Below are 56,419 nucleotides of genomic sequence, written 5' to 3'. Positions count from 1 at the left end.
GTCAGCACCACCGGGAACTCCTCCGGGAGCACCGCCATCGCCAGCGCGATGCCCGCCAGGAAGCCCTGCAGCCAGTCGCCGCGCGTGACGCCGTAGAGCACGACCAGCGCCGCGCAGAGCGCGAGCCCGGCGCTCGCGACGATCTTCACGATCCGCGCCGTCTCGTCCTGCAGCGGCGTGTTCCCGGCCTCGAGCTCGCCGAGCGAGGTGCCGATCTTCCCCATCGCGCTCCGCGGCCCGGTGGCGAGCACCTCGGCGAGCCCGCTCCCCCGCACCACCAGCGTGCCGGCGTACACGAACGGCTGGTCGTCGCCGCCCGGGCGCGCCTCGGCCGGGCGCTCCGGCGTGGCCCGCTTGCGGACCGGCACCGACTCGCCGGTGAGGAGCGACTCGTCCACCTCGAGGTTCGAGGCGGCGACCAGCGCCGCGTCGGCGGGGACGCGATCGCCCTCGGCGAGCACCAGCACGTCGCCGCGGACCACCTCCCGCCCGGCGATCCGGCGCCGGACGCCCTCCCGGACGACCAGCGCGCGAGGGCTGGAGAGGTCGCGCAGCGCCGCCACGGCGCGCTCGGTCTTGCGCTCCTGGATGAGGGTGATGGCGATCACCACCAGCACCGAGAGCAGCAGCGCCAGCGCCTCCGACAGGCTGCCGAGGAGGAGGTAGATCGCACCCGCCCCGAGGAGGAGGAGGAGCATCGGCTCCTTCACCACTGCGGCCGCGGCGGCCCAGAAGCCGCGCTTGCGGTCCCGCGGCAGCTCGTTCGGCCCCTCGGCCGCGAGGCGCGCCGCGCTCTCCGGCTCGCTGAGCCCCTGCACCACCGTCCCCGGCTCGACCATCGGCGAATCCTAGCGCAGGGCGGCGCCGGCGTGCGCGCCGGCGAGGTGCCGCGCCCGCCGCGGCCCGCCCGCGCGCGCGGCTCGCGACGGGAGGTGAAGCACCCCGCGGCACGCGTCCCGCCAGGACGGCGCCGGCAAAGGACCGCACCCGCGGGAGCCACCCTGTCGGGAACGTCTCCCGCCGCGCGCGGAGCGCGCATCCTGCAGGCATGGCAGCTCCGCTGGAGGCCGGCGGCGCGCCCGCGGCGCCGCCGGGGATGCGCTCCGTCGTCGAGCGCCTGTCCCCGGGCGCCGAGATCGTCGGCTGCGAGCCGCTCGGCTCGAGCGGCGGAGGCGGGGCGACGGAGAAGTGCGCCGGCTACGGCTTGCCGCTCCGGATCCTGCTCCGGACCGCCAGCGGCGAGCCCGACGCCCTCGTGTTCCGGACGGCGAGCGCCGACGTGTTCGGGCACGACCGGCGGGCCGATCGCGCCGCCGAGCTGCTGCTCGCCTTCGACACCTTCGGCGAGCTCCCCGGCCACGTCGAGGCCGTGGACGTCGGCGCCTTCGCGCCCGAGGGCCTGCGGTCGCTCCGCGACGCCGGGGAGTTCTACCTGGTCACCCGGTACGCCCGCGGCGAGCCGTACGCGGCGGACCTGCGGCGGATCGCGCAGGACGGGCGGCTCGTCCCCCTCGACGTGGAGCGGCTCGACGCCCTCCTCGGCTGGCTGGCCGGGCTCGGCGCGCCCGCCGCGGAGGACCCCGCCGGCTGGCGCCGCTCGCTGCGCGACGTGCTCGGCAGCGGCGAGGGCCTGTTCGGGATCGTCGACGCCTACCCGCCGGACACCCCCGGCGCCCCGCCGGCGCTCCTGCGCGAGCTCGAGCACCTCGCGCTGGACTGGCGCTGGAAGCTCCGCGCGCGCCACGGCCGGCTGCGACGCATCCACGGCGACTTCCACCCGTTCAACATCCTCTTCGAGGGGGGGACGCGCTTCACCGTGCTCGACGCGAGCCGCGGCTCCCGCGGCGACCCGGCGGACGACCTCACGGCGCTGGCGGTGAACTTCCCGTTCTTCGCGGTCGGCGCGCCGCCGGCCGGGCGCGGCGCGCTCGGCGTGCTGTGGGACCGGCTCTGGGCGGCCTGGCCGCGCCTCACCGGCGACGCGGAGGTCCTCGAGGTGGCGCCGCCGTTCCTCGCCTGGCGCGCGGCGGTGGTCGCCTGCCCCCGCTTCTACCCCCGGATGCCGGCCGCCGGGCGCGAGCGGCTCCTCGGGCTGGCGCGCGACGCGCTCGCGCGCGGGTTCGACCCGGCCCGGGCCGGGGAGCTCTTCTCGTGAGCGGGATCGTCCTCTGGATCACCGGCTTGCCCTGCGCCGGGAAGTCCACCCTCGCCGCGCGCGCGCAGGCGGCCGCCCGGCGCGAGCGCTTGCCGGCGGTGCTCCTCGACGGCGACGCGGTGCGCGCCGCCCTCCTGCCGGCGCCGGGCTACGACGCCGCCGGCCGCGACCAGTTCGAGGCCACGCTGGCGCGCCTGGCCGCGCTGATCGCGTCGCAGGGCTTCGCCGTCCTCGTCGCGGCCACCGCGCACCGCCGCGCCTGGCGCGACGCGGCCCGGGCGATGGCGCCCGCCTTCGCGGAGGTCCACGTGGCGACGCCCCTCGGGGTCTGCGAGCGGCGGGACGCCAAGGGGTTGTACGCGGCGGCGCGCGCGGGCCGCGTGCACCACCTCCCCGGCCTCGACGCGCGGTACGAGCCGCCGCTCTCCCCGGAGGTCACCGCGACCGGCGGCGAGGACGCGCTGGCGGTGCAGCGGATGGTCGCCCTGGCGCGAGCGGCGCTGACCGCTCGCCAGGTTCCAGGTCCACCGCCCACGTGATCCCCGCTCCCGCCCCAGGACGCCCCGTGCGGCTGTCGCCGCTCTCCGTGGACGAGGCCCTCGCCAGCTTGAGGACGGGCCGCGACGGGCTCGCCCCGGCGGAGGCCGCGCGCCGGCTCGCCGAGTTCGGTCCGAACCGCGTCGAGGAGCTCGCCCGCGAGAGCCTCCTCGCCGGCTTCGCGCGGCAGTTCAGCCACTTCTTCGCGATCGTGCTCTGGGTCGGCGCGGCGCTGGCCTTCCTGGCCGAGCGCTACGGCCCCGGCCAGGGCATGAGCACGCTCGGCGTCGCCATCGTCGGCGTCATCCTCGTCAACGGCGTCTTCTCCTTCTGGCAGGAGTACAAGGCCGAGCGCGCGGTGGCCGCGCTGCGGAGGCTGCTCCCGCAGACGGTGCAGGTCATGCGCGGCGGCGCCCTGGAGCAGATCGTCGCGGTGGACCTCGTCCCTGGGGACGTCGTGGTGCTGGCGGAGGGCGATCTCGTCCCGGCGGACTGCCGGGTGATCGAGGCCCTCGGGGTGCGGGTGAACCTGGCCACCCTGAACGGCGAGTCGCTGCCCAAGGCGCGCACCGCCGAGCCCAGCCAGGAGGACTCGCCCGTCCTCGCGCGCGATCTGCTGCTCGCCGGCACCTCGCTCGCTGCCGGCGAGGCCACGGCCGTCGTGTACGCGACCGGGATGCAGACCGAGTTCGGTCACATCGCTCGCCTCACCCAGGCGGCGGGCGAGGCCCCCTCCCCTCTGAGACGGGAGATCGCGCGCCTCTCCTGGCTGGTGGCGTTCCTCGCCATGGGGCTCGGGGTCGCCTTCTTCCTCATCGGCCAGGCGATGCGCCTGCCGCTCATCGAGAGCTGCCTGCTCGCCATCGGCATCATCGTCGCCAACGTGCCGGAGGGGCTCCTCCCGACCGTCACCCTGTCGCTCGCCATGGCGACGCAGCGGATGGCCCGGCGCAACGCCCTCGTCCGTCACCTCCCGGCCGTGGAGGCCCTCGGCTCGGCCTCGGTCATCTGCTGCGACAAGACCGGCACCTTGACCGAGAACCGCATGGCGGTGAAGCGGCTGCTCCTCGGCCGCGCGCTCCTCGAACCAGCCGCGCTGGCCGACCGGCCGGAGCTGGCAGCGCGCCACCGGCAGCTCCTGCTGAACGCGGCGCTCTGCCACAACGTGAAGGCGAACCGCGCCGGCGGCGCCGCGGCCGGCGATCCCATGGAGGTCGCGCTCGCCGCCATGGGGAGGCGCGCCGCGGGGTGGGAGCGCGCCGTCCGGCTCGACGAGATCCCCTTCGACACCGCCCGCAAGCGCATGTCGGTGCTGTGCGACACGCCCGAAGGCCGCGTCCTCTACTGCAAGGGCGCCCTGGAGACCGTCCTCCCGGCGTGCGAGGCGGTCGAGGGCGACGCGGGCGTCACGCCGCTCGACGACGCCGAGCGGGCGCGCCTGCTGCGCGCCGAGGACGAGCTCGCAGGGAGCGGCCTGCGCGTGCTGGCCTTCGCCCACGCCGTGATCGGCGCGGGCGGTCCGCCGACCGACGACCGCGGGCTCACGCTGTCCGGTCTGGTGGGCCTGGAGGATCCGCCGCGCCCCGAGGTGCCGGGCGCGATCGCCCGGTGCGCACGCGCCGGGATCCGCGTCCTCATGGTGACCGGGGATCACCCGCGCACGGCCCTCGCCATCGCGCGCGAGATCGGGCTCGTGACGGACGCCTCCCCGAGGGTGGTGACCGGGGACGAGCTGCGCCGGCTCTCCCCGGCGCAGCTCCAGCTGGCGCTCGACGGGCGCCAGCTCGTGTTCGCCCGGGTGAGCGCCGAGCAGAAGATGACCCTGGTCGAGGCGCTGAAGAAGAAGGGGGAGATCGTCGCCGTCACCGGCGACGGCGTGAACGACGCGCCGGCGCTGAAGACGGCCGACATCGGGATCGCCATGGGCCTCTCCGGCACCGACGTGGCCAGGGAGGCCGCCGACGTCATCCTGCTCGACGACAACTTCGCCAGCATCGTGGCCGCCGTCGAGGAGGGGCGCTCGGTATACGAGAACATCCGGAAGTTCCTGACCTACATCCTCACCTCCAACATCCCCGAGCTCGTGCCCTACCTGTCCTTCGTGCTCTTCGGGATCCCGCTGCCGCTCACCATCATCCAGATCCTGGCCGTCGACCTCGGGACCGACATGGTCCCGGCGCTCGCGCTCGGCGCCGAGAAGCCGGACCCAGCCGTGATGACGAGGCCGCCGCGCGCGCGCAAGGAGCGCCTCCTCACCTGGGGCCTCGTCGCCCGCGCCTACCTCTTCCTGGGCGTGATGGAGGCCGTCGCCGCCATGGCGGCGTTCCTCTCCGTCCTGGCGCGAGCCGGGTGGCACCGCGGCGAGGCGCTCGCCAGCTCCGACCCGCTCTATCTCCAGGCGACCACCGCGTGCCTCGCGGCCATCGTCGTCATGCAGGTGGTGAACGTCTTCCTCTGCCGTCATCCGCGCGCGTCTTCGCTCGCCTTCGGCCTCACGGGGAACCCGCTCATGCTGGCCGGCGTGGCGGTCGAGGTGACGTTGATCCTCGCCATCGTCTACACCCGGCCCGGCGCGTGGCTCTTCGGGACGGCGCCCCTCGGGCCGGAGGTGTGGCTCCAGGCGGCGCTCTTCGCGCTCTCGATGTGGGCGCTGGACGAGCTGCGGAAGGTCTGGGCGAGGCGCGCCGGGGGCGGCCGCGGGCCCGAGCGGCCGGCGAACGGAAGCGCGCGCGCTCGATCGCCCGGCAGCACCCCGTGACGGCGACCGAGCGCGGCCGGGACGCTCTGCCGCACCTCGGAGGACCACGCTCGGCGCCCGTGGCGGAGGTCTAGGATCGTAGCGGATCGGAGGTACACCGTGACCGACTGGGAGATGATTCTGTGCGGAGTCGACTTCTCACCCGCCTCGCAGCACGCGCTCGAGCTGGCGATGGACCTCACCCGGCGGCACCGGTGCCAGCTGACCATCGCGCACGTGTACGAGCCCCCCACCGCGTCCGCGACGGACGTGCTCGTCGCGCCTCCCGAGCTGTTCGACCAGGCGGTGCGCGAGGCCGAGCGGGAGCTCGAGCGGCTCCGGGCGCAGGCCGCCGCGGCGACGGATCGGCCGGTCCGCTCGGAGATCCTCATGGGTCGCCCGGCGGAGACGCTCGTCCAGTGGGCACGCGAGCACCCCTGTGACCTCATCGTCGTCGCCACGCACGGCCGCAGCGGCCTCAAGCGTCTGGTGCTGGGCTCGGTGGCCGAGAAGGTGGTGCGGGCGGCGCCCTGCAGCGTGCTGGTGGCGCGTTAGGCTACTGGCCGGATGGGCCGAACGGCCAGCGGTGCGCGAAGCGCGCCGCGGCCAGCGCCGCGGCGACGGCCACGGGGACGAGCCACAGCAGGCGGCGGCGCCGCCGCGCGGCGCGGTCCTCGTAGGGGTCCTCGAGCGAGCGGCTCGCGCCGGCCGGGAGCGCCGCGCGGGCGGTGAGGGCGGTCCCGAGCGGCAGGTTCACCTTCACCCGGCCGTTGATGGCCCAGCCGTTCGCGTCCAGCACCGGCCCGAGCGTGCGCTGGCGCAGCTTGAGCCAGGCGATGAGCATGGAGGGCCCGGAGACGAGGAGCACCACCCCGGCCACCGCGGCGAGCTTCGTCCACCACGGCTGGAGGTTCAGGAAGCCGGAGACGAAGCCGCCGAAGAGGGTGCCGAGGGCGCCGATGCCGACGCCCAGGGCGGCCACGATCCCGACCATCTTCCCGACGTCCACCGGCTCGGGCGCGGGCGGCTTTCCGGCGACCACGGCGTCGGCGGCCTTGCCGATCCCGTTCGCCACCCGGTCGTCGGAGGCCTTCGCCTTCGAGGCGGCGAAGCGGTGCACCTGCTCCTCGATGAGCTTGAGCGCCTTCTTGTACGGGGCGAAGAAGGCCTGCCGGATGGAGATGGGGTTGTCGACGATCTTGACGATGGTGGCGTCCCAGTCGCGCCCCTGGCGATCGAAGAACACGCCGTTGCGCCCGACCATGAGGAAGTCGGCGTCGCCCTGGGTGAAGCAGGCGGCGATCTTGAGCTGCGCGCCGCCCGGCCGGCGGCACTCGCAGTAGGCGAGGTACATGCGCGAGAGCGAGGCCAGCCCGGCGTGGGCGGCGGGGTCGTTCACCCGCACGCAGAGGTCGCAGCTGCGGCCGTCGAGGAACAGCGTCCCCGCCTGGAACACCGCCCGGGCGTGGACGTCGTAGAAGTCCGAGAAGGCGACGAAGTTCCTGAGCAGCCGGTGGAGGTCGCGCTGGTAGTGGACCATGCGGACCACGTCGCCGACCGCCGCCGCCTCGGCCTCGAGCGCTCGGTCCTTCGCGAGGAGCGCCTCGACGGCGGCCTTGCCGTCGCCCCCGAGGAGGGCCTGCGCGCGCAGGAGCCCGAGCTTCTCGACCGCCGCCCCGGCCTTGCGGCCCTGCCACGCCTCGTGCGCGGCGAGCTCCGCCTCCAGCCGGCGCCAGGCGTCGAGGGTGAGCTCCCGCACCTCCGCCCCGAGGAGCGGCGCCACCGCGTGGCGGTGCAGCGCGGCCAGCGCGCTCGCCCACGCGGGGTTCACGCCCTCGAGGAGCGGGAGCGCACGGCCGGGCTCCACCCGCGCGAGCGGGAAGGCGGCGACGTCCGCCACGGCGAGGCCGAGGTCCTTCGCCGCGAGCGCGGCCCACTCCGCCTCGCCGCGGTTGAGCGCCGCCGCGCCCTTCGGGTCGAGCGCGGCGAGCTGGCAGCGGGCGAAGTAGTCGTTCACCCGCGGGCGCACGGCGCGCACCGCCTCCCAGGCCGCCGGCGTCGCCGGCCCGAGCGGCATCGCGCCCTCGGTCGCGGCCACGTCGGCCCACCAGGCGACGAACCGTCGCAGCTCCTCGAAGAACAGGTCGAGCCGCTCCTGGTCCACGCCCGGCTTGCCGCTCCGGTCGACCTTGGCCCCGACGCAGTCGACGACCTCGGCGAGGAGCTGCCGGACCTCGGGGGCGTCGGCGGCCTCGGGCGGCACGATCCCGTCCCCGTTGAAGAGCGTCTTCTCGAAGACCTTGCTCGTGTCGGCCACGTCCGCGACGGTGACCTCCGTCGCGTCGGGCTTCCCCAGGTGCTCGAGCAGCTGCCGCGCGCCGCCGAGGAGCGCCCGCCCCTCCGGCGTCCGGCGGTCGAGCGCGTCGAGCGGCAGCGCGTCCGCGCCCGGGATGAGCTGCCCAAGGTCTTGCAGGCGAGGAGCGCACCAGCGGATCGCGGCGAGCACCTCCGGGACGCGCACGCGCCCGTCCCGATCGGTGTCGAGCAGCTCGAGCGTCCGCGCGTCCATCTCGAGCCCCTGGGTGGGGCAGGAGAGCGCGACCCACAGCTTGGGATCGAGCTGATCCAGGTGGGCGAGATCGGCGCCGGTCTCGAGCACCACCTGGTCGAGGCCGCCCACGCGGTGGAAACGCCAGGCGTGCGGCGGCGACGAGGCGGGGCCGCGGAGGGACTGTCCGGCGCGCCCTCCGGCTGGCGCGGCGTCGAGCTTGGCGGTGGATTCGGCCATGGGAGCCCCCGATGGAGAGTCGAGCGCCCGTTCTGTAGCACGTCGACCGGGGGCGAACGATCCGGCCACCCATCCGTGGGCCCGGCCGATCGACCCGGGAGCGGGCGGGGCGCCGGCGCCGGCTTCCTCACCCAGGGCGGCGAGCGCGCCGGGAAGGAGAAGGGAGCGCGGGTGTACTTCTCCGTGAAGTGACGGCGAGCCGGCCCATCGCCGCGGCGGTGACTCCCGCCGGCTTCAGGCGGCGGACTCGGGCTCCGGCTCGAGGGCGAGGAGCTGCGCGCCCTCGCTCACCAGCGCGCCGGCCGCGAAGTGGACCTCGGCCACCCGGCCGTCGCGCGGCGAGGTGACCGTGTGCTCCATCTTCATGGCCTCCAGGATGAGGAGCGGCGCGCCCTTCTTCACGGCGCTCCCGGGCTCCACCAGGACCGCGATGACCTTGCCCGGCATCGGCGCGGTGAGGCTGCCCCCGGCGACGTCGCGCTCCGCCGCCTGGTCGGGGTCGTGCAGCGCGAGCCGGTGCCCCCGGCCGTGCGTCATGACCACCAGCTCGTCGCCGCTGCGGACGACCGTGGCGCGAATGCGCGCGCCGCCCACGTCGGCGACGAGGTCGTCCTCGCCGCTGCGCTCCCCGCGCACCTCCACCTCTCCGCCCGGCAGCTCGAGCAGGAGCCCCTGGGGCCGGTAGTGCGCCACCACCCGCACGTGCCGCCCGCCGTCCACGAAGGTGACGGCGTGGTGGTCGTCGAGGTTGAGCCGCCAGCCGTCGGTGCGGTGCCAGGGTGAGTGCGGGTCGTGCGAGGCGCGCGCCGCCTCCGCGGCGGCGGAGGCGCGGCGGAGGAGCACGTCGAGGCAGGCGAGCGCGAGCACCGTGTCCGTGGCCGGCGCCGCGTCGCCCAGCAGGCCCGCGCGGTGCCGCTCGATGAAGCCGGTGTCCAGCTCGGCCGCGGCGTACGCGGGGTGCGCCGCGATCGCGCCCAGGAAGGAGAGGTTGGTGGTGACGCCCACCACCTGGTACTCGGCGAGCGCGGCGCGGAGCCGCCGCACCGCCCCGGCGCGGTCCGAGTCCCAGACCACGAGCTTCGCGATCATCGGGTCGTAGTGGATGGTGACCTCGTCCCCCTCGCGGACGCCGGTGTCGACCCGCACGTGGGGGCCCTCCGGCGGCCGGCGCAGGTGGGTGAGCCTGCCGATCGAGGGGAGGAACTCGCGCGACGGGTCCTCGGCGTAGACGCGCGCCTCGATGGCGTGGCCATTCAGGGCGAGCTCGTCCTGGCCGAGCGGGAGCGGCTCGCCGGCGGCCACGCGGAGCTGCCACTCGACCAGGTCCTGGCCGGTGACGAGCTCGGTCACCGGGTGCTCCACCTGCAGCCGCGTGTTCATCTCCATGAAGTAGAAGCGGCCGTCCGCGTCGAGCAGGAACTCGACCGTGCCCGCGCCGACGTAGCCCACCGCCCTCGCCGCCGCGAGGGCCGCCCGGCCCATCGCCTCGCGCAGGGCGGGGCCGAGGCCCGGGGCGGGCGCCTCCTCCAGCACCTTCTGGTGCCGGCGCTGGATCGAGCAGTCGCGCTCGAACAGGTGGACGGCGTGGCCGTGCCCGTCGGCGAAGACCTGGATCTCGACGTGGCGCGGGCGCGTCAGGTACCGCTCGAGCAGCACGCGGTCGTCGCCGAACGACGCCAGCGCCTCGCGCTTGGCGCCGGCGAGCGCGTCCTGGAAGGCGGCGGCGTCGCTCACCGCCCGCATGCCCTTGCCGCCGCCGCCGGCGGAGGCCTTCACCAGCACCGGCCAGCCGATCCGCGCCGCCTCCCGGGCCAGCCGGTCCGGCGCCTGATCCTCGCCGTGGTAGCCCGGCACGAGCGGGACCCCCGCCTCGCCCATGAGCCGCTTCGCCGCGCTCTTCGACCCCATGGCGCGGATCGCCGCCGCCGGCGGGCCGATGAAGACGAGCCCCGCCGCCGCGCACGCCTCGGCGAAGGCCGCGTTCTCCGACAGGAAGCCGTAGCCTGGGTGCACCGCGCGCGCGCCGCTCCGCCGGGCGGCCTCGAGGATGGCGTCCGCGTCGAGGTAGCTCTGGCGCGCCGGGGCGGGGCCGATCCGGTAGGCCTCGTCGGCCTGCGCCACGTGCTGCGCCCCCGCGTCGGCGTCGGAGTAGACCGCCACCGTCCGGACGCCGAGGCGCCGCGCCGTCCGGAGGACGCGGCACGCGATCTCCCCGCGGTTCGCGATCAGGATCTTGTCGAACATGTCCGGCTCACCCTCCCCTTCGCCGAGGCCGCGGCGTCACATCCGGAAGACGCCGAACGCCGTCGGCTCGATGGGCGCGTTGAGCGCCGCCGACAGCCCCAGCGCGAGCACCGTCCGCGTCTCGGCGGGGTCGATGATCCCGTCGTCCCACAGGCGCGCGGTCGCGTAGTACGGGTGACCCTGCGTCTCGTACTGCTCGCGGAGCGGCGCCCGGAACGCCTCCTCCTCCTCCTGCGACCACGCCTCGCCACGCGCCTCCATCGCGTCCCGCTTCACCTGGGAGAGCACGCTCGCGGCCTGCTCGCCGCCCATCACCGAGATGCGGGCGTTCGGCCACATCCACAGGAAGCGCGGCGAGTAGGCGCGGCCGCACATCCCGTAGTTCCCGGCGCCGAAGCTCCCGCCGATGATGAAGGTGAACTTGGGGACGCGGGCGCAGGCGACCGCGGTCACCATCTTGGCGCCGTCCTTGGCGATGCCCCCCGCCTCGTACTTCGACCCCACCATGAACCCGGTGATGTTCTGGAGGAACACGAGCGGGATGCCGCGCTGCGCGCACAGCTCGATGAAGTGCGCGCCCTTCAGCGCCGACTCGGAGAAGAGGATCCCGTTGTTCGCGACGATCCCCACCGGATAGCCCCACACCCGCGCGAAGCCGCAGACGAGCGTCGTGCCGTAGAGCCGCTTGAACTCGTCGAGCTCGGAGCCGTCGGCGATGCGCGCGATCACCTCGCGGACGTCGTAGGGCTTGCGGGTGTCGGTGGGGATGACGCCGTGGAGCTCGGCCGGATCGTGGCGCGGCTCGACCGGGCGCTCCAGCGCGAGCTGCGGGCGCTTCACGGCGTTCAGGTCGGCGACGATGCGCCGGGTGATGCGGAGCGCGTGGGCGTCGTCGGTGGCGTAGTGGTCGGTGACGCCGGAGGTGCGGCTGTGGACGTCGGCGCCGCCCAGGTCCTCGGCGGTGACCACCTCGCCGGTGGCGGCCTTCACGAGCGGCGGGCCCCCGAGGAAGATCGTCCCCTGCTTGCGGACGATGACGCTCTCGTCCGACATGGCGGGGACGTAGGCGCCGCCGGCGGTGCAGGAGCCCATGACCACCGCGATCTGCGGGATGCCCGCCGCGGAGAGGTTGGCCTGGTTGAAGAAGATGCGCCCGAAGTGGTCGCGGTCCGGGAAGACCTCGTCCTGCTGCGGCAGGTTCGCGCCGCCGGAGTCGACGAGGTAGACGCAGGGCAGCCGGTTCTCGCGGGCGATCTCCTGCGCCCGCAGGTGCTTCTTCACCGTGAGCGGGTAGTAGGAGCCGCCCTTCACGGTGGCGTCGTTCGCCACGATCACGCACTCGCGGCCGCTCACGCGCCCGATGCCGGTGAGGAGGCCCGCCGCCGGGACCTCGCCGCCGTACATGCCGTGCGCCGCCAGCTGCGAGAGCTCGAGGAATGGCGCCCCCACGTCGAGGAGCAGGCGGATGCGGTCGCGGGGCAGGAGCTTCCCGCGCTCGGTGTGCTTGGCGCAGGCGCGCGGGCCTCCGCCCTGCTCGACGGCGGCCACCTTCGCGCGCAGGTCGGCCACCAGGGCGCGCATCGCCTCGGCGTTGCGGCGGAAGTCCGCCGACTGCGGGTTGACCTTGCTCTCGAGCGCGCTCATGGCGGCGTGGATCCTCGCTCCGGCGATCAGGCGGTCTCGTTGAAGAGCTCGCGGCCGATGAGCATGCGCCGGATCTCGCTCGTCCCGGCGCCGATCTCGTACAGCTTCGCGTCGCGCAGGAGCCGGCCGGTGGGGAAGTCGTTGATGTAGCCGTTGCCGCCCAGGCACTGGATGGCGTCGAGCGCCATGCGGGTGGCGCGCTCGGAGGCGTAGAGGATGGCGCCGGCCGCGTCCTTGCGGGCGGTCTTGCCGGCGCTGCACTGCCGCGCCACCGCGTACACGTAGGCGCGGCAGGCGCTGAGCGTCGTGTACATGTCGGCCAGCTTCCCCTGCATGAGCTGGAACTCGCCGATGGCCTGGCCGAACTGCTTGCGCTCGTGGACGTACGGGATCACCACGTCGAGGCACGCCTGCATGATGCCGAGCGGGCCGCCGGCGAGCACGAGCCGCTCGTAGTCGAGGCCGCTCATGAGCACGTTCACGCCGCGCCCGACCCCGCCCATGACGTTCTCCTCCGGGACCTCGCAGTCCTCGAAGAGGAGCTCGCAGGTGTCCGACCCGCGCATGCCGAGCTTGTCGAGCTTCTGCGCGGTCGAGAAGCCCGGGAAGCCCTTCTCCACCAGGAAGGCGGTGATGCCGCGCGGGCCGGCGGCGGGATCGGTCTTCGCGTAGACCACGGTCACGTCCGCGTGCGGCCCGTTCGTGATCCACATCTTGCTGCCGTTGAGCACGTAGCGGTCGCCCCGCTTCTCGGCCCGGAGCTTCATGCCCACCACGTCGGAGCCCGCGCCCGGCTCGCTCATGGCGAGCGCGCCCACGTGCTCGCCGGAGACGAGCTTCGGCAGGTAACGCTGCTTCTGCGCCTCGCTCGCGTTGCGGTGGATCTGGTTCACGCACAGGTTCGAGTGCGCGCCGTAGGCGAGCCCCACCGCGGCCGAGGCGCGGCTGAGCTCCTCCACCGCCAGCACGTGCTCGAGGTAGCTCATGCCGGCGCCGCCGTACCGCGGGTCGACGGTCACGCCGAGGAGGCCGAGCGCCCCCATCTTGCGCCAGAGGTCCATCGGGAAGTGGTTCTCCCGGTCGATGTCCGCCGCGCGCGGCGCGAGCTCCTCGGCCGCGAACTGCCGCACCGTCTCGCGGAGCAGGTCGGCCGTCTCGCCCAGGCCGTGGTCGAGGCCGGGGTAGCGCAGCGCGGCCACCACGGCGTCGCCGCCGCGCGGCGGCGCGGGATCGCCCTTCGCGCCGTGACGCGGCGCCGCGCTGCGGGGATCGCTGCTCGCCTCGAGGCCCATCGGCTCCATGTGCGGACTCCTCCGCGCCGTCCGGGCCGGCGGCGGCTGCCGCGCCCGCCGGACGATCGCGTCCCTGAGCATGTCGGCCGCGCGGGCACACAGGCCGCCAGTTGGGTTGCAAATCGTGCCAGCTCGATCATGATCCGGGGGCGATGGCCCGGACGCCCCCCCGCCGCTCCCTCCCCGCCCCGGCCGCCACCCCCATGGCCTTCGTCCGCGCCCTCGTCCGGGGGTACGAGCGCTACGGCGAGGACCCCGGCGAGGCGCTGCGGGCGGCGCAGATCACGCCAGCCCAGCTCGCCAGCTCGAGCGCCCGCATCACCGCCCGGCAGATGGAGGTCGTGTCCGAGGCCGCCATGCGGCAGCTCGACGACGAGGCGCTCGGCTGGTTCTCGCGCAAGCTCCCCTGGGGCAGCTACGGGATGCTCTGCCGCGCGTCGATCACCGCCCCGACGCTCGGGGTCGCGCTCAAGCGCTGGTGCCGCCACCACCGGCTCCTGACCGACGACGTGCTGCTCCAGCTCTCGCACGCGGGGGCGGAGGCCACCCTCTCCATCGCCGAGCGCCGCCGCTTCGGCGACCTGCGCGAGTTCTGCCTCCTCACGCTCCTCAGGTACGTGCACGGGTACGCCTGCTGGGCGGTCGACTCCCGCATCCCGCTCCTGCGGGTCACCTTCCCCTTCGCGGCCCCGCCCCACGCCGACGTCTACCCGCTCCTCTTCCCCGGCCCGGTCGCGTTCGACGCCGGGCCGGCGAGCCTCAGCTTCGACGCGCAGTACCTCGCGCTCCCGCTGCAGCGCGACGAGCACGCGCTCCAGCTCATGCTGCAGCGGGCGCTGCCGCTGACCGTGCTCCCGTACCGGCGCGACCGGCTGCTCGTGCGGCGGGTGCGCCAGGCGCTGCGCAGCCGCGCCGACCGCCTCCGCAGCGCCGCCGACCTGGCGCGGGAGCTCCACGTCTCGGTCCGGAGCCTGCACCGCCAGATCCGCGAGGAGGGCTCGTCGCTCCAGGCCCTGAAGGACGCGGCGCGGCGCGAGCTGGCCGTCGAGCTGCTGGACCGCAGCGGCCGCTCGGTCAAGCAGGTGGCCTGGGCGGTCGGCTTCCGGAGCGAGAAGAGCTTCTCCCGCGCCTTCCGGCAGTGGACGGGGCGCTCGCCGGTCGCGCACCGGCGGCGGGGCGCCGCGCCCTGACCGTCGCTGGCCGGCGCTGGGCTCGGGCGAGCCGCGCCGCTCACCTCCTCCGCAGCGCGTCGAGGCTCCACGGGCCGGCGCCGGCGGCCGAGTGGTAGAGCCAGACGAAGCAGAACAGGATGGCGGGGTGCCCCTGGTTGAGGACCGGCCAGAAGCCCTTCGGCGCGTGGCCGATGAAGTAGGCGAAGGCCATCTCCCCGGACAGCAGGAACGCCACCGGCCGCGTGAACAGGCCGACCAGGAGGAGCGCGCCGCCGAACGCCTCCAGGGCGCCCGCGATCCCCGGCAGCGACGCGAGCGGCACGGTGCCGCCGCCCGGGATGACCGCCGCCGGGAGCGCGAAGAGCTTCGCCGTCCCGAACTGGATGAAGAGGAAGGCGGCCACGATCCGGAGCAGGCTGAGCAGGTAGGGCGCGAGCGCGGACCAACGGGTGGCGGGGTTCGACGTCGTCACGAGGATCCTCCGCGAGCGGCCGAGCGGAAGCCGCCTCGCCCGGATCATCTGGCGCGCGCGGGGCCGACGCGCATGGCTCGCGCCCGCCGGACCCCAAGCGGGAGCCGCCGGGTTATCCTCGCGGCGATGGCGATCTGGCACGTCAGCGTGAACGGGACCCCGGCCTGCACCTCGCCCGTGCTGACCGCGGACGAGCGGCTCGAGCCGCCGATCTGCGGCAGCCGCAACCGCCAGCGCGTCGAGGAGTACGCCGTCCTGCTGCGGAGCCGCCACCCGGACGCGGAGGTCGAGGTGGTCGCCTACGGCTGCCCGACGCGCGGGGAGTAGCGGGCCGGCACGGCCCGCGGCGCCGCTCACAGGTCGCCGGACCTGCCCTCCGGCTTGCTCTCCGGCTTCCGCTCGGGCTCCGGGGCGGAGAGCTCCCGATCCGAGAAGAGGTAGGTGTCCTCGGAGCGGTCCTCGGTCTCCACCACGCGCCCCTCGGCCAGCCGCAGGCGGAGGCGCAGGCGCTCGCGCTGGGTCATCCGGTGCGGGATGAGCGTCTCCGGTTCCGTGACGAGGAGCAGCTCGATGTCCGCGTGCACGTCCTCGGGGGTCGCCTTCGCCGCCTCGGAGGTGGTGATCCGCCGGAGCCGGTCGAGCGTCGCCGGCCGGTCCCCCGGCGCCAGGCTGGCCCGGTACGAGAGCTGGACGCAGCGGCGCTCCGTCTCCTGCTCGGTGCACGGCACCCGCCCCTCGAGCCCGTACTCGACCTCGAGCAGCGCCTCGACCGCGACGATGTGCGGGACGTAGCCCTGGAGCTGCTTGCGCTTCGGCTGGTCGGGCGCGAGCTGCTCGCCCGCCCAGGCGCCCACCATGAGCTCCCAGTCGAACGCGGTCGAGCGGATGAGCGCCTGCCGCGCCTTCTCGCGCTCCTCGGGCGTGGCGGTCTTGATCGCCGCGAGCGCCTGGTCGAGGCCCTCGGCGCGCCTGAACCGGCCGTCGGGCGCGACGACCTGCACGAGCGCCTCGTTGATCTTCACGATGGACTCGAGGTCGGGCTCGTTGCCGCGGGCGGCGACGTCGCGGGTGGACACCCGGACCTCGCTCCCCTGCTTCTCCGCGACCATGCGCTGCCGGGCGATGAGGCCGGTCGGCTCCGCGCCCGACCGGCGCGCCTCGTGCGCGATGAGGACGTGCGACTGGAAGCCGTCGGGCCAGGCGAACTTGAGCTCGACCGGGCCCGCACCGCCGGCGCCGTCGCCCGTCTTCGCGGAGCCGCCCGGGTGCGCGCAGGCGAGCCCCGCCGAGCCGAGGAGGGCGAGGCTGCGCAGGAGGGACGTTCTCGACAAAGGGCACTCCGCCGTGACCGCGAGGGTGAACCAGCCACCGTGAGTTATCCGCGGCGGGGGCTCGCCGCCCGAGTTCTCGAGCCCGCCCGGGGCGCGCGCCGCGCGGCCGGCGAGGCCCCTCGCGACCTCGGCGGGGGAGGCGGCTGCAACCACACGTCCGTCCACCCGTTTTTCCGCACGGTGGCGGCCGCGGGCCGGGGTGGACGGCGCGGGCGAGCTCCTTCGCTCTGCGTGCGATCGTACGATGGGTCTCAGCTGGGGGTTGACCGGCCCGCCGCCAGGGCCGATCCTGTCCGCCCCTCGCATGTCCTCGTACACCCTCTGGTTGCTGTCGCCGAACCGGCGCGCTCGCGTCCGCCAGCTCGCGGCCGCGACCGGGGCGAGCGTGGTCGCGGCCTGGATCGTCGACGCCGCGGTCGACGCCGGCTTCCTCGGGGGCGTCTTCGTGCAGGAGCTGTTCCACCCCAGCGCCCCCGAGCTCTGGATGCGCGCGGTGGTGGCCACGCTCCTCGTCCTGCTCTTCGTCCGGACCCAGGATCGCGCGCGCCTCCAGCTCCTCACCGCGGCGCTCGCCGAGGCGCCCGACGGCGTCCAGGTGGTCGATGTCCAGGGCCGGGTCTGCTACTCCAACGCGGCCGTCCAGGCGCTCTACGGGTACGGGCCCGAGGAGCTGCGCGGCCGGCACGTCGACCTCATGAACGCCGACCCTCACTTCGCCGAGCGCATCATCCTCCCCGCGCTCCAGCGCGCCGGACGCTGGGCGGGCGAGCTCGACGTACGGCACAAGGACGGGCACGTGTTCCCCGTCTGGCTCGCGACCGCGCTGGTGCCGGGGGGCCTCGGGCGGCCGCCGGCCGCCATCGGCATCATCCGCGACATCTCCGAGCGGAAGCGCACCGAGGAGGAGCTGCGGGGCTACGCGCACCGGCTCGAGGACGCCAACCAGCTCAAGGAGCTGTTCGCCGACATCCTCCGCCACGATCTGCTCGGCCCGGTCAGCACGGTGAGGCTGGCCCTCGACCTGCTCGACAAGGAGGAGCACGCGCCGCGGTCGCAGCAGCTCGTGGCCCGGGCCCGCCGCGGCTGCGCCCAGCTCACCGAGATGATCGACAGCGCCGCCCTCTACGCGAAGGTGTCGGCGGCGCGGGAGATCGCGCTCGAGCAGCTCGACCTCGGAGCGGTGCTGGCGGAGGTGGTGGCGCAGAGCGAGCCCTTCGCCGAGGCGCGGCGCGGCCGCATCGCCTACCAGGGGCGCGGCGCGGGCTACCTCACGCGCGCGCACCCCCTGATCGCGGACGTCTTCGCGAACCTCATCTCGAACGCGGTCAAGTACGGCCCGGACCAGGGGACGGTGGCGGTCGGGGTGGAGGACGCGGGCGACCGCTGGCACGTGTCGGTGGCGGATCGCGGCGAGGGCGTCCCCGACGCCGACAAGCCCCGGCTGTTCAACCGGTTCGAGCGGCTCGGGAAGGCGGGCGTGAAGGGCACTGGCCTCGGGCTCGCCATCGCGAAGCGCATCGTCGAGATGCACGGGGGCGGGATCGCCGTCGAGGACAACCCCGGAGGCGGCGCCGTGTTCCGGGTGTCGCTGCCCAAGGGCTGAGCTCAGGACGCGAACCGCTCGAGGCTCATCACGAGCGTCTGCAGGCCCTCGGCGAAGGTGGGGTGGACGAACTCGGCGTCGACGATGGCGCGGACGGAGGCCTTCGCCTGGAGGAGCGCCACGAAGACGTGGATGAGCTCCCCCGCCTCGGCGCCGACGATCCCGGCCCCCAGCACCCGCTCCGTCGCGGGGTCGACGAGCACCTTCAGGAGGCCCGCCCGCTCGTCCACCTCGACCGCCCGGGCGATGCGCTCGAACGGCATCGTCGCGACCTCGTGGGGGATGCCCTGCTCCCGCGCCCGCCGCTCGTTCAGCCCCACGCCGGCCACCTGCGGGTCGGTGAACGCGCAGTACGGATAGGCGCGGCCGCCCCGGCCCCGCTGCGACCGGCCGGTGAGGAGGCCGAAGAGGAGGCGGTGGTCGTCCCAGGCGACGTGCGTGAACTGCGGCTCGCCGGTGACGTCGCCGACCGCGTACACCCCCGGCGCGCTCGTCCGGTACTGGTCGTCGATCTCGACGAAGCCGCGCGCGTCGAGCCGGATGCCCCCGGCGTCGCACCCGAGGTCGTCCGTGTTCGGCCTGCGCCCCGTCGCGACCAGCAGGTGCGTCCCGCGGACCTCCTCGCCGCCGGCGAGCCGCAGCGCCACGCCGCCGCCGGCGGAAGCGACCCGCTCGACCTTGGCCCCGAGGGCGAGGTGGAGCCCCTCGCCCCGGAACACCTCCTCGAGCGCGCGCGAGATGTCCGGGTCCTCCCGGTTGAGGAGGTGCTCGCCCGGGTCGACCACGGTCACCTCGGACCCGAAGCGCCGGAACATCTGCGCGAGCTCGCACCCGACGTAGCCGCCTCCGAGCGCCAGGAGGTGGGGCGGCAGGCTGCGCAGCTCCATCACCCTCCGGTTGTCGAGCCAGGGGACGGCGTCGAGCCCGGGGATGGGAGGCACCGCGGGCCGCGCCCCCACGTCGAGGACCACCGTCGCGGCCCGGTGCCGCTCCCCGCCCACGTCGAGCGTGCGCTCGCCGGTGAACCTGGCGTGCCCGCGGAGGAAGGTCAGCCGCTCGGTCCCCTGGAGCTTGCCGAGCACGGCCTCCCGCCACTGGCGGACGACCCCCTCCTTGCGCTCCACCACCGCGGCGAGATCCACCCGGACCTCCGCCGCGTGGACCCCGAGGCGTCCGGCCGTCCGGGCCACCTGCGCCGCCCGCGCGCTCGCGATCATGGTCTTCGTCGGCGTGCAGCCGGTGTTGGTGCAGGTCCCGCCCGGCTCGCCCCGCTCGACAAGCGCGACGCGCTTCCCCGCCGCGGCGAGCTTGGTCGCGAGCGGCACCCCGGCCTGCCCGCTGCCGATGACGATCGCGTCCCACTCCATGGCCGGACCCCCTTCGAGCCCTGGCCCATCGCCAGCCGCGCGCGAGCGGGCTCGATCTCAGGGTGGGGTCGGCGCGCGCGGCCGCGCTCGCCCGGAGGGCCCGTCGCCCGGCGCCTGCACGGCCCTCCCGCGAGCGACGGCCTAGGGGTACTCGACGTGCAGGCGCACGCCGGCGACGTTCACCGGGCCGCGGTCCGCGTTGTAGGCGGGGTTCGCGATGTGCTGCGCGTCGAAGGTGAGCCAGAACCCCTTGAACGCGTTCACGCTGTAGTAGGCCTCGAGGATCTGCTCGGGGCGGTAACGGTCGAGCCGCCCGTCGCCGATGAGGAAGCCGAGGCCGCCCACCCCGAGGTAGGCGCGGTGGTCGTCGGAGAGCGCGTCGAGCGCCCACGCGAACCCGAGCGTGTCGCCGGGCCGGCGCCAGTACCGGCCGTCGACGCTCGCGCCGGCCGCCACCGCGCGCTCGATCTCGGCGTAGCTGTACGTCTCGGTCCGCCCGTCGTTGAAGCTCAGCCGGCCGAAGAGCCCGACGCCCGGGAGGACGTTCTGCTCGAAGCTCACGCCGAGGCCGTACTTGGCCTGATCGCGCCGGACGCTGGCGACGTCCGGGGCGCCGCCGTTCGCCGCCGCGTACCGGAGGGCGTCGCGGAAGCTCCCCATCCGCGTGAAGTTGCGGATACCCAGCACCCGCACCTTGCCGGGCTGGCCGAGGACGGTGTGGCCGTGCTCGATCTCGACGGTGTCGCTGTAGTGGTCGAGGACGTGCGCGTCCAGCGCCAGCCCGTTCGACTCGATGGGCTCGGCGAAGCGCCCGGCGCGGAACGCCCAGTTCTCCTGGTAGTACTCGACCGTGATCCCCCAGGTGTAGCCGCGCACGTCGGCCGGGTAATCCGTCGCGCCGTAGCTCATGAGCGCCCAGTTGAGGAACTGCGTGCGGGGGTCGTGCGAGAAGGCGTTCCCGTCGAAGACGTCCCCCCAGGAGAAGTTCCCGGCCGTCACGACCAGCCGCCGGCTGCGGGTCGCGCCCCCGAACTGGTTCGGGCCCGCTTCGAGCGTGGCGGCCTCCCCCCCGAGGTCGACGGTCTGCCGCAGGAACACGCGCGCCCGGTACAGGGTCGGGATCGGACCGCCGCTCTTCTGGTTCTCGCCGTTCGAGAGCCCGCCCAGCCCGGAGAGGTGGGAGATGTCCTGGGACTGGATCGTCTCCGGGTCGAAGAACAGCTCCAGGCCCGACCACGGCCGCACCCCGAGGAACGCCGTCGCGCTGAGCGTGTAGCCGGTCTCCGGCGCGGTCGTGAGGCTGTTCGGGCCGGTGTAGGGGGCCTGGAACCCCGCCTTGCGCTGCAGGACGTACGTGCTCTGGAAGCCGACGCTCCACCACGCCGGCGGCTCGGCGGGCGCGGCGGCCTCGCCGGGCGGCGGCGCCGGTCGCGGGGTGAACGGGGTGAACGAGCGCGCCAGCGCGATCTCGGACGCCGGGGGCGCGTCCGCCGGCGGCGGCGCGCCTCCCGCCTCGGGGGCGGGCGCGGCGGCGCGCTCCTCGGCGCGCTCCTCGGCGCGCGCGGCGGGCGCGCCGGCGGCGAGCGCGAGGGAGCACAGCGACAGCGCGAGCAGCAGGGGTCGGGTGCGGGGGTCCATGGGTTCCTCGCCGATCACGCCGTGGCGCGGGGAGAGCTCCAGCGAGCCGGCGCGGCGGACGCGCGCACACCGGGCCCGCGCAGCGCCGCCGCCCTCGTCCCGAGGGCGGCGCCGTCCTTCGACTCGAGCTGGAAGACCCCGACCATGGCCGCGAGCTCCTCAGCCTGGCCGGACAGCTCGGACGCGGCCGACGAGGACTCCTCGGAGCTGGCGGCGTTCTGCTGGGTGACGGTGTTCATCTGCTCCATCGCCCGGCTGACCTGGGCGATGCCGGCCGCCTGCTCCTTCGCGGACGCCGAGATCTCGGCCACGAGGTCGGTCATCTTGGAGACCGACCCGACGATCTCGGAGAGCCGCTCGTTCACGTGGCCCGCCGTGACCTCGCCCTCCCCGGCCTCCTTCACCGACTGCCGGATGAGGGCCTCGGTCTTGTTGGCGGCCTCCTTCGAGCGGAGCGCCAGCGACCGCACCTCCTCCGCCACCACCGCGAAGCCCCGGCCCGCCTCGCCCGCGCGCGCCGCCTCCACCGCCGCGTTGAGCGCGAGGAGGTTCGTCTGGAAGGCGATCTCGTTGATGTCCTTGATGATCTGCGAGGTGCCTTCGGCCGACGCCTTGATCTTGCCCATGGCGGCGGTCATCTGCTCCATCGCCGCGGCGCCCTCGGTGGCGGCGCCCCTCGCCGCCGTGGTGAGCGCCGACGCCTGCTGGGCGTTGTCGGCCGCCTGCTTCGTCATCGCGGACATCGACTCCAGGCTGGAGCTCGTCTCCTCCAGCGAGCTGGCCTGCTCGGAGGCGCCGCTCGCCACGGCCTGGCTCGAGGAGGCGATCTGCGCCGACGCCGACGAGACCTGCCCGACCGCCTGCGCGACCTGCGCCAGGGCGTCGTGCAGCGCCTCCGCCGTCGCGTTGAGCGCCTCGGAGATCTTGGCGTGGTCGCCCCGGTACTGGCCGCTCACGCGCGCCCGCAGGTCGCGCTGGGCGAGGTGCTCGAGGACCTCCGTCGCCTCGTCCACCGGCTTCATCACCGCGTCGAGGGTGCCGTTGAAGCCCTCCACGATCTTGCGGAAGTCGCCCTGGTGCCGGTCCGCGTCGGCGCGCGCCGAGAGGTTCCCCTCGAGCGCCGCGGCCGCGAGCGCCTTGCCGTCCTGGACCACCGCCGCCACCGCCGCGATGCAGCGGTTGAGCGAGTCCTTGATGATCTCGAAGTCCCCCTGGAAGCGCTCGGCGATGGGCTCCGGGAGATCGCCCTTCGAGATGCGCTCGATGCGCTCCACCGTGAGCCCCAGGGGGCGCGCGAAGGCGTCCACCGTGGCGTTCATCCCCTGCACGACCGGCCTGAACTCCGGGTGCACGGCGGCCGGATCGGCCCGGACCTTCAGGTCACCTCGCTCCACCGCGCCGGTGACCTGGGCCGCCTCGTGCACGAGCCGGCGCAGGGTCGCGCGGATGCCGCGCGCGATGAGGAGCCCGAGGGCGAAGACGCCCAGGCTGCCCACCAGCACCGTGACCACGATGACGGTGATGGCGGCGCTCGAGGTGACGTCGGCCTCCTTGCGCGCCTCCGCGAGGTCCGACTCCATCACGTCCTGCAGCGCGTCGATGGTCTTCTGCGCCGGGGTGAGCGCCGCGAGCTGGGCGGTGTAGGCGCTCCAGGCGCGCGCCTGGACCTCCTGCAGGTCGGGGCGGCCCGCGCGGCGAGCCTCCTCCCACTGCGAGATGGCGGAGCGCGCCTGGCCCACCGACTGCTCCCAGCCGACCACGAGCGGCTTCGCCTCGCGCCAGGCGCGCGTGACCGTCGGGCCCTGGGTGGTCCGCTCGAAGGCGGCGATGGCGTCGTCGATGTGCTTCAGCCCCTCGGCGTAGCCCTCGCGAGCCGCCAGGCGGATGGGATCGTCGAGCCCGAGCTCCGTCATGTAGAGGACGTTCAGGTACCTGGCGACGAGCCCCTCGCCCTCGGCCACGTTCCCCAGCGCCACCACCGCCGGAGCGTCGTTCTTCACCACGTCCTCCAGCTGAGCCGAGACCCGGTGCGTCCCCACGTAGGCGGAGACGCCGACGAGCGCGGTGATGGCGACGGCCACGGCGTAGCCGAGCAGGATCTTCGTTCCGACCCGAAGGCGAGCGAGCATGGAGGACTTCCTCGTTGGGGTGAGGCGAGCCGATGCATTCGGGGAACCGAGCCCCGCGGCCGGCTCGCAATGCGGGATCCGTGCCCGGAGGCATGACACGTTCGGCGCCCCGGCGGCTCGGGCGGAACCTCGCGGGCTTACGCCGTACCGCACGCCGGAGCGCGCGGGGGGCGCTACGCACCCAGGGTTGATTGACCTGGGGCACCCTCTCCCGCCTCGCTCACCGTCCTGTCGCGCCGAGGAGCGCCACGATCTCGGCGACGGTCCCCAGCTCCAGGGCCCTGCGGGCCAGCTCCTCCGCCGCGTCGAGTCGCACCCTGCGGATGGCGTCCTTCACCTCCAGCAGCTCACCGGGCGCGACGCTGAACTGACGCAGCCCCAGGCCGAGCAGCAGGGCGGTGAGGGTGGGATCGCCGGCCATCTCGCCGCAGATGGTGAGCTCGCGGCCGGCGCTGCTCGCCGCCTCCGCCACCGAGCGGATCAGCTGCAGGACCGCCGGGTGCAGCGGGTGGTAGCTCGGAGCGACGCCCCCGTCCTCGCGGTCCGCCGCGAGCACGTACTGCACGAGATCGTTCGTCCCGAGGCTGAGGAAGTCGACCTCGCGCAACAGGCTCCGCGCCATCAAGGCCGCCGACGGCAGCTCGATCATGGCGCCGAGCGGCGCCTCGGCGTCGAAGCGCCTCCCCGCCTCGGAGAGCTCGCGCTGAACCTGACGCACGACGTCGCGCGCTCGCCGCACGTCCTCCAGCCCACGCACGACGGGGAGCAGGATCGAGATCGGATGGTCCGCGCTCACCCGCAGGAAGGCGCGCAGCTGAGCCCTCAGGACGTCCACGTGCTCGAGCAGGAGCCCGATGCCCCGCTGAGCCAGCGAGGGGTTGCGGGACGCTGGCAGCGGAAAGTACGGCAGGGTCTTGTCGCCACCCAGATCCAGCAGCCGGAGCACCAGCCGGCGCGGGTGGAGGCGCTCCGCCGAGCGCGCGAGGAACTCGTACTGCTCGTCCTCGGCCGGGAAGCGGTCGCGGATGGTGAACTGGAACTCGGTCCGGTAGAGCCCGACGCCCTCGGCCCGATAGAGGAGCGCGGCCTCCGTGTCGGCCAGCTTGTTGACGTTGGCGAGCAGCGGGATGGCCGTCCCGTCCGCCGTGGTCGAAGGGAGGTCGACGAGGTGCCGCAGCCTCTCCTTTTGGCCGCCGAGCTCGGCCTGCAGCCGGTCGTACTCGCGTTCGACCGATCGCTCCGGGTTGACGAACACGATGCCCGCGAGGCCGTCCACGATGACCTGGTCGCCGGTCCTGATCTTCCGCGACGCCTCCGGCACCGCGGCGACCGCCGGGGTGCCGAGCGAGCGCGCCAGGATCGAGCTGTGCGAGAACCTGCTGCCGCGCTCGGTCACGAACCCCCGCGCGCGGCTCACCTCGAGGCGGGCGGTGACGGACGGCAGCAGCTCCTCCGTCACGACGACGGCGTCCGGAGGGATCTCCAGGCAGCCGGTGCCTCGCTGCTCGATCAGGGCCGACAGGATGCGGCGGCCGACGTCGCGCACGTCGGCCGCCCGCTCCCTGATGTAGCCGTCCCGGACGGCTTCGAGGTCGCGCGTCTGGGCGTCGATGAAGTCCGAGAGCGCCGCCTCCACGTTGACGAGCTTCTCGCCCATCGCCCGGAGGACGCCGTCGCGCAGGCCGGGGTCCCGCACGACGAGCGCCTGGGCGCCGAAGATGTCGGCCTGGGTGGGGCCGATCCTCTCCAGCACGTCCCGCTGGAGCGTCACCAGCTCCGCCTCGGCCCGGTCCAGCGCCCCGTCGAAGCGCAGGCGCTCGCCCTCCAGCTCCGAGGCCTGGATGCGGCGGCGCGGCGCGGGAGCCCGGTTGCCGCAGGTGATGACGAACGCTACCCCTCGGGCGATCCCCGGAGATACGGCCGTGCCGCGGAGCATGGGCGCCCGCGGCTAGAGCCCCGGGCGCTCGGCGTCGTGGGCGTGCGCGATCGCGTGCCGGACGGCGGGGGCCAGGCGGGCCGCGTCCACGATCACCTTCTCGGAGTGGACGTCGACGATGGCGTCGAGCGGGATGCAGTGGTCGCCGCCGTTCTCGATGTTGACCAGCAGCTCCAGGCGACCGGCCGGGCAGACGTCGCGGACCGCACCGAACTCCGCGCCGCCGTCGCGGTCGAAGACCTGGAAGCCGACCTGGATGCTCTCTTGCCACTTCCGCTCATGGGTCATCGCTGCTCCTGGACCACCGACGCGGCGCGAGGGAACGGTGTAGGGCGCGGCTCGCGGCGGGGAACCGTCCAGATGGGGTACGGCAGGCGCCGCCCGGGCGTGAAGTTTTTCTAAACGGCCCATGCGCTCCCCGCCCGTTTCGGGAGCTCGGGCCAGCGCGTAGGTTCCTCGGGCGCCGGGCAGTGCCCGCGCGCGAGTCGCAGTGAACCTCGGAAGGAGCACCCGTCCATGACCCACGTGAAGGCTTACTCCGCAGCGGGCGCGACGTCGCCGCTCGCCGCCACCACGATCGCGCGGCGCGATCCCACCCCGCACGACGTGCAGCTCGAGATCCTCTTCTGCGGGGTCTGCCACTCCGATCTCCACACGGTCCGGAACGAGTGGAGCGGCGTGATGCCCTCCGTCTACCCCTGCGTCCCTGGCCACGAGATCGTCGGCCGCGTGAAGAAGGTGGGCGCCGCGGTCACCCGGTTCGCGCCCGGCGACCTGGCCGCGGTGGGCTGCCTGGTGGACTCCGACGGCACCTGCCCCGAGTGCCAGGCCGGCCTCGAGCAGTTCTGCCCGAACGGCACCCTCACCTACAACGGGCGCGACAAGCACCTCGGGGGCGTCACCTACGGCGGCTACTCCGGCGGCGTGGTCGTCGACGAGCGGTTCGTCCTACGCGTCCCGTCGAACCTCGACCTGGCGGGGGCCGCGCCGCTGCTCTGCGCGGGGATCACGACCTACTCGCCGATGCGTCACTGGGGCGTCACCCGGGGCAAGAAGGTGGGCGTGGTCGGACTGGGCGGCCTGGGGCACATGGGCGTGAAGTTCGCCCACGCGCTCGGGGCCCACGTCGTCGCCTTCACCACCTCGCCCCGCAAGAAGGAGGACGCGCTCCGCCTCGGCGCCGACGAGGTGGTCGTGTCGCGCAACGCGGACGAGATGCGCAAGCACGCCGGCAGCTTCGACTTCATCCTCGACGCCGTCTCCGCCGACCACGACATCAACGCGTACATCCAGCTCCTCCGCCGCGACGGCAACATCACCCTCGTCGGCGCGCCGGAGAAGCCCCTCCCCGTCTCCGCCTTCGGCCTCCTCATGGGACGTCGCAGCCTGTCCGGCTCGCCCATCGGCGGCCTCCGCGAGACGCAGGAGATGCTCGACTTCTGCGGCGAGCACGGCCTCACGGCGGACGTCGAGGTCATCCCCATCCAGAAGATCAACGAGGCGTACGAGCGGCTGCTCAGGTCGGACGTGAAGTACCGCTTCTCCATCGACATGGCCTCGCTGGAGGCCGGGTAGACCTGAGCGGGCGCCCTCGTGTAGGAAACCTTCACGGTGGCCTTCACCCCGCTCAACGGCCTCAACGCCTACCTCGCGGTCGCGCGCCGCCGCAGCTTCGCGGCCGCGGCCCGGGACCTCGGCGTCTCCACCTCCGCGCTGAGCCAGTCCGTCCGGCAGCTCGAGGCGCGCCTCGGCGTGACGCTGCTCACGCGGACCTCGCGGACGGTGGCGCTCACCGAGGCGGGGCAGCGCCTGCTGGAGAACGCCGGCCCCGCGGTGGAGCAGGCGCTCGAGTCCCTCAAGACCGTGTCGGCCCGGCCTGGCGAGGTCACGGGCCGCGTCCGGCTCTCGGTGCCCAGCGCGGCGGTGGCGCTCGTCGCCCGGCTGCTGCCGCGCTTCCTGGAGCGGCATCCGCGGGTGGAGGTCGAGGTCCTGGCCGAGAACCGGTTCGTGAACATCGTCGCCGAGGGCGTCGACGCCGGCATCCGCCTGTCCGAGTCGATCGAGCGCGACATGGTGCAGGTCCGGCTCGCGGACCCGGGCCGCTTCGTCGTGGCGGGGGCTCCCTCGTATCTGGCGCGACGCGGCACCCCGGAGAGGCCCCAGGACCTGCTCCAGCACGCCTGCCTCTGCATCCGCATGTCCACCAGCGGCGCGCGCTACGCTTGGGAGCTCGAGCGCGGGAAGAAGGCGTGGCGCGTCCCGGTCGAAGGACCGGTGACGACGAACGACCCCGAGCTGATGCGACTCCTCGCGGTCGCCGGGACCGGCCTCCTCTACGTCTTCGAGCCGCTGATCGCGGACGACCTGCGCCGCGGGAGCCTGCGCCTCGTCCTCGAGCCGTACGCGGCAGCCGTGCCGGGGTTCTTCCTCTACTTCCCCAGCCGCGCCCAGGTGTCGCCTGCGTTCAGGGCGTTCGTGGACGTCGCTCGCGCGGAGACGGCCGAGGCGAGGCAGCGCGCGCGCTGAGGCGCCGGCCGGTCGGCGTCACTCCCCGACCGCGCTCCTGCGCTCCGGGACCTCGGCGACCGCGAGGCGGCCCGGACCGAGGATGAGCGCGCCGGGGGCGATCGCCTTCTCCCAGTGCGCGACCACCGCGGTGGCGACGCAGTTCCCCACCACGTTCACGCAGGAGCGCCCCATGTCCATGAGCTCGTCGATGGCGAGCAGGATGGCGACGCCCTCGAGCGGCAGGTGGAAGGCGGTGAGCGCCCCCGCGAGCACGACCAGCGAGGAGCGCGGCACGCCCGCGACGCCCTTGGTCGTGAGCATGAGCACGCCCATGATGGCGAGCTGCTCGCCGAGCGGGAGGTGCAGGCCGGCGGCCTGCGCCACGAACATCACCGCCAGCGAGAGGTACAGGGTCGAGCCGTCGAGGTTGAAGGAGTAGCCCGCCGGCATCACGAAGGCGACGATCGAGCGCGGCACGCCGATCCGCTCCATCGCCTCCATCGCCCGCGGCATGGCCGCCTCCGACGAGGTGGTCGTGAAGGCGATCACCGCCGGCTCGCGGATGGCCGCGAGGAAGGTCCGCAGGTGGAGGCGCGTGAGGAGCCACATCGCCAGGAACAGGAGGGCGAAGAAGACGGCGAGGCACCCGTAGAGCGTCCCGACCACCTTGAGCAGCGGAATGAGGACCCGGATCCCCTTGGCGCCCAGCGTCGCGGCCATGGCCGCGCCCACCCCGAGGGGCGCGAACCTCATCACGAAGCCGACGACCTTGAACATCACCTCAGCGCCCGACTCGGCGAGGCCCTTCACCGCCGCCGCCTTCTCCCCGGCCGCGCCGATGGCGAGCCCGACGAAGAGCGCGAAGACGACGATCTGGAGGATGTCGTTCCGCGCCAGCGCGTCGAAGATCGAGACCGGGAACGCCTCGAGGACGAAGTCGACGGCGCCCTTCGCCTTCGCCAGCTTGCCCGCCGCGCCGGCGTCGGTCGCGAGCCCGACGCCGACGCCGGGCTGGACGAGGTTCGCGCCGGTCAGTCCCACCACGAGCGCGAGGGTCGTGGCTGCCTCGAACCAGAGGATCGCCTTGAGGCCGACGCGGCCGACCATCTTCCCGCCCGCGCCGGCGATCCCGGCGATGAGCGTCGTCAGGACGAGCGGCCCGACGATCATCTTGATGAGGCGGAGGAACAGCTGGCCCACGGGCTTGAGCGCGACGCCGGCGCTCGGGAAGAGCCAGCCGACGAGGACGCCCGCGACGAGGCCGAGCATGATCTGCTGCGTGGGGGAGATGCGGAAGCCGCGCCGGGCGGCAGCCTGGGGAGGGGCCATGGCGGCGGTGGCTTAGCACGCGGCGCACGTGCGGATCGATGAAGGCAGGTGTGGGCACCACCCCTGGGGGCGGGCGCCCGGCCGGTCGCGCGCCGAGCTTCCCGGATCGTTCCAACAATGGAACAGAGATGTGCCGCGTCGGCCGTTGCGCCTACGCTGCAACAGCGGCATGTTCTCCCCGTCACGAGCGAACCGCTCCTCTCCAAAGGACACGAACATGACGAACACCTGGGACATCGACGTCAGCCACTCCGCCATCCAGTTTCACGTGCGCCACATGGTCATCTCGAAGGTGCACGGCCGCTTCGCGAAGTGGGCCGGCGCGATCCAGCTCGACCCGCAGGACCTCACCCGCTCCTCGGTGGAGGTGACCATCGACGCCGCCTCGATCGACACGCAGGTGGCGGACCGCGACACGCACCTCCGCTCGGCCGACTTCCTCGACGTCGCGAAGTACCCCCAGCTCACCTTCCGCTCCCGGAGGATCGAGCGGGCCGGCGACGGCTACCGGGTGTCCGGCGAGCTCGAGCTGCACGGCGTGAAGCGCGAGGTGGTCCTCGACGCCGAGTTCACCGGCACGGGGAAGGACCCGTGGGGCAACGAGCGCGCCGGCTTCGCCGCCAAGACCTCGCTCGACCGCCGCGAGTTCGGGCTGGTCTGGAACGCGGCGCTCGAGGCGGGCGGCGTGCTCGTCGGCGAGAAGGTCGAGATCACCATCGAGCTGGAGGCCGTGAAGAAGGTCGCCGGCGCGACCCAGGCCGCGTAGCCCGGCTCCGCCGCCGCCGCCGCGCCCGGCTCGAGGCGCTGCGGCGCGCGCGGCGACCGTGCTGCGCCCGCGCGGGACTCACGCTGCCGACGTAGCTTCCGGGCGCCTTCGCCGGCTGGCGAGCGCGACCACGGCGACCATCGCCGCCGCGATGAGGAACGACGAGGTGAAGCGGCCGAACGCCAGCCCCCCGTCCTGGCGCGGCTTCGTCAGCGTGTCGCCCAGCGTCGCGCCGAGCGGGCGCGTGAGGACATACGCGGCCCAGAAGAGCAGCGTCCCCGGGATCCGGGTGAAGAAGTGCGCCGCCGCGACGACCGCCAGCAGGGCGGCGAACACGGCGGCGCCGCGCTCGAAGCCGAGTCCCGCGCTGGTCGCGACGAAGTCGCCGAGCGCGGTGCCGAGCGTGTTCGAGACGAGGATCGTCACCCAGTAGAACAACTCGTCCTTCCGCGAGGTGACCTGGTCCACCGCGATGGCGCCGGTCGTGGCGCGCCAGACCGCGAGCACGAGGACGACGGCGCAGAGCAGCACCGCCGAGGACTTCACGTACCCCAGCCCGAGCGTGCGGTCGAAGTAGTCGGAGGTCGTCGTGCCGACCGTGGTCGTCGCGACCACGACGGCCCAGTAGAAGGCGGGGTGGTAGCGGCGCGACGCGACCTGGGCCCCCGCCGACACGCAGAAGAACGCCAAGAAGATGACCGTGCTGACGGCGTACCCGAGGTCGAGCGTCATCGAGAGGGCGTCGCCGCCCGTCTCGCCGACGGTGGTCGCCAGGATCTTCGCCACCCAGAACGCCAAGGTGACGCTCGGGACCTTGCTCGAGGTGCGATCGCTCCAGGCCTGCTCCATGCGGTAAGGCTAGATATGGGCCGCGCCGCGCGCGAGGCGCGCGCCTGCATCTCGGAGGGCGTTCGAAGGCCATGGGGCCGGCAGCCGCGGGCCACCGACGCGCGACGTCGTCTCCCCAGGTGTCACTCGGTTCCGGGAAGCCGATCCGCGCGACACGGTCCTCCCGACGAGTGATTGCCCGGGCGCGCGAGGGCATGCCATGTTCGCGCTCGCCCCTTCGCCGGGCAGCTCAGGCGCGCCGGCCCCCTCCACCGGAGACGTCCGATGAACCGTCGCACGCGGATCCCGTCGCCGCTCGTCGCTGCGGTCTCGCTCGCCGTCGCCGGCGCCCTCGTCTTCGCCTGCGGCGGCAGCGGAGGCGGCGGGAGCAGCGGCGACTGGTACTACCACTGGAGCTGCAACGGCGACTCCGGGTGCCTGAGCACCAATCCCACCGGGCAAGCCTCGGGCACCTCGGGGCCGATCTCCGGCGGCCAGGTCGGCTGCAACGAGCTGATGACCTTCGGGAACAAGTTCTGGAACATCCCTCCGGCGACCCAGTCCTGTGACAACTCGTCGACCGGGGGCGGCACCGACGGCGGAAGCGACGGCGGCAGCGGAGGCGGCGGCACGCTCTCCGGTCCGCCGACCATCGGCTATGCGACGCCCAGCGGCGCACCCGGCACGAAGGTCGCGGTCGCGGGAACGAACCTCCCGACCACGGCCTCCAGCGGCTCGGTCACCATCTGCGGCGCCAACGCCACGATCGCCGCGAACGGCACCACCGCGAACATCGCGGTGGTCGTCCCCACCGTCGCCGCAGGCAGCTGCGCGCTGGTCGTGACGACCGCGCTCGGCAGCGCGACCTATCCCACCTTCACGGTGGACAACGCGCACCTTCCGTTCCAGCTCGTCGTGGACCCGAGCAACGTCTACTGGACCGAGCAGGAGCAGGGCGGCAGCGTGAAGAAGGTGGGCATCAACGGCGGGGCGGTCACGACGCTCGCGACGGGCCTCAGCCAGGCGATGTTCATCGCTCAGGACGCGAGCTACGTGTACTGGACGGAGTCCGGAGGCGGCACCGTCAAGAAGGTCCCGAAGGCCGGCGGGACGGTGACGACGCTCGCCACGGGGTTGAAGCAGCCCTATGCCATCGCGGTCTACGGGGGGACCGTCTACTTCACGGAAATGTCGGGGTCCTCCGTGAAGAGCGTGCCGGCGAGCGCGACCGGGCCCACCACCCCGACCATCCTCACCAGCGACGTCTCGGCGGCCAACGCCATCGCGGTGAACGGCACCGGGATCTACTATTTCTGCACCGGCAACCAGCTCTGCAGGGTGGGCCTCAGCGGCGGCACCGGGTCGGCGTTCTCGTCGGTGAACGACCAGGGGGTCTCGATGGCCATCGACGCCTCCCAGGTGTACTGGGGGTACCGCGACCTCCATCGCACCACGGTCGCCGGGGGCGCAACCACCAGCTACGGCGTGCCGTACAGCCAGTACGACGCCCTGGCCGTCAACACGAGCAGCCTCTTCTTCTCCGACGGCTACGGGAACGTCTTCTCGGTGCCGCTCGCGGGAGGCACGGTGACCACGCTCGCGCCCACCTCCGGAGCGTTCATGTCGCTCGCCGCGGACAACACGAGCGTCTACTGGACGGACGAGGCCCACGCGAGCGTGAAGAAGGTCGCCGCGACCGGCGGAACCGTGACGGTCCTCGCCACCAGCCCGAACGTGCCGTAGCGGCTGCGACGACCCGGGCGATCTTCAACCGCCCCCTCCCTTCGCCGGGCTCGCCACGGCTGGGTGAAGCTGGAGGAAAGCGGCCGCGGCGTCACGGGCACGTTCCGCGATCTCGCGGGCGTTCGGGCGCTCGGCGACGCCCAGCAGCAGGCTCAGCAGCAGGTCGCGCCACAGCAGCCCGCTGAACTGCTCGGCCAGCTCGGCCGGGCGGCCGTCGAGCAGCCCGGCCTTCCGAGCGCGGGCCATGACCTCTCGCAAGGCGGTGCGGCTCGCCTCGCGGCCGATGGAGTCCAGCGTCCGCGCCACCTCGGGCGCCTGGATGGCCTCGGCTATCGCGAGTCGAAACACCGCGACGACCGCTGGATCGCTGATCTCCCGGACGAGCTGCGTCCCGAAGGACGCCAGCACCTGCGCCAGGGCCTCGCGGTCGCCTGGCGCGGGCACATCGGCCGGCACCTCCAGTCGCCTGGCGCGCTCGGTGATGCAGGCGATCAGCATCTCCTGCTTGTTGCCGACCAGCGCGTACAGCTCTCGCTTCGAAGCGCGCGCGCGCCTGGCGATCTCGAGCGTGCTGGTCGCGGCGTAGCCGCTCTTCATGAACGCCGCGAAGGCGGCGTCGAGGATGCGCCCGCGCACCGCGGCTGGATCGCCCCCGTCCGGGGGCCGTTCCGACTTCGTGGTCCTGGCCATCGCCTCTCCCTTGACGCCGGTACTGTCGGGTACCATACTCCATCGCGATGGTACTCGCCGGTACCATCGATTCGGTACCACCTCGTAACCACCCGGGCCCAGGCAGGCGCCCACTCGAGGAGAGGAACATGAGGAAGCCACGCATCGTCGTGACCGGCGCGACCGGGAAGACCGGCGCCATCGTCGTCGCCGAGCTGCTGAGGGCCGGTTACCCGGTCCGCGCGGTCGTGCACGGGGAGGATGCGCGCAGCGCGCGCCTGCAGGCGCAGGGAGCCGAGATCGCGGTGGCCGACATGAGCGACGTCGAGCGCATCGCCGACGCGCTGCAGGACGTCCAGCGCGCCTACTACTGTCCGCCCTTCGATCCCTACATGATCCAGGGCGCGGCCGCCTTCGCTGTCGCCGCCCGCGACGCGCGACTCGAACACCTCGTCGGCCTGACGCAGTGGCTGGCGAGCCCGTCGCACCCGTCCCTGATGACGCGCCAGCACTGGCTCGTGGACCGGCTGTTCGCGATGGTCCCGGGGATCACGCATACCATCGTCAACCCGGGGATCTTCGCCGACGCGTATCTCGAGATGACCGGAGTGGCCGCGCAGCTCGGCATCTTTCCCTGGATCGGCGGCAGCAGCCGCAACGCGCCGGCGTCCAACGAGGACATCGCGCGGGTCGCCGTGGCGGCGCTGACGGATCCCGCGCGGCACGCCGGGCGACGTTACCGCCCCACGGGACCACGGCTGCTCGGCGCGGAGGACATGGCCCAGGCGATTGGCCGCGCGGTCGGGCGAGCGGTCAGGGTCGCGCCGACGCCGCCGTGGATGTTCCTGAAGGCGGCGCGGATGAACGGCCTGCCGATCGATCTGGTCAGCGGCCTGCGCTACTACATCGGCGATCACGGGGCGGGAGCCTTCGAGCTCGGCGCCCCCACGACGGACGTGCTCGAGGTCACGGGTCGCCCGGCCGAGGACTTCGAGACGATCGCGCGCCGCTATGCCGCGCTGCCGCAGAACCGGCGGACCTTCCGCAACTGGGTGCGCCAGGTGGCGCAGTTCCTGGTCACTCCGCTCGTTCCCGGCTTCGACCTCGACCGCTACGACCGAGAGCTGCGCCGCCCCTTCCCTTCGGAGCCGCAGCTCGCGCGTGACTCCGAGGTCTGGCGGCGCGAGCACGTGGCCGTCGCCGATGGCGTTCCCGCCGGGGCGAGCCGCGAGGAGCTCCACCCCGCCGCTCGCCTGGCGGCCGAGACCTGAGGCGCGCCCGATCCTTCGCCGCAGTCACCCGCCGCACCCAGCGCTAGGAGATGCCCATGGAGTCGCGCCTCTGGTTCTTCGCCAGCATCGCGTTCAGCCTCGTCGCGTGGGGGATCGTCACCGCCCGATACGTCTGGCCGGCCCTTCGTCTCCGGCCGAGAGCCGAGGCGTTGCGGCCTCTGCTGATGCTCCACGCCTTCCGCTTCGTCGGGTTGGCCTTCCTCGTCCCCGGCGTGGTCTCGCCCGGGGTGCCGCCCGCCTTTGCGTATCCCGCTGCGTACGGGGACCTCATCGCGGCGACGCTCGCGTTGCTGTCACTCTGGTCGCTGCCCCGCGCAGCGGGCGTCGTCCTCGCGTGGATCTTCGGCGTCTGGGGCAGCGCCGATCTCGTGAACGCCTTCTACCAGGCCAATCACTCCGGGCTCCTGCCAGGGCAGCTGGGAGCGGCCTACTTCATTCCGACGCTCATCGTGCCGCTGCTGCTGATCACGCACGGCCTCGCTTTCCGGATTCTTCTCCAGCCCCGGCGGGCAACCGTCCGTGTCGGGCAAGCCATCACCTGAATGGCCCGGTGGCTCGCGCCATGCGGAACTCACGCGGTCGCCGTCACGCGCGCTTCAACGCCGCGGCGACCGTCTGCGCGAGCGTCGTCGTCGGGCGCCCGATGAGCCGCCGCAGGTCCCGATCCCACGCTTTGGGTCGCATGCCGCCGGTGTGCCGCATGAACCGTTGAATCGACTTCGTCGAGCAGCCCACCGCGGTGGTAGCAGCGGCGAACATCTCACCGGCTGCATCTCGCCGCTGGATCTCGAACCGGTCTCCTTCCGGCAGGCGGCACCCGCGATCGACGCGCTTCCGCATCCCACCTCCTCAGCGATGTCGTCGCCATTATCGCCGAGGTGCTGCAATGACCAAGTGAGAGCGCCCTTGGACCTCCCCTCGGACGGCGAGGTCAACGCGGCTCTGCGCACGGTGGATCGGCTGAGCACCGCGCTCGGCGTTGACGTGCGCGATCTCTTCTGATCGCCCGTTCCACTCGCTGTATGCTCGTCGCAGCCACGCTTCGCCGGGCGGCCTAGAGCCACGAACTCGACTACACTGCCGCGCAGGGAGTCGTGAACTCCGCGGTCCATACAGTTCGGGCGGACCCGCGGGCGTCGGGGTCGGTTTTACTGCTGGACGGGGTAACGCATGGACGAGAACGAATCCGGGCGCACTTCGGAGGGCGAAGCCGCCGAGCGTCACGATGTAGCCGCTGGGCAGCACGATCAACGCGGCGGCGAGCCGGCAGAAGAAGCGCCAAGGGACCCCAGGGAAGAACCGTTGCCAATGGCCGCTACGGAGTCGGCGACCGTGTTTATATCTTACCGGGCGGGGGTGGACTACGCTATCGCTGCCGCCGTCAAGCGTTTGGTCGAGGCTTCCCTCGAGCCCGCTCCAGAAGTGTTCATATCAGGAGAGAGCCTTCGGCCCTCCGCGATCGGTTACAAGCCACAAATCCAACGCGCGGTTCAGCGCGCCAAAGCGTTTGTAGGCCTCATCACGCCGGCATCAAAAGCTCGCGAATGGATCTTTTTTGAAGCAGGAGCAGCGTGGGGCAGAAATCAACTTTACGCGCCCTTGCTAGTAGAGGCGGGGACGGAAGATCTGAGCAGCACGATCGCCGATTACCAAGCAACAAACGCAAGCGACAAGCCGGCGGTTGAACGACTACTGAAGAGCGTCGCCGAGGCGACCGGCGGCATCCTTAAGCCATGGTTCGCGCAGCGCTACGCGGCGTTCGAGCGCGCGCTCGCGGCGGCGAAGCAGACCGCTGAGCAAGACCCGGATGCCGGAGGCGATGACGTCGATTCTCATGCCGCAGCTTTGCGGAAGATCGTCAGCGACCTTTCCGCTGGCGACAAAGACTCCGCCGACAAGAGGCTGTCGTCGTTTGAATCTTCAGATGCCCCGCCAAGCCTCAAACAGGAAGCGCGAGTGGCGAAGATCGTAATCGGAACGAAGAGAACGACCGCCGACTCGCTGCAGGCGCTAGAACACCTCGATCCGGAGACGCGCGGATCGGCGGTTTGCCAGTACTTCATGGGGCTCTGCGAACGAATTCCGACACACGCGATCAGACACTATAGGACTTGCATCGCCGCCGGCGACTCGCGGTGGTCTCGGGCTTCGTATGAAGCCTTAGCTTCTGCACTATATCGCGTCGGAGATGTTGCCGCCGCTCTTACGGTCATCCACGAGGGACTGTGCGCCTCATCGCGCGAACTCAGATCTAATTGCGCGCTTTTGTACGCACGCACAACCACAACCGTGGATCCGATCGTCACGATGCTATTTTTCGCATACGCCGAAGGCATGAACGGCAGCAGCGCTGCGCTGGAGCGCGCCGTCAACCTTGCGATCGAACGCGAGTGGCTGGCGGTAGCTGTTCACTATGCACGTGAGCACGCGAACACGAAAGACGGATCCACACTACAGCTTGGCCGCGCGTTGCACGTGAATAATCTCCGCTCACAGGCCTACCTAGCATACAAGCGGGCGGCTGATGCGGGTATCAACGTCGCTAAGGTCAATTTGGCTCTGCTGCTTACGCAGGGTCCCAACCACGCTGGCGCGCTTGAGATCTTGGAGACTCATGCAGGTAGGTTCAACGTTGCGCATCCCGACTTACCCTACAAAGTAAGGGCCGATTGCGAGCAAGCGCTCAACCGGGAGACCCAGGAGAGCGACCGACTTGCCGAGACCGGAGGCGAAGTAGCTGGCATGTTGGCCTCGACGGCGGCTGATGGCCTGAGTAGCCTCAGACGCCCCCGGCCTCTCGATGCATTTTTCATGGACGGGCGGCGAAAGATTGCCGTAACTGCTACAGGACCGCACGAATACTCATGCACCACCAACGGGTTCAGCGCTGTAGCTCGGTGCCCGGAGCCTGAGTTTCCATTCTGGATCCTGGAGGAGACCCCAGCCGCCGCTCCAGGCTCGCCGCCAGCGACACTGCTAGGTGGCGCCGCAGCTATTGCAGAGAAGCCCTACGTTCGTACCGTGCTCGCGCAGGATGACAGCGGCGCGCTTCGAGGGTTCAGGTACGATTTTTCGACGGCCGGCGCGAGACCGACCGTTGTTGCGTGGCAGCCTTGCGCTCGCCCTGAGGTAGCCTGAGGGCCGCTGTTGGAGGCGCCGCTCGATGGCGGTTTCGGCACATCGCTCGCGCGATCAGTTCTTCGAACCACCGCGGTGCGCGTGCTCCAGCGAAGACGCGCCCGGCGGTGTGACCTACGATTCCGTAGTATCCCAGCGTGGCACCTTCCGGCCTGAACTCGTCCTCGAGTTCTCGAAGACGACGCGCTTCGCTCGGCTCCATCCCGTAGTACTTCTCGACGACTCCGAGCTGCCGGCAAACGTCGCCGACCTTCACGCCGGCGTCGACCTCACGCAGCGCTCGGATGATCTGTTCCGCGGTATGCGTCCTGCCCTTCGGCATCGCGTCCCCTCCTCCATCACGAGAGGACGGACACCTTCGCTGGGGTAGTTTTCGGGGGGCAGGTCAAGGCCACGCCAGCTCGCAGGTGAGCGCCGGGCGCGGCCGAGGCCAGCGCCGCGCTGGGACGGGCCGAGGCCCTCGCCGACGCAGCGCGCCTGGTCCTTCGACGCAGTCACCCGCCGCAACCAGCTCCAGGAGATGCCCATGGCATCACGCCTCTGGTTCTTCGCCAGCATCGCGTTCAGCCTCCTCGCGTGGGGGATCGTCACCGCCCGATACGTCTGGCCGGCCCTTCGTCTCCGGCCGAGAGCAGAGGCGTTGCGGCCTCTGCTGATGCTCCACGCCTTCCGCTTCGTCGGGTTGGCCTTCCTCGTCCCCGGCGTGGTCTCGCCCGGCGTGCCGCCCGCCTTCGCCGACTCCGCCGCGTACGGGGACCTCATCGCGGCGACGCTCGCGTTGCTGTCACTCTGGTCGCTGCCCCGCGCAGCGGGCGTCGTCCTCGCGTGGATCTTCGGCATCTGGGGCACCGCCGACCTCGTGAACGCCTTCTACCAGGCCAATCACTCCGGGCTCCTGCCAGGGCAGCTGGGAGCGGCCTACTTCATTCCGACGCTCATCGTGCCGCTGCTGCTGATCATGCACGGCCTCGCTTTCCGGATTCTTCTCCAGCCCCAGCGTGTATCCGCCTTCTCGGGCCAGCCATCCCCCGGATAGCCTCGCTGCTCGCGCCAAGCGGCGTGCCGGCTGTCGGTTCATCTCGGGAGGCGAGCTGAGCACCTCGAGTGAGTCGCGCGGTGGGGCAGTGCAGGTCATCGAGCAGGACGTTACCTCCATCGCCGGCAGTCACTCCGGGCCACCACCCGCATCCGGACCACCGGTCGTCCGGATCCGATGCCAGGCCCTCGAGAAGGACGGATTCGTGACCAAGCACCCCAACCTGCAGGTGATCGAGGACTTCTTTGGCGCGTACGCCGCGAAGGACGTCGCGAGAGTCCGCGAGGCGCTCGCACCGGACATCGTGTGGCGCATCCCCGGCCATCATCCACTCGCTGGCGAGAAGCGCGGCGTGGACGAGGTGCTCGCGTTCTTCGACCAGCTCGCGAGAGCGAGCTTCCAGGCGAAGCCCATCGTGGTGGTCGCGGACGGAGACTACGTCATCGACCACCACCGCGGCTGGAGCGAGGTCGCTGGCGGCGTGGACATGACGTGGTGCCTCGTGTTCCGGTTCGAGGGCGGGCGGATCAAGGAAGTCACGAACTTCGCCGCCGATCAGCACAAGGCGGACCTGTTCTTCTGGTCCGTGTATCGCCTGAAGCCGATCCCCGACCGCTTGGCTTAGCCGGATGGCAGAGGGGCACGCCCCCGTGCGGGCGTGCGCAGATCGTTCCGTCCGGTTGCGTGCGCCAAAGGTCCTGCGGGGCTCAGGTCTCAAGCGGGGCCCGCCGACGGGCGGCCCCCTTTTCTTCCGTTGGCACGACCACGCGTCCTCTTCATGACGCCGATCGCTCGTCCGGCGCTTCTTCATCCCGGCGAGATGACGTAGCCACAATCTCCGAGCACGGGAGGATCCATCCGGATGAGCGCGCCCGGCACCAGCAGCGTTTCGTTCCAGGGCAACGACCGGCTCCTGCTCGGCATCATCCTGGGCGTGCTGACCTTCTGGCTGTTCGCTCAGACGACGCTCAACATCGCGCCCGACATGAGCCGCGAGCTCGGCACGGACGCCAGCGTGATGAACATCGCGGTGGCGATCACGGCGTTGTTCTCGGGCATCTTCATCGTGGTGATGGGTGGGCTGGCCGACCGCGTCGGCCGCTTGAAGATCGTGAAGCTCGGCTTCGCCCTGAGCATGGTCGGTTCGCTGCTGGTCGGCCTGGCGCCCTCGGGCAGGCTCGCGGTGCCATCTCTCCTGGCGGGGCGAGCGCTCCAGGGGCTCTCGGGCGCCTGCATCATGCCCGCGAGCCTCGCGCTGGTGAAGGCGTACTGGGACGGCGCCGCGCGCCAGCGCGCGATCAGCCTGTGGTCCATCGGCTCGTGGGGTGGCTCCGGAGTGTGCTCGCTGTTCGGCGGGCTCGTGACGCAGCACCTGGGCTGGCGCTACATCTTCTTCGCCTCGGTGGCGGCCGCCGCTGTTGGCCTGGTCTTGCTGCGCGGGACGCCGGAGAGCCGGGCCGAGACCCGGGGCGAGTACAGGTTCGATTGGTCCGGAGTGCTCGCCTTCATGGTCGCGATGGTGGCCGTGCAGGTGGTGGTCACCCAGGGCAACAGGCTCGGCTGGAGCAGCCCGGCCTCGCTCGCGCTGATGGCCACGGCGGTCGTCTTCGGATGGCTGTTCTTCCGCATCGAAGCCAAGGCTCCGAACGCCTTCATCGACTTCGGCCTGTTCCGCAACTCGACCTACACCGGGGCAACCCTCTCCAACTTCCTTCTCAACGCGGTGGCCGGGACTTTGATCGTGTCCCTGCAGCTCGTGCAGATCGGCGGCAACATGTCGGCCCAGCAGGCCGGCGTCCTGACGCTCGGCTATGCCATCGCCATCATCGCCTTCATCCGCGTGGGCGAGAAGCTGCTACGGCGCTTCGGCGCCCGCCGGCCGATGCTGTGGGGGTGCCTGATCACGGGCGCCTCGATCCTGCTGCTCACCCCGGCCAACGTGATGCTGGCCGACTACGAGGTGATGGCCGTGATCGGCTACACGTTGTTCGGCGTAGGGCTCGCCTTCTACGCGACGCCGTCGACCGACGCGGCGCTGTCCAACTTGCCGGCCGCCCAGTCTGGCTCCGGATCCGGCATCTACAAGATGGCGTCGTCCCTGGGCGCGGCGTTCGGCGTGGCGATCTCCGCGGCGATCTTCACGGCGCTCGGCGCGAACCCGCGGAGCGTGCACTGGCTCGAGGGCGTGATCACGTTCCAGGGCCGTCAGGACAACCTGGCGGTGCGCGGGGCCGCGATCATCGCGCTGGGATTCAACATCCTGATGGTCGTCGTCGCCATCGTCTCCGTCATGCTCACGGTCCCCAAGGGAAGGTGAGCTCCGTCGCCAAGCCGCCAGCCGTCCTGCCCGACGGTGATTATGACTTTACAATCACCTTTCGCATGAATACGCACGGCAGATCGCCCCCGATGCGCAGCGGGTGCGCTCCGCGCGCAACCTCGTCGAAGCCGAGGGCGAGGTAGAAGTCGACGGCTACAAGGGACGAGTCGACGTGGATTTCGCGGGCCCCGCGTGTGCGCGCCAGCTCCTCGGCGGCAAGGTAGAGCGCGGTCCCCACCCCCCGACGCGCTCCGCGTGCTGCGACATAGGTCGCGATTCGGTGAAGACCATGCTCGACACGATACGCGGAAAAGCCGAGTGGACCCGGAGCCGTGTCTGACGTCACCGCGAGGAAGAAGTGCTCGCCGCGTGCCATCGCATCGACGTACCGCTGAGGCGCACAGGGTAGACGCCACTGCGCCACCTGGTCGGGCGCGTACCCTCGCGCACCCAGGACGGTGATCGAGTCGATGTGTACGGCGGTGATGGCAGCCGCATCACAGGGGCCCGCGGGACGGACGATAAAGGGCGCAGGAGCCACGGTCCCTTACGTTGTCTGGCCCGTTGCGAGCGGCGGCGGAGGCGCGAACAGCGTCTTCGCCTCGGGCTTCGACAGAGTCAGGATGGTGAAGACGCCGAGCACCGTCCCGAACGGAAAGAACACGCAAGAGACGGCCGCGACGACGATGCAATACGTCCGCCGCCGGTGGGCTCGCAGAGAGTTACCAGCGATCAGAAGAAGTACGGCAAGGGATAGCCCAGCCAGCAGCATGAAGGCGCCCATTCCGATGAACAACCATCCGAACTCCGGAGGGGGCCCGCGGTGTGCGCCGATCTGTCCGGGCACGATGCCGAACTGACCGCGCAGCATGCTGACACCCATTACGACGTGGAGCGTCGGGATGAGGCTGAAGAGTGCCGTGAGCCCTGCCAGGACGTAGTGGAAGATGGAGAGGAGCCTGATTTGCTCGCGCACGTCGTTCATGGACACCCCTACCTCGATCCTGCTCGGTCCTTCACGTTACGTCTACGGTGAACTCACGGCCGGGGACTCGACTCCGCGTCGGTCTCCCAAGCTGAGGCTCCGCGCTCCTCCGTACATTGGACGCGCCGGCTCGGGCCGAATCCTGAACGCCGCCTCGACAGTCGCATTCGCCCTGGCCCGTTCATGGGCGTCTGCTACGCGACGGAGGCGTATGTTCTTACGTTCTGGGTCGCGCTCGCGAGAGCTGCCGGGACCGGCGTGTCCACCACCGCGCTCTGCCCACGCGACCCGGACAGGCTTACAAAAGCGCGCGGACGTCGAGCGGACGCGCCTCTTCCCGTCGGGCAGCGATGCCGCTCACAGGCATCGAGGGGCTGGCGCGCGCCACTCCGGGCTACCCTCAGCCCTGGACGAGGCTGAAGAAGTTGCGGCGGATTTTGCGGCGAAGTCACCGTCAGAAAAAACGAAGGCCGCGTGCCCCTCGGAAACCCGAGCGACATCGCGGCCTTCTAAGTCGGGGAGACAGGATTTGAACCCGACCGGCGCTGTTCGGGCAACCAAGCGATGGTCCACGCCTTTTCGCTGATTTACCTGTCCGAAACGTCGGTTCCGGGTTCAGTCCTGTACCCCGGGATGCCCCAGCTCTCCCCGTCCCTGCCCCCCACAGTGGGAGACATTCGGGAGACACGCAGCGCCTGACACCCGAGTCGCAGGTTCAATCTCGGGGGCCCTACTGCTCGTTGGTGCTTACGACCGCCGTCCGCTCCGAGCTGCGTAACTTGCTCACCAAGCTCGTGCTAGTGGCGCGGCAGGAGAAGCATGCCGGGCTCAAAGTAGAGGCCAAATTCGTCGCCGTCCTTCCCGAAAAGGACCACCTCTTGAAAGGGATCTTTGAGGATCAGCGACCCCTTCTGCCCGGAAATGATCTTCCTGAGCGTCGCGATCGTCCCTTTTGCTCGCCAGGCCGCAACATCTCCGAGACGGTCAAGCACTTCAGCTTCGAGCCAGGGGTCCGTCGCCTGAACGACTTCCGACAGCCGCTGCTGCGGCTTCTGTCCCGGATCACCGAGCATCCGATGCGGCGCCTCGATCTGCGCAGCGATCACCGCTTCGCTCCACCGAAGCGGCGACATCGATTCCGATGAAGGGAGTGGGAAGCCGTCGTTCCGAAGTCGATCCCACTCAGCTACTGGCACGAGCGGGACTCCGCGCTTCCTGATGAACCATGGCTCTAGGTACTGGACCTTCTCGGTCTCGTCCGCCGTCTCTTCGTACGGTCTCGTCGGTGGTGCAAACACGACGTAGTCCGCCAGCCGCCGAACCGCGACGTAGTTTCCGGTAGCACACCCCACGGTGCCGCAGGCGTCACACACGACGACCTGCACTGGATCCTCACTCCAGTCGACCAGCCGCAGCATGTTCACGAGTTCCTGGTCATCAGCATGGAGGACCAGATCCTCATTCGTTCCCTGCCCACTCGACGCGAACGAGTAGGTGCGCGGTGTGACGACCAGCTTCGAGACGATCCACACGACTACCTCCGCGCCGTGTCCCGGCGGCTACCACCGTCCGTCGCGCGAGATCAGCACCCGGACTTCCCCTTCTCTGCTGAGGTACTGGAACCCGCGACCTGGCGTGGGATCCTCGAACGGCTTCAGCAACCCATTTACCTGCGCCCATCCTTCGGCATCCAGGACCCACTCGAACGCGAGCTTCCCGACCTGCCGAACTCCGCGATCTCGATCGCCCAGCGCGGCCGCGAGGTGGCAGCCACCCACCGGCTCGACACCGCGGACCGCGTGGACAGCGAACGGGCCGCGATCCGCGCGAGCGATCGCGTCGCGAAGCGCGCGAACGGCCTCGCCGTCTCGCCCCTTGATCAGGATGAGCGGAGTTTCCGGCGCTCCGTCGGGGATGAACTCGATCTTCATCCCGACGGGAACCTCGTCCTGGGTGGCCTCACGTTCGAGGTAGGCGCGCGCCCACGACTCCCATTCCGCGAACCCGTTCACGTCTCGCATGGCCGGGACGGCGAGGCGCGCCTCCGCCCACAGCGCAAGTCCAGCCCTTGCGTACTGCGTGGCCTCGACACGGTCGTGGAGCAAGGCCGCAATGCGCGCGAGCGCCGTCGTCGCCACGAAGCGGCTAGATGCCGTGGCGGGTTCGAGGAGGCTCGAAGTGGCCAGCCCCGTCGCCTCGATTGCCTGCAGGAGCGCCACCCGCGCGTCGGCGAGCCGACCCTGCCGTTCGAGCTTCTCGGCGCGGCCGACGTTGCCGCCGGCCTTCAGCATTCCACTGACCTGCCGCAGGAACGTCGCCACGAGACCTCACGCAGAGTTCTTGCTCATCGTCCGCCCGGCCGACGCAGCGCGCAACTGTTTCGGCGCAACCAGCCACCAGCCGGCGTTGGAACCTCCTTGCGCGATGAACGCGGCCCCAAAGAGTCCAAAACCATTCCAGAAGCGCCCGAAGGCGCCGCCCGAGTAGAGAACAGCACCCCCGCCCCAACGCTCTCTGATCGAATCTCCGGATGCGGCAAGGGGGTCAGCCTGAATTCAACGGACCCCCATCTCGGAGACGAGGAAGGTAACTGCCTTCTCAGGTCCGGCCGGGAAGGCCGGCCATCACCTCAGAATTCTCGGTCGGAGGGAATCCACAGCAACGAGAGCACCGCCCTCAGGCTTGGGATCGGGCGGGAGTGCTCGACGAGGTCGTCGTCCTTGCCGAGCCGCTCGGACGCGAGCCATGCGCTGGCGTCCACGGTTTCCGGTCGGTCACCCACCCCGCCCTTCGCGAAGTAGTCGTAGGCCAGGGTGTAGCGGTCCAGCTTCGCCCCCCACTGAATCCAGTGGCCGAACTCACGTCCCGCCGCAGACCACCTGATCACCCCGTCCTGAGAGAACACGACCGCGCATCGTTCCGGGCACAGCTTCGCGAACCGGATCGCCGCTGCCGTGAAGCTGACCTGGAACTCGTCCGCGAGCTTCGCCACCACGTTCAGGTCGGGCTTCGCCACGTCCACGCGCTTTGCCCACAGGGCGCGGGGCATGAGCAGCTCTGTCGCGAAGGCGTTCGACTCCCGCTCGGTGCCCTGGTCGTAGACCTCGTCGATCTTGGCCTCGTCGCAGAGCGCGATCTGGTTCTCCGCCTCGTGCAGCTCCAGGTGACCGACCTCGTGCGCGATGACGAACCGGCGCCGCGGCGCGTAGGTGACCGCGTCGCTGACCGCGATAATTGCCTTCGACCCGAGCCGGGCGAGCCGCCCCTGCGCCCCTGGCATCCGGACATCGCGAACGCGAGCGCCGCGCATGTACGCGAGCGTCTCGATCGGAATCTCGGTCGGGTGAGCGAGTCCGATCTCCGCGTACACCTCCCTGGCGACGCGCTCACCCCTCGCCATGTCGGCATCTTGTGGCTTACGAGTCGCCACCGGAGATCAGTTCTTCGAGGTCGTCGAGAAGGGACCGTAGGTCCTCGTCCGAAGCGGACTGAAAGTCACGAAACATCGCGGCTGCCGCGGGGTGCTGGGTTCGGATCTCGAAGAACCTTGCGAGCATCTCGGCCCGGCTCCGCAGCGACGCGCCACCGCGCTTCGACTGGTGCCTAACGGCATCTGCCTTTCGTTCCGAGTCGGCCTGAGCCAAGCGTTCACGACGTTCGTGCTCCTGAACTTCCAACACGCGCGCCATCATCCGCTCCGTGGCGGACTTCGCATCTATCCCCACCTCTCGGAGCGTTTCCTCGATCTCACGTGGTTCAAGTGGGACCTGCTCGAAGAGCCCTTCGAGTCGCGAGGCGACTTCGGCGTCAGTGTTCTTAGGCGGGGGCTTCTTCATCGCTTCGCTCCCCTCCGGTACCGATCCCGGATCTTGCGGGTAGCGGAATAGATCTTCTCGGCGGTGAGGCCGGTGGCATCCGCGATCTCTGCCACCTTCTCGCAGCCATCGACCACCGCGTCGACGACCTTGGCCGCGGAGGCGTCGTCTCCAGCGGCGTCGAGCGCGCGGTCCACCAGCATCGAGCAGGCCTCCGCGTCCAGCAGCGCCGTCTCCGGATCCTTCATGCCGCGGGCGCGATCGTCGAGCGTCCCGAGGACCTCGTCGGCCGAAGAGGCCTCGTCCCCGTCGTGCGCCACCGGGACCGTGCTCAGCGGCTCGGTGAGGAACGTCGGGCTCTTGCTCGCCGCGCTGAGAATGCTCCGCATCACGCCGCTCAGGAAATAGTCGAGGTCCGGAACCTTGGCCGGGTTCCAGGTCCGCTTCCCCGTCATCGTCCGGAGGACCGCGTCCTGCGCCAACTCCTCCGCGGCCTCCTTCTCGCTACCGTACCGCTTCACGAACCACCGGCGCCGGCGCACGAGCATGACGGCGCGAGCCAGGACCGTCGGATAGACGGTCGGCAAGACCTTCACGAAATACGCTCGGGTCTTCCCGTCCACCGCACCTCCACCCGGTTGATGCTCCCGTCCGGCAGGTTTTCGCGGCGCCCCTAGAACACCTGTGGCGACGGGACGTTAGCAGATCCGCCTGGACGCACCGCGAAAAATCCCGGCTGGGGAGCATCCCTTCTTAGGTGGCCAGGGAGCGCCGGCATGGTGCCGCGCCCCGGGACCGCCCGAACGAAAGGACCGTACGCCATGCACATCCCCATCCTCATCGACCAGAAGAAGTACGACGCCCCGGCCCCGACGATGACGGGCGCGCAGATCCGCGCCCTCGCCTCGCCGCCCATCGGCCCCGACCGCGACCTGTTCCTCGTCGTCCCCGGCCCCGCGGACGACCGGAAGGTCGGCGACTCCGACGTCATCGAGCTGAAGCCCGGGACGCACCTCTTCTCCGCCCCGACGACGATCAACCCCGGCGACCATCAGATCCCGATCCAGATCGACGGCAAGCCCTACAAGGCGTCCGCCGCCACCATGACGGGCGCCGACATCCGGGCGCTCGTGACGCCGCCCATCGGCCCGGACCGGGATCTGTTCCCGGTCGTCGCGGGGCCCGCCGACGACGTGAAGGTCGGCGACGCGGACGCGATCGAGCTGAAGCCCGGCTCGCACTTCTTCTCCGCCCCGAAGACCATCAACCCCGGCGACTCGGGCCCGCGCCTGCCCGAGGCGGACGAGGAGTACCTCGCCGCCAAGGGGATCTCCTACGAGCTGCTCCGGGGCGCGTCGGAGGTCTTCTTCATCGCCAAGGACCTCGCCGTGTCGGGGGCGCGGTACGACCGCGCCCAGACGGACCTCATGCTCCGCATCCCGAACGGTTACCCGAACGCGGGCCTGGACATGTTCTGGGTGGACCCGCCGCTCCAGCTCCGGACCGGCGGATACCCGGTGAGCGCCGACCACTTCGAGGACCACGCCGGCCGCCGGTGGCAGCGCTTCTCGCGGCACCTCGCGGCCCCCTGGCGGCCCGGGGTGGACGGGATCGGGTCGTTCCTGGCGCTCGTCCTCGCCGAGCTGCGCGGAGGCCGGTAGGCCATGGTGACCCTGACCATCCTGGAGCCGCAGCTCGACGAGCTGCTCGCCGCCATCTTCGCGGAGCAGCCGAACGAGGGCGCGGCCTTCCTGATCTGCGGGACCAGCCACACCGAGCGCGAGGACCGCCTCCTGGTGCGCGAGGTCGTCCCCGTCGAGCGGGCCCACTATCTCGTCCGCGAGCCGCAGCGCCTCAGCATCGACTCCCAGGCGTACGCGAACGCCGCGAAGCGCGCGGAGGCCGACGGCAGCTCGGTGGTATTCGTGCACTCCCACCCCGGCGGCGTCGGCGAGTTCTCGCCCCAGGACGACCACGAGGAGCCGAAGCTGATGACGTTCCTCGACGCCCGCGTTCCCGGGCGGCTGCACGGAAGCCTGGTGATCGCGTCGCGGTCCGACCTTCGCGGCCGGGTGTGGGGCCGCGGTCGGTGGACCGACATCGCCCGGATCCGGGTCCTCGGAGGCCGGTTCCGGTTCCACGACCAGGTGGGCGAGGCGCGCCCCCTCCCCGAGTTCTACGACCGCCAGGTCCGGGCCTTCGGCGAGGATGTCCAGCGGCTGCTCCACGCCCTGCACGTCGGCGTCGTCGGCGCAGGTGGAACCGGGTCCGCGGTGGCGGAGCAGCTCGCGAGGCTCGGGGTCGGCGAGCTGTCGATCTTCGACGGCGACACCCTGACGGCGACCAACGTCACCCGGGTCTACGGCTCGACGGTCGCCGCGACCGGGATGAACAAGGCCGAGCTGGCGCGGGCCCACCTCGCCGCCATCGGCCTGAGGACGAAGGTGACCGCCATCCCCGCGTACATCGACGAGGAGGCCGTGGCGAAGCGCCTGCGCGACTGCGACATCGTCTTCGGCTGCACGGACAAGGCCACGCCCCGGTCGCTGCTCGTGGCGCTCGCCACGCGCTACTACATCCCCACCTTCGACGTGGCGGTGAAGATCGACTCCGCCGATGGCGTGCTCCGCGGCATCTTCGGTCGGGTGACCACTCTCATGCCCGGTGAGGCGTGTCTCTTCTGCCGGGGTCGCATCACCGCGGCCGCGATCGCCCTGGAGGCGCTGGATCCGGTGGAGCGGCGAGCCCGGGCGGCCGAACGATACGCGCCCGAGCTGGAGGAGAACGACCCGGCGGTGATCACCTTCACGACCGCCGTCGCCGCCCAGGGCGTCACCGAGATGCTCCACCGCCTCACCGGCTTCATGGGCGAGGAGCGCCGGTCCACGGAGGTCCTCCTCCGGTTCCAGGACTCCCTCGTGAGCCGGAACCGGCAGCCGCCGGCTCCGGACTGCATCTGCATGCGGAAGGCGCTGTGGGGGCGAGGGGACGGGCGGGACTTCCTGGGGGTGGTGTGGGCGAAGTGAGCCCGCGCCTGCGCCCCCCCCAGGCGATCTCCCGGCGCGCGGCCACGACTCCGACCACCGACCCGCGCAAACGGTTTGCGCGAGCGCGCGGGCCGATTTTCTCGCGGCCAGGTCATGCGCATGCTGCTGGTGGGGGTGCGTAAAGGCCCCCTGACGTAGGGCATTCCGCGCAACTAGGTGCCGACACCGCGAGTGCGGAAGTTGCACCCCAATCCTTCGAGGTCCGGGGGGAAACGCTCGTCGCGTGCTGCGGGCGGATCTGATGGATCTTCCGGAGGGGGAAGAACGCAACGTGTTGCGCGAGGCCTCCGCTACTCGGCCGCTGGCTCGCCCGTCCCCTCGTAGAGGAAATAGCGATCAGAGATCCAGTCAGCCTGCTTTGCGTCCGCGCCCTGGTGCGCGGCCAGCGCGGCTTCGGCCTCTTCCCGAGTCGCGAAGGTCGCGATCAGGTACAGCTCGGGCGGCCAGCTGAAGCCGTCGACGGCGACGAGGCCGATCCGGTTCCTCGGGATCCGGGCGGCCATCGCCTCCATCTCGGCGAGCTGCTGGAGGAACGGACAGCTCGGCTTGGGCTTGATCGAGTTTAGTGGACGCCTAGCGAATGGCGTCTACGGTGTCCGACATGCCCGAAGGGAAGAAGCGGCGGCCGCGGCGTAGCTTCACCGACGAGTTCAAGGCCGAGGTCGTGAAGAAGGTCCTGTCGGGCGGCAAGACCGCCGGGCAGGTGGCACGCGAGCTCGACCTCACCGAGACCGCGGTCCGGGCGTGGGTCGCCCAGGCGAAGGTGGACAGGGGCAAAGGTCCGCCGGGCGCGCTCACGACGGCGGAGAAGGAAGAGCTCGCACGTCTTCGGAAGGAGAATCGCGAGCTCCGCGAGGATCGGGAGATCCTAAAAAAAGCCGCAGCGGGCTCAACCGGTCATCGCAACGATTCGGTCCAGTCTACCGGCTGGCGTTTCGAAGCCCAGTGTCTTTCTCGGGCGCTGGTTGAGCCGTAGTGCGACCGCGTCCAGGTCATTCTGGGAGTAGCCTGCGAACGACATCCCCTTCGGGAAGTACTGCCGCAGGAGGCGGTTCGTATTCTCGTTGGTCCCGCGTTGCCATGGGCTCTGCGGGTCGCAGAAGTAGACCTTCAGGTTCGTCGCAAGCGTGAACTGCTTGTGATGCGCCATCTCGGTTCCACGGTCCCAAGTCAGCGACTTCCGCAGCTCGAGCGGAAGGGTGCGCACCTGGCGAGCGACCGCGGCGACCACGTTCGCAGTGTCCTTGCCGTCGACCTTCACCAGCATCGTGAAGCGAGAGTGCCGCTCGACGAGCGTCGCGATGTGGCTCGTGTTGGTCCCCGTGAGGAGATCGCCTTCCCAGTGCCCCGGCAGCGCCCGATCCTCTGCCTCGGGCGGCCGCTCCCGAATCGAGACGCCGCCAACAATGCAGCCGCGCTGCTGTCCTGCGGTTGTCGCCCTGCTCGAGCGGCGGGCCCGGCGGCCTGAACGCAGGTGGTCGCGCAGTTCCTTCTTCAGGACTCCGCGCGCCTGGATGAAGAGGCTCTTGTAGATCGTCTCGTGCGACACCTGCATGTGCGGCTGGTCGGCGCGCTCACGCCGGAGCCACCCCGAGATCTGCTCGGGTGACCAGTCTAAAGCCAGCTTCTCGGCTACGAGCTGCTGGAGGGCGGCGTTCCCTCCGAGCTTCGTGAGCTTCGGGCGTCGTGCTCGCCGCCATGCGTTCGCATCCGCAGCCGAAGCGCGGTAGCACTCTCTTCCGCCATTCCGCTCGATTTCACGGGCCACGGTGGACGGCGCTCTTCCAAGCGTGTCCGCGATCGTGCGGCACGAGAGTCCTGCGGATGCGCCGCGTGAGATCTCCTCGCGTTCCGCAAAGGAAAGGACCCGCGATGCGCGATGCCGTGGGGCGGGCGGGATCCCACCGTGCGCGACGACGATGGCGTACACAGTGGCCGCGTGCTTCCCAAGTGCACGCCCGATGTCGCTGAGGGATTGCCCTTCCTTCCAGCGCCGCCACAACTCAGCGCGTTCCGCTGGAGTCAGGTTCCGCCGCCGTCGCGCCATGAGCACCTCTACCAACTCTGGCGTTGCGATGACCGGCTGAATGCACCGCCGCCGTCTTCGCGAAGCAGCAGAAGTGAAGTTCGCGTTCATCGACGCGGAGAAGGCGATCCACCGGATCACGAAGCTCTGCAGGTTGCTCGAGGTCTCGCGGGCAGGGTTCTACGCCTGGTGCGGACGGCTGCCGTCGAAGCGGGCCGTCGAGGACGCCCGGCTCACGATTCTGATCCGCGAGGTCCACCAGCGGAGCCGCTGCACGTACGGCAGCCCGCGCATTCATGCGGAGCTCGAGGCGCGCGGCGTGTTCGTGAGCCGCGGCCGCGTGATTCGCTTGATGCAGGCCGAGAAGATCGCTGCCCGCCAGCGGCGCCGTTACCGCGCAATGGCGACGGTCGAGAACGCCCAGCAGGTCGCTCCGAACCTGCTCGACCGGCAGTTCCGCCCATCAGCGCCGAACCAGAGCTGGGCTGCGGACACGACCTACCTCCGTGCCGGCGATGGCTGGCTGTACCTCGCGGTCGTCGTCGACCTGTACTCGCGCTTCGTCGTGGGCTGGGCCACGAGCGCGGTGCACGACCAGCAGCTCGTGACCCGCGCGCTCGACATGGCCGTGCGCCGGCGTCGACCGGACGCCGGACTGCTCCATCACTCAGACCAGGGCACGCAGTACACGGGCGAAGCGTTCCAGCGCGTCCTCGCCGAGCACGGGATCACGTGCAGCATGAGCCGGCGCGGCAACGTCTACGACAACGCTGCTATGGAGAGCTGGTTCTCGACGCTCAAGTCCGAGCTGGGCGAACGCTTCGAGAGCCACGCGGCCGCGAAGGAGCAGTTGTTCGACTACATTGAGGTCTTCTACAACCAGCAGCGCAGGCACTCGGTGCTCGGTTACATGAGCCCGGCGGAGTTCGAGAGAGCAGCACGCGCCGAGCAGTCAGCGGCGTGACCAACCTGTCCACCGAATCCGATCAAGCCCAGAACGGAAAACGAGCTGGATGGCCTGAGGCTTTCGTGCGGCGGATCTCACGAGGCGAGTATCCGCAGTACGCATACGATCGACTCCCGATCGGCGGGAGCTCCGAGTCGATCCTACGGCTGGATCACACGCAGCCGATCGGGAATGATCCAGCGAGCTACAAGATGACGGACTTCGAGCTCACGCCAGAGGCGCTCGGAGTGATCGATGAGTGGTTTGCGTGGCTCGTAATGGGCACCGTGAACCCGGACGGCGTCCTCGAAATGCTCGCTAGCGATCTTGCAGCACTGCCCGACTAGCGTGCGCTGGCGACCCCAGGTCCGCTAGCCATCCAAAGCTATGCGGCCGAGGCGTGCTCGTACACGTGCTGGAACACGGCGCCAGCCTTCGTCTTGAACACCTCCGGCGTGTACGCGCGGGGCAGGCCCTCGTCGAGGGCCTCCTCGATCGCGCTCCGCACGCGGGCGCGAGCCTGCGCCGTGAGGCGCCAGTCGACAGTCAGGATGCCGCGAATCCTGTGCAGAAGTTGACGGGCGACCTTCTTCACCTCGCTTCGCTCGTCGGTCGTGAGCTCCGGCCCGGGCCGAGTGAGGAGGTCGAACACGACCAACTCTTCCTCCGTGAGCTGCTCGCGCACGTGCCGGCTCTGCTCGTCAGTAAGCGTCTGACTGAGCGCCAGCAGGTCATGGAATAGCTGCTCGATCTGCTTCGACCCGACGTTGTATTCCTCGATGAGCGCCTCGAAGCGCTCGCGGAGGTCCACGCGCGTCTCGTTCGCGGCGATGAGCTTGTCGAGCTGGGCGCGGATCGCCGCCTTCAGCCGCTCCAGATCGAGGTTCTTCGTCTCCGACGCTTGGAACCGTGCCGCAAGCGCGTTGAAGTCGATCCGGGAGAGGTCGATGGGCGGCGGCCCCGGCCGGTCCCTCACCTCCGCCGGCGCCTGGATCGAGCGGTCGAGGACGTCGCCGATGCGAGCCAAGACGGAGGTGAGATCGGCCTGCTCAGGCGTGGTCTCGGCGCGGATCCGCTCCGCCAACGCGGTCACGGTGGACATGCGCACCGCGAATTCGGCTGCGCTTCGGTGGGGCTTGATGGCCGCGTACAGGCGCTCGGCGAGGCGCGCGTGTGCAAGGAAGGCCTTGCGGCGTTCGTCGGAGGCGAGGAGCGCGTTCGAAGCCTCTCCGACACGAGTGAGCCGCTCCAGCGCGTTCGTGCTCGCTTCGATAGCCGGGAGCTGAACGCCGGCAGCGGCACAGAAGGCCTCGATGTCGGCGACTGCGGCGCGCAGCTCGCCCACGAGCTCGTCCTTCTCGCGCACCGGCGTCCTGACTCCGCGCGCGGCGCCGTAGATCGCGAGCGCCTTCTCGAGCGACTGGAACACGTTGGCGTAGTCGACGATGAGCCCGCTCTGCTTTCCCGGATAGACGCGGTTGGCACGCGCGATGGTCTGCATGAGCGTGTGGTTCCGCATCGGCTTGTCGAGGTAGATGGTCGAGCAGCTTGGGGCGTCGAAGCCCGTGAGCCACATCGCGCAGACGAAAACGAGCGAGAGCGGATCGTCCGGGTCCTTGAACTTCTCGTCGAGCGGTGGCTGCGAATCCACCATGCGCCTGCGGTGCGGGACGATGTCGAGGCCGAGCTGGCGCATCTCCTCGATCTCGTTCTGCCCAGGCGAGACGACGACCGCCATGTCCACCGTGTCGAGCCGGCGTAGCCGCTCGCCGAGGCCGTCCAGCTCCTCGCCGGGCTTGCCGTAGTCGATGGCGGCCCTGACGCGCGCCTTCTCCGCCTCCCACGCGCGCCGGACCTTGTCGTAGGTGCGGAGCGCCGTGGCTTTGTCGATCGAGACCACCATCGCCTTCCCCTGGAACCCGCGGCCGAGGAAGTGCTGAACGATGTCCCTCGCGACGGCGTCAAGCCGGTCGTCCCGGGTGATGAGGTGGTAGCGCTGCCCGAGCAATCGCGCGAGCCGCGCCTCGCTCTCATCGTCGAGGCCCGCCTCGTCGATGACCTCATACAGCTCATCGTTCAGGTCGGGATTCCTGAGGTGCAACTCGGGCGTGCGGTTCTCGTAGAAGAGCGGGACGGTTGCGCCGTCCTCGATCGACTGCTGGAAATCGTAGATGCTGACGTAATCGCCGAACACCTCGCGCGTTCGCTCCTCGCCTGCGATGAGAGGCGTGCCCGTGAAGGCGACGAAGAGCGCGTTCGGCAGCGCCGCCCGCATGTTCATGGCGAGCTGGTCGTACTGCGAACGGTGCGCCTCGTCGGCGATGACGATGACGTCGCGCCGGTCGTTCAGCACTTCCGCCGTCTGGAACTTGTGGAGGAGAGTGAAGACGTAACGGTGGTTCTCGCCCAGGAGCTGGCGTAGGTGGGCGCCGCTCGAGGCGTGACACGCCGTCGCGTCGGCGACGGCTCCGCACGCGGCGAAGGTCTTCGCGATCTGATCGTCCAGCTCGACGCGATCGGTGACGACGACGAACGTCCAGTTCCCGGGGACTGTGCGCAGGATCTTCTGCGCGAAGAATACCATCGAGAAGCTCTTGCCCGAGCCCTGCGTCTGCCAGAAGACGCCCGCGCGCCCGTGTCCCGCCTCGCGTGCTGCGAGCGCCTGGCGGATGGCGCTGTTCACGCCGAGATACTGATGGTTCTGGGCCAGGACCTTGACCAAGCCCGTCTTGTGCGCGGAGAAGAGCGAGAAACTGCGGACGAGGTCGAGGAGCCGTCCCTTCTCACATGTCCCGCGCAGCAGCACCTCCAACGAGACGCGCCGCGGCTCGTCCTCGCGCTCGATGCGCTTCCACTCGAAGAAGCGATCCCAGTCCGCGGTGAGGGAGCCCACCTTCGCGTCCGTGCCGTTCGACGCGACGAGCAGCGCGTTGTAGGCGAAGAGCTGCGGGACGCCGTTCTGCGGGTGCTTGTAGCTGGTGAGGTTCTCGTCGAACGCTTGCCGCACCGGGACGCCGGGCTTCTTCAGCTCGATGACGACCCACGGCAGGCCGTTCACGAACAGCACGACGTCCGGGATGCAGGTGTAGAGCGGACCCTCGAGCGAGAGCTGCTCGACGGCGAGGAAATCGTTCTGCTCCGGGTGCTCCCAATCGACGAGCCGGATCGTGCGCAGCTCCTGCTCTCGCGTTTCGGGGTTCATCACCGAGACCTGCACGCCCTCCGTGAGGAGAGCGTGCACCTCGCGATTCGCGGCCGCAGCACCCATGGCGAGGCGATCCCGGAGCAGCTCGTCGACGGCGAGCTGGAGCGCCGCAGCGGGCACACCCTGGTTCAGCTTCGCAAGCGCCGCACGGAGGCGCGGGAGGAGCGCCGTCTCCCGCGCCGACTCTCTCCCCAGCGTCCCGTCGGGATTGAAGGTCTCGTCCGCCGCCGACACCGTCGGCCAGTCGAGCGACGCGAGCACTTCCATCGTCGCAGCCTCGACCAGCGCCAGCTCGGTGTAGGCGTGGGGTGTCATGCGGTGCCGACTCGAAGCCTACCAGAGAAGAGCCGCACAAGAAGAATGTCGCGCGCACGACGGAGCAGTTCGCGCTGCTTCGCCAGCGTGACGATGGCAGCCAGGAAAGGCTCGACGAGCGATTCGAACCGAACCGCAACATCCTCCGACGGAATAGTAATAGGTAATCCGTTCAGGATAGTTCGATTGATTCCAGGCTGCGCAGCATTAGCGTTCTTGGAGCGGATCGTCTGAACAGTTTCGGGCTGCTGTAGCCATAAGTAGAGCATGTTCGGACCGAGCCGCCGGCTTACAGTCCTCAGCAGAAACACGTGCTCATTCACCGCAAACGTTTGGTGTGGGAACCCATCTCGGAAATATGTCGACCTGCCAATGTAAGCGCCGTCCTTATAGAGAGCGACGTCCCGATCTCGGACAACACCGCTCCTCATCTGTTCAAAGAATGCGCGTGGGACGTACTTCTCAACAGCGTAGTCGTGCCGGCCCAGCCCGTTCACATTCTCTGCTCCGACGGAGGGAACTCCGTCCTCTACCGAGGATGCACCCCCCTTCGGTCGCTTCCCGGTTTCCGCTTCAACGACAGCGCCGAGCGTCGTCGCCGTCCAAGTCTTCGGGATTGGACCTGTAGGCGACGACACAACCTGCACCTTCTGGCGACCGAAGTAGCGGAACAACACGAACCACTCGCGGTAAATGGTTCGCACCATTCCCTCGAGCACCCGAATTCGCTGCTCGCCGTTGGCGATGAGGTCGTCGTAACTGGACACGAGCGTCGCGATCCGTCGCTGCGTCGAGTATGGCGCCACGGGCACAACCAATGACCGCTGCGCTGAGATGCTGACGAACGGGCGGGTGGATTGCGCGGAAAAGGCAGCGAGCTGCTGCTGGAAGGCGGGCGCTCTGAACGCGCACCGCAGGTAGACGTTCAGTAGCTTTCGAGGATCCGTGCGGTAGTACGTCACCTGGGGCGTGAGCATGACGTAATCGAACCCGTTCGGCACAATTCCTGTAGCGCCGATCGTTCCCTTGTGCGTCAGCAGCACGTCGCCCGGCTTGGCGAAGCCAACGCGCAACTTAGACGCGACGTCTCGGCGCAGCAGCGTAACATTGCTGACATCGAGACTGCCGTTCGGAAAGTCCCGCGCCATCAAGAACGGCACCCCGTCCGAATCGACATAGTCAGCGGCGGTTGGATGCTTCTCACCGTGATTCCCATCCTGGATGTCGAGGATGGCACCTTCTCGGACCAGATCCGCTATCGAGATGGTGTCCATCACGGCTGCAGGATCTCCGCCGCGTTCTTCGCGATCGTCTCTTCCAGCTTCCGCGCCTCGGCCGTAAGCGTCTCGAGTTCCTCGTTGAGCGCCTCGAATTGCGCCTTGAAGTCCTCGTCAGTCACCTCTTCC

49 protein-coding genes and 2 pseudogenes (2 of these 51 running past the window's edge) are annotated in these 56,419 nt (G+C 70.9%); 22 read left to right on the top strand and 29 right to left on the bottom strand.

Annotated features, from left to right (window positions below; translation table 11 throughout):
• Positions 1-839 carry the 5' portion of a cation-translocating P-type ATPase gene (locus tag HWY08_RS03735; protein WP_176063082.1) on the bottom strand. The gene continues 1,702 nt to the left of window position 1, outside the view, so the window shows 839 of its 2,541 coding nt (coding positions 1-839); its start codon is at positions 837-839; its stop codon lies off the left edge, out of view.
• Between the two features lie 209 nt (positions 840-1,048).
• Here HWY08_RS03735 and HWY08_RS03730 point away from each other — a divergent pair, with 209 nt between their 5' ends.
• The 4 genes from HWY08_RS03730 to HWY08_RS03715 all read left to right on the top strand — a co-directional run bounded on the left by HWY08_RS03730 (position 1,049) and on the right by HWY08_RS03715 (position 5,984).
• A complete protein-coding gene (locus HWY08_RS03730; protein ID WP_176063080.1) occupies positions 1,049-2,155 on the top strand; it encodes an aminoglycoside phosphotransferase family protein in 1,107 nt (368 codons plus the stop codon).
• Positions 2,152-2,694, top strand: coding sequence for an adenylyl-sulfate kinase (locus HWY08_RS03725; protein WP_176063078.1), 543 nt, complete (start codon positions 2,152-2,154; stop codon positions 2,692-2,694). The genes HWY08_RS03730 and HWY08_RS03725 overlap by 4 nt, the downstream gene beginning before the upstream one ends.
• A gap of 26 nt (positions 2,695-2,720) precedes the next feature.
• Positions 2,721-5,450 (top strand): cation-translocating P-type ATPase, encoded by a 2,730-nt coding sequence (locus HWY08_RS03720; RefSeq protein WP_176063076.1) that lies wholly within the window; start codon positions 2,721-2,723, stop codon positions 5,448-5,450.
• 99 nt (positions 5,451-5,549) lie between these two features.
• A complete protein-coding gene (locus HWY08_RS03715; RefSeq protein ID WP_176063074.1) occupies positions 5,550-5,984 on the top strand; it encodes a universal stress protein in 435 nt (144 codons plus the stop codon).
• 1 nt (position 5,985) lies between these two features.
• Here the strand turns inward: HWY08_RS03715 and HWY08_RS03710 are convergent, their stop codons facing one another.
• The 4 genes from HWY08_RS03710 to HWY08_RS03695 form a co-directional block, all read right to left on the bottom strand.
• Positions 5,986-8,217 carry a hypothetical protein gene (locus HWY08_RS03710; protein WP_209005111.1) on the bottom strand — a complete coding sequence of 744 codons (2,232 nt, stop codon included), beginning with the start codon at positions 8,215-8,217 and terminating at the stop codon, positions 5,986-5,988.
• Between the two features lie 234 nt (positions 8,218-8,451).
• On the bottom strand, positions 8,452-10,461 hold the full coding sequence (locus HWY08_RS03705; protein WP_176063072.1) for an acetyl-CoA carboxylase biotin carboxylase subunit: 2,010 nt from the start codon (positions 10,459-10,461) through the stop codon (positions 8,452-8,454).
• A 36-nt stretch (positions 10,462-10,497) separates the two neighbouring features.
• Positions 10,498-12,105 carry a carboxyl transferase domain-containing protein gene (locus tag HWY08_RS03700; protein ID WP_176063070.1) on the bottom strand — a complete coding sequence of 536 codons (1,608 nt, stop codon included), beginning with the start codon at positions 12,103-12,105 and terminating at the stop codon, positions 10,498-10,500.
• 26 nt (positions 12,106-12,131) lie between these two features.
• Positions 12,132-13,406: an isovaleryl-CoA dehydrogenase gene (locus tag HWY08_RS03695; protein WP_308469061.1), complete on the bottom strand. Its 1,275-nt coding sequence runs from the start codon at positions 13,404-13,406 to the stop codon at positions 12,132-12,134.
• 143 nt (positions 13,407-13,549) lie between these two features.
• On the opposite strand from HWY08_RS03695, the gene HWY08_RS03690 reads away from it, so the two are divergent.
• Positions 13,550-14,587, top strand: a complete 1,038-nt coding sequence (locus HWY08_RS03690; protein ID WP_176063068.1) for an AraC family transcriptional regulator — start codon at positions 13,550-13,552, stop codon at positions 14,585-14,587.
• A gap of 40 nt (positions 14,588-14,627) precedes the next feature.
• On the opposite strand, the gene HWY08_RS03685 is transcribed toward HWY08_RS03690, so the two are convergent.
• Complete coding sequence (locus HWY08_RS03685; RefSeq protein ID WP_235969439.1) at positions 14,628-15,041, bottom strand: DoxX family protein; 414 nt, start codon at positions 15,039-15,041, stop codon at positions 14,628-14,630.
• Between the two features lie 126 nt (positions 15,042-15,167).
• On the opposite strand from HWY08_RS03685, the gene HWY08_RS03680 reads away from it, so the two are divergent.
• Positions 15,168-15,368 (top strand): hypothetical protein, encoded by a 201-nt coding sequence (locus HWY08_RS03680; protein WP_176063064.1) that lies wholly within the window; start codon positions 15,168-15,170, stop codon positions 15,366-15,368.
• Positions 15,369-15,394: 26 nt separating this feature from the next.
• On the opposite strand, the gene HWY08_RS03675 is transcribed toward HWY08_RS03680, so the two are convergent.
• Complete coding sequence (locus HWY08_RS03675) at positions 15,395-16,372, bottom strand: hypothetical protein (RefSeq protein WP_176063062.1); 978 nt, start codon at positions 16,370-16,372, stop codon at positions 15,395-15,397.
• A 304-nt stretch (positions 16,373-16,676) separates the two neighbouring features.
• Between HWY08_RS03675 and HWY08_RS03670 the strand changes: the two genes are divergently transcribed.
• Positions 16,677-17,975 (top strand): PAS domain-containing sensor histidine kinase, encoded by a 1,299-nt coding sequence (locus tag HWY08_RS03670; protein WP_176063059.1) that lies wholly within the window; start codon positions 16,677-16,679, stop codon positions 17,973-17,975.
• Positions 17,976-17,977: 2 nt separating this feature from the next.
• Here the strand turns inward: HWY08_RS03670 and HWY08_RS03665 are convergent, their stop codons facing one another.
• The 5 genes from HWY08_RS03665 to HWY08_RS03645 all read right to left on the bottom strand — a co-directional run bounded on the left by HWY08_RS03665 (position 17,978) and on the right by HWY08_RS03645 (position 25,333).
• On the bottom strand, positions 17,978-19,342 hold the full coding sequence (locus HWY08_RS03665; RefSeq protein ID WP_176063057.1) for a mercuric reductase: 1,365 nt from the start codon (positions 19,340-19,342) through the stop codon (positions 17,978-17,980).
• Positions 19,343-19,483: 141 nt separating this feature from the next.
• Positions 19,484-20,980 (bottom strand): carbohydrate porin, encoded by a 1,497-nt coding sequence (locus tag HWY08_RS03660; protein WP_176063055.1) that lies wholly within the window; start codon positions 20,978-20,980, stop codon positions 19,484-19,486.
• A gap of 14 nt (positions 20,981-20,994) precedes the next feature.
• Positions 20,995-23,109: a HAMP domain-containing methyl-accepting chemotaxis protein gene (locus tag HWY08_RS03655; RefSeq protein WP_235969438.1), complete on the bottom strand. Its 2,115-nt coding sequence runs from the start codon at positions 23,107-23,109 to the stop codon at positions 20,995-20,997.
• Between the two features lie 220 nt (positions 23,110-23,329).
• Positions 23,330-25,045 (bottom strand): phosphoenolpyruvate--protein phosphotransferase, encoded by a 1,716-nt coding sequence (ptsP, locus tag HWY08_RS03650; protein WP_176063053.1) that lies wholly within the window; start codon positions 25,043-25,045, stop codon positions 23,330-23,332.
• 12 nt (positions 25,046-25,057) lie between these two features.
• Positions 25,058-25,333: a hypothetical protein gene (locus HWY08_RS03645; protein ID WP_209005110.1), complete on the bottom strand. Its 276-nt coding sequence runs from the start codon at positions 25,331-25,333 to the stop codon at positions 25,058-25,060.
• Between the two features lie 228 nt (positions 25,334-25,561).
• On the opposite strand from HWY08_RS03645, the gene HWY08_RS03640 reads away from it, so the two are divergent.
• Together HWY08_RS03640 and HWY08_RS03635 are read left to right on the top strand one after the other, a co-directional pair.
• The gene (locus tag HWY08_RS03640; protein ID WP_176063051.1) at positions 25,562-26,620 is read left to right on the top strand and encodes an NAD(P)-dependent alcohol dehydrogenase; all 1,059 of its coding nucleotides are present in this window, start codon (positions 25,562-25,564) and stop codon (positions 26,618-26,620) included.
• A gap of 36 nt (positions 26,621-26,656) precedes the next feature.
• Positions 26,657-27,571, top strand: coding sequence for a LysR family transcriptional regulator (locus HWY08_RS03635; protein WP_176063049.1), 915 nt, complete (start codon positions 26,657-26,659; stop codon positions 27,569-27,571).
• Positions 27,572-27,589: 18 nt separating this feature from the next.
• Here HWY08_RS03635 and HWY08_RS03630 read toward each other — a convergent pair whose 3' ends face one another.
• Complete coding sequence (locus tag HWY08_RS03630) at positions 27,590-28,882, bottom strand: dicarboxylate/amino acid:cation symporter (RefSeq protein ID WP_176063047.1); 1,293 nt, start codon at positions 28,880-28,882, stop codon at positions 27,590-27,592.
• Between the two features lie 217 nt (positions 28,883-29,099).
• On the opposite strand from HWY08_RS03630, the gene HWY08_RS03625 reads away from it, so the two are divergent.
• Positions 29,100-29,648: a YceI family protein gene (locus HWY08_RS03625; RefSeq protein WP_176063045.1), complete on the top strand. Its 549-nt coding sequence runs from the start codon at positions 29,100-29,102 to the stop codon at positions 29,646-29,648.
• A gap of 78 nt (positions 29,649-29,726) precedes the next feature.
• Here HWY08_RS03625 and HWY08_RS03620 read toward each other — a convergent pair whose 3' ends face one another.
• Entirely contained in the window at positions 29,727-30,497 is a 771-nt protein-coding gene (locus HWY08_RS03620; RefSeq protein WP_176063043.1) for a COG4705 family protein, read from the bottom strand.
• A 264-nt stretch (positions 30,498-30,761) separates the two neighbouring features.
• Here HWY08_RS03620 and HWY08_RS03615 point away from each other — a divergent pair, with 264 nt between their 5' ends.
• On the top strand, positions 30,762-32,219 hold the full coding sequence (locus HWY08_RS03615; protein WP_176063041.1) for an IPT/TIG domain-containing protein: 1,458 nt from the start codon (positions 30,762-30,764) through the stop codon (positions 32,217-32,219).
• 24 nt (positions 32,220-32,243) lie between these two features.
• Here HWY08_RS03615 and HWY08_RS03610 read toward each other — a convergent pair whose 3' ends face one another.
• Complete coding sequence (locus HWY08_RS03610) at positions 32,244-32,909, bottom strand: TetR/AcrR family transcriptional regulator (protein ID WP_176063039.1); 666 nt, start codon at positions 32,907-32,909, stop codon at positions 32,244-32,246.
• Between the two features lie 128 nt (positions 32,910-33,037).
• Here HWY08_RS03610 and HWY08_RS03605 point away from each other — a divergent pair, with 128 nt between their 5' ends.
• Both HWY08_RS03605 and HWY08_RS03600 read left to right on the top strand, forming a co-directional pair.
• Positions 33,038-34,159: an NmrA family NAD(P)-binding protein gene (locus HWY08_RS03605; protein WP_176063037.1), complete on the top strand. Its 1,122-nt coding sequence runs from the start codon at positions 33,038-33,040 to the stop codon at positions 34,157-34,159.
• 56 nt (positions 34,160-34,215) lie between these two features.
• Positions 34,216-34,722: a DUF8737 domain-containing protein gene (locus tag HWY08_RS03600; protein WP_176063035.1), complete on the top strand. Its 507-nt coding sequence runs from the start codon at positions 34,216-34,218 to the stop codon at positions 34,720-34,722.
• Between the two features lie 43 nt (positions 34,723-34,765).
• On the opposite strand, the gene HWY08_RS03595 is transcribed toward HWY08_RS03600, so the two are convergent.
• Positions 34,766-35,020 (bottom strand): hypothetical protein, encoded by a 255-nt coding sequence (locus HWY08_RS03595; RefSeq protein WP_176063033.1) that lies wholly within the window; start codon positions 35,018-35,020, stop codon positions 34,766-34,768.
• A 330-nt stretch (positions 35,021-35,350) separates the two neighbouring features.
• Here HWY08_RS03595 and HWY08_RS03590 point away from each other — a divergent pair, with 330 nt between their 5' ends.
• The gene (locus tag HWY08_RS03590; RefSeq protein WP_176063031.1) at positions 35,351-37,318 is read left to right on the top strand and encodes a toll/interleukin-1 receptor domain-containing protein; all 1,968 of its coding nucleotides are present in this window, start codon (positions 35,351-35,353) and stop codon (positions 37,316-37,318) included.
• Between the two features lie 151 nt (positions 37,319-37,469).
• Here the strand turns inward: HWY08_RS03590 and HWY08_RS22225 are convergent.
• Positions 37,470-37,640: pseudogene (locus tag HWY08_RS22225) on the bottom strand (transposase); the annotation flags it as partial.
• Between the two features lie 204 nt (positions 37,641-37,844).
• Here HWY08_RS22225 and HWY08_RS03580 point away from each other — a divergent pair.
• The 3 genes from HWY08_RS03580 (at position 37,845) to HWY08_RS03570 (ending at position 40,671) form a co-directional block, all read left to right on the top strand.
• Complete coding sequence (locus HWY08_RS03580; protein WP_176063027.1) at positions 37,845-38,354, top strand: DUF8737 domain-containing protein; 510 nt, start codon at positions 37,845-37,847, stop codon at positions 38,352-38,354.
• Between the two features lie 205 nt (positions 38,355-38,559).
• Positions 38,560-38,979 carry a nuclear transport factor 2 family protein gene (locus HWY08_RS03575; RefSeq protein WP_176063025.1) on the top strand — a complete coding sequence of 140 codons (420 nt, stop codon included), beginning with the start codon at positions 38,560-38,562 and terminating at the stop codon, positions 38,977-38,979.
• 237 nt (positions 38,980-39,216) lie between these two features.
• The gene (locus HWY08_RS03570) at positions 39,217-40,671 is read left to right on the top strand and encodes an MFS transporter (RefSeq protein WP_176063023.1); all 1,455 of its coding nucleotides are present in this window, start codon (positions 39,217-39,219) and stop codon (positions 40,669-40,671) included.
• Between the two features lie 40 nt (positions 40,672-40,711).
• Here HWY08_RS03570 and HWY08_RS03565 read toward each other — a convergent pair whose 3' ends face one another.
• The 7 genes from HWY08_RS03565 to HWY08_RS03535 form a co-directional block, all read right to left on the bottom strand.
• Positions 40,712-41,215, bottom strand: coding sequence for a GNAT family N-acetyltransferase (locus tag HWY08_RS03565; RefSeq protein WP_209005109.1), 504 nt, complete (start codon positions 41,213-41,215; stop codon positions 40,712-40,714).
• A gap of 6 nt (positions 41,216-41,221) precedes the next feature.
• Positions 41,222-41,659 (bottom strand): hypothetical protein, encoded by a 438-nt coding sequence (locus tag HWY08_RS03560; protein ID WP_176063021.1) that lies wholly within the window; start codon positions 41,657-41,659, stop codon positions 41,222-41,224.
• 797 nt (positions 41,660-42,456) lie between these two features.
• Positions 42,457-43,191 (bottom strand): hypothetical protein, encoded by a 735-nt coding sequence (locus tag HWY08_RS03555; protein WP_176063018.1) that lies wholly within the window; start codon positions 43,189-43,191, stop codon positions 42,457-42,459.
• Between the two features lie 27 nt (positions 43,192-43,218).
• On the bottom strand, positions 43,219-43,980 hold the full coding sequence (locus HWY08_RS03550) for a hypothetical protein (RefSeq protein WP_176063017.1): 762 nt from the start codon (positions 43,978-43,980) through the stop codon (positions 43,219-43,221).
• Positions 43,981-44,288: 308 nt separating this feature from the next.
• Positions 44,289-45,059 (bottom strand): ImmA/IrrE family metallo-endopeptidase, encoded by a 771-nt coding sequence (locus tag HWY08_RS03545; protein ID WP_176063015.1) that lies wholly within the window; start codon positions 45,057-45,059, stop codon positions 44,289-44,291.
• 16 nt (positions 45,060-45,075) lie between these two features.
• Complete coding sequence (locus HWY08_RS03540; protein WP_176063014.1) at positions 45,076-45,495, bottom strand: hypothetical protein; 420 nt, start codon at positions 45,493-45,495, stop codon at positions 45,076-45,078.
• On the bottom strand, positions 45,492-46,097 hold the full coding sequence (locus HWY08_RS03535; RefSeq protein WP_176063012.1) for a hypothetical protein: 606 nt from the start codon (positions 46,095-46,097) through the stop codon (positions 45,492-45,494). Before HWY08_RS03535 ends, HWY08_RS03540 begins: the two co-directional genes overlap by 4 nt.
• A gap of 198 nt (positions 46,098-46,295) precedes the next feature.
• Here HWY08_RS03535 and HWY08_RS03530 point away from each other — a divergent pair, with 198 nt between their 5' ends.
• Positions 46,296-47,135 carry a multiubiquitin domain-containing protein gene (locus HWY08_RS03530; protein WP_176063010.1) on the top strand — a complete coding sequence of 280 codons (840 nt, stop codon included), beginning with the start codon at positions 46,296-46,298 and terminating at the stop codon, positions 47,133-47,135.
• A gap of 3 nt (positions 47,136-47,138) precedes the next feature.
• Complete coding sequence (locus tag HWY08_RS03525) at positions 47,139-48,500, top strand: ThiF family adenylyltransferase (RefSeq protein ID WP_176063008.1); 1,362 nt, start codon at positions 47,139-47,141, stop codon at positions 48,498-48,500.
• A gap of 311 nt (positions 48,501-48,811) precedes the next feature.
• On the opposite strand, the gene HWY08_RS03520 is transcribed toward HWY08_RS03525, so the two are convergent.
• The gene (locus HWY08_RS03520) at positions 48,812-49,024 is read right to left on the bottom strand and encodes a hypothetical protein (RefSeq protein ID WP_176063006.1); all 213 of its coding nucleotides are present in this window, start codon (positions 49,022-49,024) and stop codon (positions 48,812-48,814) included.
• A 98-nt stretch (positions 49,025-49,122) separates the two neighbouring features.
• On the opposite strand from HWY08_RS03520, the pseudogene HWY08_RS03515 reads away from it, so the two are divergent.
• Positions 49,123-49,401: pseudogene (locus HWY08_RS03515) on the top strand (transposase); the annotation flags it as partial.
• A gap of 9 nt (positions 49,402-49,410) precedes the next feature.
• On the opposite strand, the gene HWY08_RS03510 reads toward HWY08_RS03515, so the two are convergent.
• Complete coding sequence (locus HWY08_RS03510) at positions 49,411-50,568, bottom strand: IS30 family transposase (protein ID WP_176063921.1); 1,158 nt, start codon at positions 50,566-50,568, stop codon at positions 49,411-49,413.
• A 73-nt stretch (positions 50,569-50,641) separates the two neighbouring features.
• On the opposite strand from HWY08_RS03510, the gene HWY08_RS03505 reads away from it, so the two are divergent.
• Positions 50,642-51,511 carry an IS3 family transposase gene (locus HWY08_RS03505; RefSeq protein ID WP_176063002.1) on the top strand — a complete coding sequence of 290 codons (870 nt, stop codon included), beginning with the start codon at positions 50,642-50,644 and terminating at the stop codon, positions 51,509-51,511.
• On the top strand, positions 51,508-51,840 hold the full coding sequence (locus HWY08_RS03500) for a hypothetical protein (protein ID WP_176063000.1): 333 nt from the start codon (positions 51,508-51,510) through the stop codon (positions 51,838-51,840). Before HWY08_RS03505 ends, HWY08_RS03500 begins: the two co-directional genes overlap by 4 nt.
• Before the next feature lie 38 nt (positions 51,841-51,878).
• On the opposite strand, the gene HWY08_RS03495 is transcribed toward HWY08_RS03500, so the two are convergent.
• The 3 genes in view from HWY08_RS03495 to HWY08_RS03485 are tightly spaced (each overlapping or abutting the next) and all read right to left on the bottom strand, a layout consistent with a single transcriptional unit that may run on beyond the window.
• The gene (locus tag HWY08_RS03495; protein WP_176062998.1) at positions 51,879-55,013 is read right to left on the bottom strand and encodes a type I restriction endonuclease subunit R; all 3,135 of its coding nucleotides are present in this window, start codon (positions 55,011-55,013) and stop codon (positions 51,879-51,881) included.
• Entirely contained in the window at positions 55,010-56,290 is a 1,281-nt protein-coding gene (locus HWY08_RS03490; RefSeq protein WP_176062996.1) for a restriction endonuclease subunit S, read from the bottom strand. The genes HWY08_RS03495 and HWY08_RS03490 overlap by 4 nt, the downstream gene beginning before the upstream one ends.
• A protein-coding gene (locus tag HWY08_RS03485; RefSeq protein WP_176062994.1) for a type I restriction-modification system subunit M crosses the window boundary here: on the bottom strand, positions 56,287-56,419 show its 3' portion. The gene runs 1,496 nt beyond the window's last position; only the last 133 of its 1,629 coding nucleotides appear in the window; its start codon lies off the right edge, out of view; the stop codon is at positions 56,287-56,289. The genes HWY08_RS03490 and HWY08_RS03485 overlap by 4 nt, the downstream gene beginning before the upstream one ends.

The sequence above is a fragment of the Anaeromyxobacter diazotrophicus genome (genome assembly GCF_013340205.1).
Classification (GTDB): Bacteria; Myxococcota; Myxococcia; order Myxococcales; family Anaeromyxobacteraceae; genus Anaeromyxobacter_A; species Anaeromyxobacter_A diazotrophicus.
This window is presented reverse-complemented; position numbering and strand designations above follow the sequence as displayed.

Bases quoted from the DNA above. Each gene is read 5' to 3' on its own strand.
- HWY08_RS03730 (WP_176063080.1), top strand. From the start codon at position 1,049: ATGGCAGCTCCGCTGGAGGCCGGCGGCGCGCCCGCGGCGCCGCCGGGG.
- HWY08_RS03710 (WP_209005111.1), bottom strand. From the start codon at position 8,217: ATGGCCGAATCCACCGCCAAGCTCGACGCCGCGCCAGCCGGAGGGCGC.
- HWY08_RS03705 (WP_176063072.1), bottom strand. From the start codon at position 10,461: ATGTTCGACAAGATCCTGATCGCGAACCGCGGGGAGATCGCGTGCCGC.
- HWY08_RS03700 (WP_176063070.1), bottom strand. From the start codon at position 12,105: ATGAGCGCGCTCGAGAGCAAGGTCAACCCGCAGTCGGCGGACTTCCGC.
- HWY08_RS03695 (WP_308469061.1), bottom strand. From the start codon at position 13,406: ATGGAGCCGATGGGCCTCGAGGCGAGCAGCGATCCCCGCAGCGCGGCG.
- HWY08_RS03690 (WP_176063068.1), top strand. From the start codon at position 13,550: ATGGCCCGGACGCCCCCCCGCCGCTCCCTCCCCGCCCCGGCCGCCACC.
- HWY08_RS03680 (WP_176063064.1), top strand. From the start codon at position 15,168: ATGGCGATCTGGCACGTCAGCGTGAACGGGACCCCGGCCTGCACCTCG.
- HWY08_RS03670 (WP_176063059.1), top strand. From the start codon at position 16,677: ATGTCCTCGTACACCCTCTGGTTGCTGTCGCCGAACCGGCGCGCTCGC.
- HWY08_RS03665 (WP_176063057.1), bottom strand. From the start codon at position 19,342: ATGGAGTGGGACGCGATCGTCATCGGCAGCGGGCAGGCCGGGGTGCCG.
- HWY08_RS03660 (WP_176063055.1), bottom strand. From the start codon at position 20,980: ATGGACCCCCGCACCCGACCCCTGCTGCTCGCGCTGTCGCTGTGCTCC.
- HWY08_RS03655 (WP_235969438.1), bottom strand. From the start codon at position 23,109: ATGCTCGCTCGCCTTCGGGTCGGAACGAAGATCCTGCTCGGCTACGCC.
- ptsP (WP_176063053.1), bottom strand. From the start codon at position 25,045: ATGCTCCGCGGCACGGCCGTATCTCCGGGGATCGCCCGAGGGGTAGCG.
- HWY08_RS03645 (WP_209005110.1), bottom strand. From the start codon at position 25,333: ATGACCCATGAGCGGAAGTGGCAAGAGAGCATCCAGGTCGGCTTCCAG.
- HWY08_RS03640 (WP_176063051.1), top strand. From the start codon at position 25,562: ATGACCCACGTGAAGGCTTACTCCGCAGCGGGCGCGACGTCGCCGCTC.
- HWY08_RS03630 (WP_176063047.1), bottom strand. From the start codon at position 28,882: ATGGCCCCTCCCCAGGCTGCCGCCCGGCGCGGCTTCCGCATCTCCCCC.
- HWY08_RS03625 (WP_176063045.1), top strand. From the start codon at position 29,100: ATGACGAACACCTGGGACATCGACGTCAGCCACTCCGCCATCCAGTTT.
- HWY08_RS03620 (WP_176063043.1), bottom strand. From the start codon at position 30,497: ATGGAGCAGGCCTGGAGCGATCGCACCTCGAGCAAGGTCCCGAGCGTC.
- HWY08_RS03615 (WP_176063041.1), top strand. From the start codon at position 30,762: ATGAACCGTCGCACGCGGATCCCGTCGCCGCTCGTCGCTGCGGTCTCG.
- HWY08_RS03610 (WP_176063039.1), bottom strand. From the start codon at position 32,909: ATGGCCAGGACCACGAAGTCGGAACGGCCCCCGGACGGGGGCGATCCA.
- HWY08_RS03605 (WP_176063037.1), top strand. From the start codon at position 33,038: ATGAGGAAGCCACGCATCGTCGTGACCGGCGCGACCGGGAAGACCGGC.
- HWY08_RS03600 (WP_176063035.1), top strand. From the start codon at position 34,216: ATGGAGTCGCGCCTCTGGTTCTTCGCCAGCATCGCGTTCAGCCTCGTC.
- HWY08_RS03595 (WP_176063033.1), bottom strand. From the start codon at position 35,020: ATGCGGAAGCGCGTCGATCGCGGGTGCCGCCTGCCGGAAGGAGACCGG.
- HWY08_RS03590 (WP_176063031.1), top strand. From the start codon at position 35,351: ATGGACGAGAACGAATCCGGGCGCACTTCGGAGGGCGAAGCCGCCGAG.
- HWY08_RS03580 (WP_176063027.1), top strand. From the start codon at position 37,845: ATGGCATCACGCCTCTGGTTCTTCGCCAGCATCGCGTTCAGCCTCCTC.
- HWY08_RS03570 (WP_176063023.1), top strand. From the start codon at position 39,217: ATGAGCGCGCCCGGCACCAGCAGCGTTTCGTTCCAGGGCAACGACCGG.
- HWY08_RS03560 (WP_176063021.1), bottom strand. From the start codon at position 41,659: ATGAACGACGTGCGCGAGCAAATCAGGCTCCTCTCCATCTTCCACTAC.
- HWY08_RS03545 (WP_176063015.1), bottom strand. From the start codon at position 45,059: ATGGCGAGGGGTGAGCGCGTCGCCAGGGAGGTGTACGCGGAGATCGGA.
- HWY08_RS03540 (WP_176063014.1), bottom strand. From the start codon at position 45,495: ATGAAGAAGCCCCCGCCTAAGAACACTGACGCCGAAGTCGCCTCGCGA.
- HWY08_RS03530 (WP_176063010.1), top strand. From the start codon at position 46,296: ATGCACATCCCCATCCTCATCGACCAGAAGAAGTACGACGCCCCGGCC.
- HWY08_RS03525 (WP_176063008.1), top strand. From the start codon at position 47,139: ATGGTGACCCTGACCATCCTGGAGCCGCAGCTCGACGAGCTGCTCGCC.
- HWY08_RS03520 (WP_176063006.1), bottom strand. From the start codon at position 49,024: ATGGCCGCCCGGATCCCGAGGAACCGGATCGGCCTCGTCGCCGTCGAC.
- HWY08_RS03510 (WP_176063921.1), bottom strand. From the start codon at position 50,568: ATGGCGCGACGGCGGCGGAACCTGACTCCAGCGGAACGCGCTGAGTTG.
- HWY08_RS03495 (WP_176062998.1), bottom strand. From the start codon at position 55,013: ATGACACCCCACGCCTACACCGAGCTGGCGCTGGTCGAGGCTGCGACG.